Genomic DNA, 56,051 nt, shown 5'->3' with positions numbered 1-56,051 from the left:
TGCCCAGCCGGCCGAACTGACGCCTGAGATCGCAGCTCTGAGCGAGTCGGTGATCGACCGCATCATGGGCGCCAACCTCCGTGAGCTGCTCTCGGCGGTCCCCAGTGGACGGTAAGCCCACACCCCGAGTCATCTTGTGGGGGCCGGGGCAGGTCGGTGTAGGGGCGCTTCGGGCGATTATTGCCCATCCTGGCCTCGATCTCGTCGGCGTCGTCGTGCACTCGGAGGCAAAGGACGGACGAGACGCGGGCGATCTGTGCGGGATGCCCCACACCGGCGTGACGGCCACCAGGGACGTCGATGCGGCGCTTGCCCTCGATGCGGACGTTGTGGCGTTCTTCGCCTCGGGCGACTACCGCTACCGCGAAGCGGCCGAGGATGTGGCCCGATGCCTACGCGCGGGCAAGAACGTGGTGTGTACGTCGCTGGTGCCGCTGTGTTATCCGCCCGCGGCCGACCGCGAGACGGTGGAGTTGCTGGAGCAGGCCTGCCGGGACGGTGGTACCAGCCTGTTCAACAGCGGAGTCGACCCGGGTTGGGCCAACGACGTCATTCCCCTCGTTATGTCCGGCTTCAGCAGCCGGGTGGACACCGTGACCACCCAGGAGATTCTGGACTACGGCGGGATCAACCAGCCCGAGATCATGTTCGACTTCATGGGCTTCGGTCATCCCCCGGACTTTCCGGCGCCGCTGCTCGACCGGGCGCGACTCGCGCACCTGTGGGCCCCCGTCGTACACATCGTGGCTGACGGGCTCGGACTGCCGCTGGATCGGGTCGACACCGAGATCGAACCGTGGCTGGCCACTCAGCGGTATCAGGTCGCCTCGGGCTGGGTGGAGGCGGGAACGATGGGAGCCATGCGCTTTCGGCTGGCGGGCGTCGTCGACGGCGAGGAACGGGTGATTCTTGAACATTTCACACGAATGGGGGAGACGTCGGCTCCGGACTGGCCCCGCCACCCGTCGCCGCATGGGGGGTACCGGGTGATCGTCGAGGGGATGCCGACCTACACCGTCGACATCGAGATGCACGGGCGCGGAAACAACCTCCGCGGTCTCACCTATGCGACCGTGATGCGGGAGATCAACGCGATCCCCGCCGTGATCGCCGCGCCCCCGGGCCTGCTGTCGACTCTCGACCTTCCGGTCATCACGGGCCCGATGCGGGGCGGGCGATGGAAGGGCGTGTTGCCCGGATCGGAGCGCGCATGAACGACGACGTGCCGAAGGTCACAGACGATCTGTGGACCGTGATGAGCACCGCCACCGCGGTGCGTCGATACCGTGCCGAACCTGTATCGGACGAGGTGCTGGAACGCTGCCTGCTGGCGGCCTCGTGGGCGCCGTCAGGCGGCAACGGGCAACCCTGGCGGTTCGTCGTGCTCGAGTCGGTCGAACTCCGCTCCCTGATCACCTCCGCTGCGCAAAAGACATGGGAGGTGATGAAGGACTTCTACAAACTGCCAGAGGTCGCCGACGGCGCCGACGATCCCAAATCGCGCACGCTGCAGACGATGGCCGAGCACATGCGCGTCGGCGGCGGCGCACCGAGATTGGTGCTCTTCTGTGTCCAACCGCAACGGGGCACGACCGAACTGCAGCAGGCCGGCTCGATCTTTCCCGCCGTGCAGAACTTTCTGCTGGCCGCACGGGCTCAGGGCCTCGGCGCAGCCATCACCTTGTGGCAGGACGCGTGCGCACCGGAATTGCGGGAAATGGTCGGCATTCCCGACGACTGGAAGATCGCGACCCTGTTGACCGTCGGGTGGCCGAAAGGCCGGCACCACCGGGTTCGCCGCAAGCCGTTGCCGGGTGCCGCAGCACTAGATCAGTGGGGCCAACCGTGGCAGAGGACACAATGACGTATCCACAATGACGTATCCACAATGACGTATCCACAATGACGTATCCACAATGACGTATCCACAATGACGTATCCACAACTTTCGATGTACCTGCCCGTGTTCAACACGGAGCCGACCTTCGACTGGCCCGCGACGCTGGCGCTCGCGCGCGCGATGGACACGGCAGGAATCGATCGAGTCGCGGTCTCCGACCACGTGGTATTCGGAGAGGACGCTGATGCCTACGGCGACCCCAGAGTCGGCGGTACCGCCGGCGGCGTTCAGCCGACCGGACCCGACGGCGCATGGCTCGAACCGCTCACCGTGCTCACCGCGATCGCCGCATCGACGACCCGGATTCGACTCAACACCGCGGTTCTCCTCGCGGCGTTGCGCCGCCCTGCAGTGCTGGCCAAGCAACTCGCGACCTTGGACGTGATTTCGGCCGGGCGCCTTGATGTCGGGGTCGGAGTCGGCTGGCAGCGCGAAGAGTACGAGGCGTGTGGTCTTCCCTTCGATCGCCGCGGAGCCCTGCTCGACCAGACGCTGGACGTGTGCCGGACGCTGTGGACCCAGCAGCGCGCATCGTATGAGTCGGCCGAGTTGTCGTTCGAAGGCATCCACCAGATGCCGAAACCAGTTCAGGCCGACGGGGTCCCGTTGTGGATCAGCGGCACCGTCAACAAAGCCGTCGCGCGCAGGATTGCGAGGTTCGGCGTCGGCTGGATTCCCTGGGGATCGGCGTTGGCTGATCTACCCACCGCGATCCCGGCGATGAAGGACGCCGTACGCGAAGCGGGCGGAGATCCGGCCGGGCTGCAGGTCCAGGGCGGTACCCGGGTAGTGAAGCGCAACGGCGGCGGTATCGACTACGGGGCCACCTTCGAGGGTGTCCCGGCGCTGGTCGCCGCAGGGGTCACGGACTTCAGGATGCCGCTCAGAATTCCTGAACAGCAGGACGAGGCGGTCCACTTCCTGACACAGTTCGTCGACGCATTCCGGGCTGCCACGCGCTGAGTAGAGTGCGTGCGCCGGAGCGCTACACCAGTCCGAAGAAGGTCTTCGCGTTGGTGGACAGCACCTTCCGCTTGGTCTCCTCGTCGAGGCCCTCGGTGGCCTTGTTGGCGACCTCAGTGCTGTGCGGCCAATTGGTGTCGTTGTGCGGATAATCGGTCTCGAACATGAGCTGATCCGGACCCACCAGGTCCAGGATGCGGAATGCGACCGGATCGCCGAAGGTGGAGAACCAGACGCGTCCGGGCACCTGAGTGCTCGGCGGCTCCGTCAGCAACGGGTGGATGCCGCCCCAGGCCCGGCGGTCTTCCCACACCTCGTCGACTCGCTGCAGGTAGTAAGGGATCCAGCCCGCTTGCGCCTCGGCGAACGCGAGTTTGAGTTTGGGGAACTGCTTGAGTTTGGCCGAGAACAGCCAGTCCACCAAGGCGATGGTGCAGTTCACCGCCATCAGCGCGCTGGTGACGACATGCGGAGAATCGGGGGAGGACTTGGTCAGTGAGGAACTCGAGCCGATGTGCAGCATGACCCCCACGTTGTTGCGCTCGCAGGCAGCGAAGAACGGGTCCCAATAGCCGCTGTGGATGGAGGGCAGGTCAAGACGGGCCGGCAGTTCCGAGAAGCACACGGCAGGCATTCCCTTGGCGGCGACACGGTCGACCTCTTTGGCGGCGAGTTCCACGTCCCACAACGGGATGATGCCGAGCGGAATCAACCGACCGTTGGAGTCGCCGCCCCACTCGTCGATCTGGAAGTCGTTGTAGGCCTGGACGCACAGCAGGGCGAGGTCTTTGTCCTTGGCGTGCAGGAAGCGTTGACCGCAGAAGCGCACCAGAGTGTTGGGGAAACAGGCTGATGCCTCGATCCCGGCGATATCCATGTCGGCGAGCCGGTCCTTGGGGCGGAAACATCCGGGACGCATTTCTTCATACGTGATCGGGTCGGTGGTGAGCTCGTCGATTTCATAGCCGGCCGCGGCGCTGATCAGCGGGATCGGGATGATCGAATCCTCGTAGTGCCAGATGTCGGCGTCCCGACCGTTCTCGTCGTCGACGAATGCGACATCGGACGTGACTGTCGGATCCATACGACCGCGATGCCGGACGATCCGTGGCCCGACGTCTCGGTAACGCGCAGGCAGCCGGCTGGTCCACAGATCGGCAGGCTCAACCAGATGGTCGTCGGGCGAGACGATCAATATGTCTGTGCTCAATGCTGCACTCCTTCGAGGACGGCTCGCGGGGTCGCGAGCCGATATCAAGCGTTTCCGCAATCGAGAACTATTGTTTTCAGCGTACCGCATACGGTAGTTCCACCAAGGCTCTGGCTCAAATCCGCCGAAGACTGCTGTATCCATGCACACGAGTGCCATGGCGTGCCCCACAGGCATCGGCAGGTGCTGCACAAGGGCCCGCGGTCGACCGCCCTCAGAGCGTGACCCGAATGTTCCCGTCCACGGCCTCGACCGGATAGCTTCGCACCGACATCCGGGCGCCGGAAACCTCTGTGCCCGTGCAGAGGTCGAAAGTGTGGTTGTGCAACGGGCAGACGATGACCCGGTCGTCGGCCAGGCCGTCGGCCAACGGGCCGCCCTTGTGTGGGCACACCGCGTCGATCGCCCGCAGCGATTCATCACGCAACCGGAAGACCGCGATCTGGGTGCCGTCGATCGCAAACGTGCGGCCCTCGCCGACCGGGATCTCGTCGATCCGGCCGATGTCGATCCTGACGCCTGAGCTCATCGCGGCGGGCCCACCCGTTGAGACTGCGCCCAGGGTCGTGTTCTTGCCGGAATCAGCACCGTGAGCGCAGTCTCAACGACAGGGCTGGCGCTCATCGCACCGGCACCCGGGGAAGCGGCAACAGCGGCAGCGACGACCGGAACTGGCCTTCCGACGCCGGTTCCCGCCCGTCCTGCCACGGATCGCGGTAGGCGTCCACCGACTTCTGCATCCGCTCGTCCAGCCCCGCGATGAAGCTGTCGTCGGGCTCGTCGACCAGCACGGCACGCAGGTGCTCGATGCCGAGCCGGGGCACCCACTTGTAGGTGCGCTCCAGCCAGTTCGCGTTCTCGCGGTAGTACTGGATGAACCGGCCCGTCAGCGTGATCACCGTCTGTGGGTCGTCGACGGTGGCCAGCAGGTCGCCCTTGCGGATGTGTGCCCCGGCCGCGCCGCCGACGTAGATCTCCCAGCGGCCTCCCTCGACCGCGACCACACCGAGGTCCTTGCAGAGTGCTTCTGCACAGTTGCGTGGGCAGCCGGTGACGGCCAGCTTCAACTTGGCCGGGCTGGCCAGTCCCTGGTACCGCTCCTCGATCGCGATCCCCAGTGCGGTGGAATCACCGAGGCCGTAGCGGCAGAAGTCGCTGCCGACACAGGTTTTTACGGTCCGGAAGCTCTTGCCGTAGGCGTATCCCGACGGCATGTCGAGGTCGTCCCACACCGAGGGGAGATCCTCTTTGCGCACACCGAGCAGATCGATGCGCTGACCGCCGGTCAACTTGATCATCGGGATCTCGTAGCGTTCCGCGACATCGGCGATCTTGCGTAGCTGAGCAACATCGGTGACGCCGCCCTTCATCTGGGGCACCACCGAGAACGTGCCGTCGCGCTGGATGTTGGCGTGCACCCGATCGTTGATGAACCGCGCGTCACGCTCGTCGACGTACTCGTCGGCCCACATCATGTCGAGCAGTGACGCCAGCGCCATCTTCGAGCCCGCGTCCTCCCGGCCGTCCGGAGCCAGCGCGGCGAACACCGAGGACACCGAATGCAGCTTGAGTTCCCGGATGTGACGCATCAAAGTCGGCTTGTCGTAGGGGATGCCGGGCACGTACCACGACGCCGACGGATCCTCGGTGACCGCGCCGCCGGCGGCCCACTCGACCACCTGGCAGACCAACTCCTTGCACGAGCCGCAACCCTTGCCCGCCTTGGTCTTCGCCATCACACCGGTCACCGATGACTCGCCGCCCTGCACGCAGCCCACCAGCGCAGCTTTGGAGACACCGTTGCAGTTGCACACCTGAGCGTCGTCGGCCAGTTCGGCGACCCCGACGCCGACATCCGGCGTGCCGATGTCGAACATCAGCTCCACCCGCTCGTCGGGCAGCGGCATCCCGCTGTCGAATGCCTGGGTCAGGAACGACACCTTGGACACGTCGCCGACCAGGGTGGCGCCCACCAGCTTCCCGTCGCGGATCACCACCGTCTTGTACACCCCGTGCTTGGGCTCGGAGTACTGCACGAACTCGTCGTCGGGATGCTCGGGGCCCTTGACGCCCATCGAGGCGACGTCGACGCCGGCGACCTTGAGTTTCGTGGCGACCCGGGAGCCGTGGTAGGCCGCGCTGGTATCGGCGCCGGTCAGGTGGTCTGCCAGCACTTTGGCCTGTTCCCACAGCGGGGCCACCAGCCCGTAGACCTGGCCACGGTGCTGAGCGCACTCGCCGACGACGTAGACGTCGTCGTCATCGACCGACCGCATGTGGTCGTCGGTGACGATGGCGCGTTCCACCGTCAGGCCGGCCCGCTGAGCCAGCCCTACGTTGGGACGGATGCCCGTTGCGATCACCAGCATGTCGCAGTCCAACTGTGTGCCATCGGCGAACGCGATCGCCCGCAGGCGCCCGTCGTGCACCACCACTTCGCTGGTGCGTTTCTCGGTATGGACCGTGATCCCCAGTGCTTCGACGGACTTGCGCAGGATCGAGCCTGCCGGATCGTCCAGCTGTGCGTTCATCAAGGTCGGCCCCGCGTGCACGACGTCGACGGTCAACCCGCGATTCTGCAGTCCCCGAGCGGCTTCCAGCCCCAGCAACCCGCCGCCGATGACGACCGCTTTGGTGCGGTTGGCGGCCTCGGAGATCATCGTGGCGGTGTCGTCGAGGGTCCGGAAGCCGAACACCCCGTCTGCCAGAGTCTTGTTGTCGGCCCACAGCCCGGTCATCGGCGGGAAGAACGACCTACTGCCGGTGGCCAGGATCAGTTTGTCGTAGCGCAGCGCGGTGCCGTCGTCGGCGTGCACCAGATGAGCGAAGGTGTCGAGCCGGACGACACGGACCCCACTTCGCAGGTCGATACCGTTGTCGAGGTACCAGTCGAGGGTGTTGAGGTAGATCTCGGCCGGATCATCCAGGCCGGCAAGCACGTTCGACAGCAGGATGCGGTTGTAGTTGCCGTAGGGCTCGTCGCCGAAAACAGTGATATGGAAATCCTCGGCATTGGTTCCGCTCTTTTTCCTGGTGAGGACCTCCTCGATGGCGCGGATGCCGGCCATCCCGTTGCCGACCACCACGAGGCGTGCTTTATCCGGCATCACACCTCCACGAGGCCCAGATCGACGATCACTGTGCCCTTGGCGCTTTCAGGGGCCGCGACGTAGAGCTCGAGTACCGTGTCGGCGAGCAGATCCTCTACCACCCGCAACGCCACGTGGGTGGCCCCTGCGGCGGCGATGGGGAAGTAGCGCATCGGTTTACCGTCACGGAACAGGACCACGGTGATCATCTGCTCGGCCGAGTTTCCGCCGCGAAAGTAGACCGGTTGGGTGGTGGCTCCTGAAGGGACCACGTAACGCAGGGATTCGTCGATCAGGAGCGGTTTTTCGTATCCGCCGCCGTCGAACTCGAACACACCTTGCAGGAATCGAGGGCTACTTCCGTCGGACATGGCTCGAAGCTAGAAGCCGGTTGTTTCCGATTCGTTTCACCCGCAAGTCACCCGTGCATCCCCCTGATCACTCGCCGACCACCTCACGGTGAGCTGACCTGCAGTGTGAGGCCGTGTTTTCATCGCGGTCACCAACGTGCAACGGATGCGGAATGCCCAGGCCGTAAACCTGGGACAAGCCCGAACGCAGCGTTGCGGTTTCGGGCGGCGAGTGTCTGGCACCGCCGCCGGCGGCGGCAGTTGACCGCATCGGATCCATCCACCACAGGAGACATCATGACCGTTACGGACAGCGAATCGACAGGGGCTGTCGGCTCGGCACCCCCCGAGGCACCGAGGCGCCATCGGGGCAAACACTGGATCGACGACTGGCGCCCCGAGGACCCGGATTTCTGGGACACCACCGGGCGTCCGGTGGCGCGGCGCAACCTGATCTACTCGATCTTCGCCGAGCACATCGGCTTCTCGGTGTGGCTGCTGTGGAGCATCGTCGTCGTGCAGATGACGGCGGCGGCCGACGGCACCGCCACAGCGTCCGGTTGGGCCCTGACCACCACGCAGGCATTGATGCTGGTGGCTGTCCCCAGCGGCGTCGGCGCCTTCCTGCGGCTGCCCTACACCTTCGCCGTCCCGGTGTTCGGTGGTCGCAACTGGACGGTGATCTCGGCGCTGCTGCTGTTGATTCCCTGCCTGCTGATGTCATGGGCGGTGAGCAACCCCGAGTTCCCGTTCCTGGGGCTGGTGCTCATCGCGGCGACCGCGGGCTTCGGTGGTGGCAACTTCGCCTCATCGATGGCCAATATCTCGTTCTTCTACCCGGAGAGCGAAAAGGGTTGGGCGCTGGGCCTGAACGCCGCCGGTGGAAACATCGGCGTTGCGGTCGCCCAGAAGATCATCCCGCTGGTCGTGGTCGCCGGCGGTGGTGTGGCGCTGTCGCGGGCCGGCCTGTTTTACGTGCCGTTCGCCATCGCCGCGGCGGTGTGCGCATTCCTGTTCATGAACAACCTGACCGAGGCCAAGGCCGACGTGAAGCCGGTATGGCAGTCGCTGCGGCACAGTGACACCTGGATCATGTCGGTGCTCTACATCGGCACGTTCGGCTCGTTCATCGGCTACTCGGCCGCATTCCCCAGCCTGCTCAAGGCTGTGTTCGACCGTGGTGACATCGCGCTGGCATACGCCTTCCTCGGCGCCGGCATCGGTTCGGTCGCCCGTCCGCTCGGTGGCAAGCTCGCCGACCGGATCGGCGGCGCCCGCATCACCGCCGTCAGCTTCGTGATGCTGGCCGTCGGTGCCGCAGCGGCGCTGTGGTCGGTCAAGGCAGTCAACATGCCGGTGTTTTTCATCGCCTTCATGTTCCTGTTCATCGCGACTGGAATCGGCAACGGCTCTACCTACCGGATGATCTCGAAGATCTTCCGGATCAAGGGCGAGGACGCGGGCGGCGACCCGCTGACCATGCTGCACATGCGCCGCCAGGCTGCGGGGGCGCTCGGCATCATCTCCTCGATGGGCGCCTTCGGCGGCTTCATCGTACCGTTGGCCTATGCATGGTCGAAGTCCCACTTCGGGAATATTCAGCCCGCATTGCAGTTCTACGTCGGGTTCTTCATCGTGCTGCTCGGGGTCACGTGGTTCTTCTACCTGCGCAAAGGCAGCCGGATGGCGCAGGCGGGCGTCTGATACGGAGATGACGACATCGCCATGACGACGCGCACCGCCTGCTCCTACTGCGGGGTCGGCTGCGGGATCTCGGTAGAGACCCGCACCGACCCCGCAACGGGCACACCGGTGATCGCCAAGGTGTCCGGGGACAAGCTGCACCCGACCAACTTCGGGCGGCTGTGCACCAAGGGTGCCACGCACGCGGAGATGATGGCCGCTACCGACGGTCGGCTGACGACAGCGCTGTTGCGGCCGGCGCGCGACGCGGACCCGGTGGCCGCCGACGTCGACGACGCGCTGGCCGAAGCGGGCAGCCGACTGCGGGCGATCGTGGACGAGCACGGTCCAGATGCGGTGGCACTCTACGTCTCGGGCCAGATGTCGATCGAGGCGCAGTATCTGGCCACCAAGCTGGCCAAGGGATTCCTACGCACCATGCACATCGAATCCAACTCGCGGCTGTGCATGGCCAGTGCCGGGACCGGGTTCAAACAATCGCTGGGCTCTGACGGACCGCCGGGCTCCTACACCGACTTCGACTGCACAAACCTGTTTTTCGTGATCGGCTCCAACATGGCCGACTGCCATCCCATCCTGTTCCTGCGGATGGCGGACCGACTCAAGGCCGGTGCCAAGCTGATCGTCGTCGACCCGCGCCGGACCACCACCGCCGAGGAGGCGGACCTGTTCCTGCAGATCCGGCCCGGCACCGATCTGGCGTTGCTCAACGGGATCCTGCACCTGCTGGTGGCAGACGGGGCCATCGACGAGGACTTCATCGCCGAGCACACCGAGGGCTGGGAGGCGATGCCGGAGTTCCTGGCCGACTATCCGCCCGATCGGGTGGCCGCGATCACCGGCCTGTCCGAGTCCGACATCCGCACCGCTGCAACGATGATCACCGCGGCGGGGGACTGGATGACCTGCTGGACGATGGGTCTGAACCAGAGCACCCACGGCACCTGGAACACCAACACGATCTGCAATCTGCACCTGGCCACCGGAGCCATCTGCCGGCCGGGAAGTGGACCCATGTCGTTGACGGGCCAGCCCAATGCCATGGGTGGACGCGAAATGGGCTACATGGGGCCGGGTCTGCCGGGTCAGCGGGCGGTGCTCTCGGCGGCCGACCGGGCCTTCGTCGAGCAGCAGTGGGAACTGGAACCGGGCGCAATCCGCAGTGATGTCGGGCCGGGCACCATCGACATGTTCGGACAGCTCGGTAGCGGCCAGATCAAGGCGGTATGGATCATCTGCACCAATCCCGTTGCGTCCATGGCCAATCGGGACATCGTCATCGCCGGCCTCCAGGCCGCCGAGCTGGTGATCTCCCAGGATGCCTACGCCGACACCGCCACCAATCGCTACGCCGACATCATGTTGCCGGCCACGCTGTGGGCCGAAGCCGACGCCGTGATGGTCAACTCGGATCGCAATCTCACCCTGCTGCAACAGTCCATCCCGCCCGCCGGTGACGCACGACCGGACTGGGAACTGATCTGCGGCGTGGCCCGACATCTCGGGTTCGGCAGCGAGTTCGCCTACAAGTCCAGCGAGCAGATCTTCGACGAGATCCGCCGGTTCCACAACCCGCGCACCGGATACGACTTGCGCGGGGTCAGCTATGAGCGGCTACGGGAGACACCGGTGCAGTGGCCGTGCCCGCCGGAGGACGGCTCGACCGGCTCCCACGACCGCAACCCGATCCGCTACCTCAACGACGGGATCTCCCAGGACCTGTACACCACGCCCGACGGGCGCCGTCCCCGGCTGGCGTTCGCCACCGCATCCCGTCGTGCGGTCTTTCACCCACGACCGCATCTGGATGCCGCCGAACTTCCCGATGACGACTACCCGATGATCCTGAACACCGGCCGGCTTCAGCACCAGTGGCACACCATGACCAAGACGGGCAAGGTCGCCAAACTCAACAAGCTCAACGCCGCACCGTTCGTCGAGATCCATCCCGATGACGCGGCCGCGCTGGGGATCTGCGACGGCCGTGAGGTCGAGCTGATGTCTCGGCGGGGCCGTGCCGTGCTGCCCGCCGTCGTCACCGACCGGGTGCGGCCGGGCAACACCTGGGTGCCGTTCCACTGGAACGACGAGCACGGTGAGCACCTGACCATCAACGCCGTCACCAATGATGCCGTCGACCCGGAGTCGTTGCAGCCGGAGTTCAAGGTGTGCGCGGTGCGGCTCACCCCGGTACCGGTCGAGTCGATGCCGGCCCTCCCGGCGGCGGCGCCCGACCTCAGTGACGACGAAAAATGCTATCTGGCAGGCTTTCTCAGCGGTATCGAGCAGGGAGTGCCCGGTGTGCCGGTGTTGCCCGCCGCGGCGCCGATCGGCAGGCATGCCCGGCTGTGGGTGGACGGGTTGCTGGCAGGCAGATATTCGCGGGCGGGCGACGCCGGGCCGGGCGTCGACAGCACGGCAGAGACGGGGCCACTGGTGCTGTGGGCCTCTCAGACCGGAAACGCCGAGGAGTTCGCCGGGAAACTGGGGGACCGCCTCCGCGGCGCCCGGCTGCTGGCGATGGACGACATCGCGCTGTCGGATCTCGGCCAGGCGGGCGAGGTCGTCATCGTGACCAGCACTTTCGGTGACGGCGGACCCCCGGACAACGGCGCCGACTTCTGGGAGCGGCTGGAATCACCACAGGCGCCGTCGCTGACCGGGGTGCGTTACACGGTGCTGGGCATCGGTGACCGGTCCTACGACAACTTCTGCGGTCACGCGAAAGCGCTGGACACGCGGCTGTCGGAGTTGGGCGCGACCAGAGTGCTCGACCGCGCCGAATGTGAAGCCTACGACGACCAGCCGCTTGCGCAATGGGCGGACGCCGTGGTCGACGTGATGACCTCGTCCTCCGCCACCGCAGAGGTGGCGCCGCAGGTCCCGGAGCCCGAACCCGCGACGCCGGCGGGGCCGGTCTGGTTCACGCGTGCGCACCCGATCACCGCACCGCTGTGCCGGAACACCCGGCTGACCCCAGCCTCCGCGGCCAAAGACGTCCGTCAACTCGGGTTCGACATCAGTGAGCACGACGTCACCTACGCCGCCGGCGACTCGCTCGGTGTCTATGTGCGAAACTCGGAGCAGGTTGTCGAGAGTTGGCTCGCGGCAACCGGATTCAGCGGCAACGAGTCGATGATTCTCGACGGTGCCGCGGTCCCGTTGCGGCACGCCCTGACGTCACACTACGACGTGTGCAAGGTGACGTCCGGCCTGGTCGGGTTCGTCGCCGAGCACTGTGCGGATCGGGGAGCGGCCAAACGTCTGCGCAAGGGCCGCGGCGAGCTCGACAAATGGTTGGTGAATCGCAACGGCCTCGACCTGGTCCGCGAGTTCGCCGTCCGGGCAGCTCCGGAACTGTGGCACGAGGTATTGGTGCGGCTGACCCCGCGGCAGTACTCGATCTCCTCGAGCCCGCTGGTCAGCCCGCACGAGGTCCAGCTGACGGTCTCGGTGGTCCGCTACCGCGGTGGCGACGGCGGTCCGCGCGGCGGAGTGGCCTCCACTTACCTCGCCGACCTGCCCGACAACGCACCGGTGCCGGTTTTCCTCCAGCGTTCGCCGCACTTCCGGCCGCCCCGGGATGCGCAGACCCCGATGATCATGGTGGGGCCCGGCACCGGCATCGCACCGTTCCGGGGCTTCCTCCAGGAGCGTCGCGCACTCGGCCACACCGGGCGCAACTGGCTGTTCTTCGGCGAGCAGCACCGCGACCAGAACTTCTACTACCGCGACGACCTGACCGACATGGTCGACGACGGATTTCTCAACCGGTTGGATCTCGCCTTCTCTCGCGATCAGGCGCAACGTGTCTACGTGCAGCACAAGATGCTCGATTACGGCGCCGACGTGTGGCGCTGGCTCGATGAGGGCGCGCACTTCTATGTCTGCGGAGACGCCGGACGGATGGCCCGCGACGTCGACGACGCACTGACCGAGATCATCAGGAGCCACGGCGGCATGACCGCAGAAGCGGCCCGCGACTACAAGCGCGAACTGGTCGCCGAGAAACGCTACGTCCGCGACGTGTACTGAGAGGTGTCACGGGGGCGCAGCGCGACGAACAGTGCTCCCGCGGCGAACAACAGCACTGCCGTCAGCGGGGGTCGGCCGTCGGGCGCAAAACCCCCTGCGGAGATCAGCGCCAGGGACAGCGCGCACCCGGCCGTTCCGAGGTAGAGCAGCGCTGCGGTCACCACACCGGGCAACGGCACGGCGACGCTCGGCAGCGGCGCCGCGAACAGGCGGCGCTGCCAGAACAGCAGGCTCAGCAGGGCCACGGTGACCACCGCCAGCACCAACTCCCACTCGAGCCGGGCCAGCCACCACGCCCCGGAACCCAGCGGCGGTTGCGGGAGAAGGCCGGTCGGGTAACCGACCAGCGTCACGACGATCACCGGCATCATGTGCCACAGATACAGCGCCAGCACGTTGTTGTTGGCGATCGAGATCACCCGTGGCCAGCGGCCGCGCGCCAGCACCCGGTTCAGCACCGGTATCAGCGCGAACAGCACGCCGATCTGAACGGTCGCCAGCGCCAGCAGCGCCACCGACGGCGGAGCGCTGTTCTCCACCCGGTCACCCGGGACGCCGATCATCGCGATCGGGTAAGGACCCCATGTCACCAGGAACGGCAGCGCCACAGCCGCCACGCCAGCCGTCGACACCAACACCCTGGTGCGCAGAAGTCCACCTTGCCAAGCGATTCCGAGTTGGTAGATCGCCGCCCAGCAGAAGAAGTAGTTGGCCATCCGGATCTCGGTGTACCCGGTGCCGATGCCCACCGCGTCGACCAGGACCACGCACATCCCCAGCACCGCAGGCACCGCGAGGCCCCACCGGCGGTGCGCGGCCAGGGCGAGCGGGGTCAGCGCCACCACCATCAGATAGACGGCCAGGAACCACAGATGCATGGCGACCGCCCAGCCGCCCAACTCCAGGACCGACCCGTCGATGCCGGCCAGCAGCAACGCGCCGATCACGGCGAGGACGAACACCGCGTAGACCGCGGTCGGTCCGAGCGTGCGGCCCACCCGGTGGCGGATCCACTGCTGACGCGACGCGGCGGCGTCGGCGCCCAGCCGCGACCACGAGACCGCACTGGCGTATCCGGCCACCGCGAAGAACACCGGAACCACCTGGAAGAACCACGTGATCCACTGCGTCCAGGGCATCAACACCAGAGGGTTGTCCCGGCCGAACGCGCCGTCGCGGTAGGTCATCACCGACAGCAGCCAGTGGCCGATGACGACGAGGACCACCGCCGACGACCGGTACAGGTCGAGCGCGATCTCCCGTGGGGGCGACGAAGCTCTCGGATCGGCCATCGGTGTCATTGTGGACGGCCTTGAGACATTCGCGCCGCAGTAGGCGCTCGTGTTGCGCATCGAGGGCCCAAGCCTCTGCCGGGGAATCTCCGCGGTCAGCTAGTGATCGAGGCGGGCGGGGGCGACTCGGAACCCGGCGGCTTGGGCTCCGGTGTGCAGGTGTCGGTCCCAGACGGCGACGATCAGGCCGGGGTCGCCGACAGCCGAAGCGCTGGCCAGATGGACAGCGTCGGCCCCGCGTAAGGCATGGACTCGGGCGAGGTGGCCGGCGTGCTGTTCAACCGTCGCGGTGAGTTCGACCGGGCGGGTGGCGGCCCAGAAGTCCTCCCAGTCACGCTCGGCGCCGGTGAGCTCGGATTCGGTCAGGTCGCGATTGCGGGCTGCAGCAGCGAGTGCGGCGCGGACTTCGGGGTAGACCAGGCGGCTGGACAATGCGGCGTCGCAGCCGTCCCAGAGCGCAGACGCCAGCGAGCTCCCTGGCTCGGTGGTGAGAAGTTTGACGAAGGCGCTGGCGTCGAAGTAGACGAGCGACACCGGTCAGCGCCGCTGGTCGCTGACCCGGTCGGACACCGGCCGCCGCGGTCGGGGTCCGGACCGTCCCGTGGCGACGGGCCGCGGCGCGGTGGCCTTGCCGATCACGCCTTCGGCCGTGAGGCGCTCCAAGGTGCCTGCGCTGTCCAGCGCAGCGAGTCGTGCGACCGGAATTCCGCGGTCGGTGATGACGACCTCGCCGCCGGCCCGAGCTCGATCGAGCCAATCACTGAGGTGCGCGCGCAGCTCGGTCACGGATACCTCCACACCCGTGAACTGTACACTCATTGAGCCCTGATATGTACATCTCACTGCTGAGTGCGGCAGCCGTGTCATGGTGGCAGGCTGTTGCCGCCTGAGTTGGACCCGAAGGTGTTGCAGCGGAAGGTATTTGGCGTCCCCGGCGGGACCTCGGCCCGCTGGTGCTCGTGGTCAGCCGGATGGCGACGGCAGCGCCTCGGTGTCGGACGCCACATAAGGCGAAGAAAATGTGTCCGAGGGGGGACTTGAACCCCCACGCCCGTTAATAGGGCACTAGCACCTCAAGCTAGCGCGTCTGCCATTCCGCCACTCGGACCAGTTCGAAGGCAGCTTAGGTTATCGGATCAGCCGCCCCGGGCCAAAACCCGGGCAGCGGGGTGCATCGGGCGAAGGGTGGTAGGAAAGTGACTGTGAGTACTCCCATGACACCCAGCGACGAGGTCGTCGACCTGGTGAGTGCGCTCATCCGGTTCGACACCTCCAACACCGGCGATCTGACCACCACCAAGGGTGAGGCCGAGTGCGCGCGCTGGGTCGCCGACCGGCTCGAGGAGGTCGGCCTGGAAACCGAGTACATCGAGGCAGGCGCCCCGGGCCGCGGAAATGTGTTCGCCCGCCTCGCCGGTGCCGACCCGTCGCGCGGCGCGCTGATGTTGCACGGGCATCTCGACGTGGTACCCGCCGAGGCCTCCGACTGGAGCGTGCACCCGTTCTCAGGGGCCGTCGAGAACGGCTACGTGTGGGGCCGCGGCGCGGTCGACATGAAGGACATGGTCGGGATGATCATCGCGGTCGCCCGGCATTTCCAGCGGTCCGGCATCGTGCCGCCGCGCGACCTGGTCTTCGCGTTCGTCTCCGACGAGGAGGCCGGGGGCAACTACGGCTGCAAATGGCTGGTGGAGAACCGGCCCGACCTGTTCGAGGGCGTCACCGAGGCGGTCGGCGAGGTCGGCGGATTCTCGCTGACGGTGCCGCGCCGCGACGGCGGCGAACGGCGGCTGTACCTCATCGAGACCGCCGAGAAGGCGATGATGTGGATGCGGCTGACCGCGCGCGGCCGCGCCGGGCACGGGTCGATGGTGCACGACGACAACGCCGTCACCGCCGTCGCCGCCGCGGTCGCCCGGTTGGGGAAGCACCGGTTCCCGATCGTGCTGACCGAATCGGTGGAGCAGTTCCTGGCCGCGGTGAGCGAGGAGACCGGGTACACGTTCGACCCCGAGTCGCCCGACATCGACGGGGCGGTGGCCAAACTGGGGTCGATCGCCAAGATCGTGGGCGCCACGCTGCGCGACACCGCGAACCCGACCATGCTCAACGCCGGCTACAAGGCCAACGTCATCCCCGCCACCGCCGAGGCCGTCGTGGACTGCCGGGTGCTCCCGGGCCGACTCGCCGAATTCGAGCGGGAGGTCGACGAGGTGATCGGCCCCGACGTCAGCAGGGAGTGGATCACCGCACTGCCGTCGTATGAGACCCCCTTCGACGGTGAGTTGCTCGAGGCGATGAACGCCGCGATCCTGTCCACCGATCCCGAAGCGCGCACCGTGCCCTACATGCTCTCCGGAGGCACCGACGCAAAACACTTCGCCCGCTTGGGAATTCGGTGCTTCGGGTTCGCGCCGCTGAGGCTGCCGCCGGACCTGGATTTCGCGGCGCTGTTCCACGGCGTCGACGAGCGGGTACCCGTCGACGCGTTGACCTTCGGTGCCGAGGTCCTCGAGCATTTTCTGCTGCACTGCTGAACCAACCGACTGACAACAGAGAGGATTGGCTTCAATGGCCTTTGACTACAACCCCTACGATTTCCTGCCCGAGTTGCCCACGTTCACGGTGACCTCGGAGTCGTTCACCGACGGGCAGCCGTTGGCCCAGGACCAGGTCAGCGGCATCATGGGTGCCGGCGGGTCGGACATCTCGCCGCAGCTGAGCTGGTCGGGATTCCCCGAGGAGACCCGCAGCTTCGCCGTCACCGTGTATGACCCCGACGCCCCCACGGCCTCGGGCTTCTGGCACTGGGCGGTGTTCAACCTGCCCGCGACGGTGACCGATCTGCCCGCCGGCGTCGGCGACGGCAGCAACCAGGGCTTCCCCGGTGACGCGGTCACGTTGGCCAACGATGCCGGCCTGAAGCGCTTCATCGGCGCGGCGCCACCAGCCGGGCACGGCCCGCACCGCTACATCGTCGCCGTGCACGCGGTCGACGTCGAGAAGCTGGACGTGCCGGCCGAGGGGACCCCCGCCTACCTGGGCTTCAACCTGTTCAGCCACGCCATCGCCCGCGCGCTCATCACCGGCACCCACGAGCAGAAGTAGCGTCTCCCCCCGGGCGTCATGTACCTATAGGGCCGTATCCGGCCTGGTTTGCGACCTTATAGGGTCTTTTGAAGTGTTATTGGGTACCGTGAGTGCGTGGTCGCCCCCATGCACTCGGTCGATGATGTTGCTGGAATCCTCGGCCTGCAGGTGCGGACGGTCCGCGGATATGTGCGGGACGGCCGGTTACCGGCAGTGCGGATCGGCAAGCAGTACCGCATCGCCGAGCATGACCTGCGCGAGTTCACCGGAGGCCACCCGGCCACCGTCGAGACCGATACTGCGCCGCCGCGCGTGGAAGCAACGACGATCGTGCAGATCGAGTCCGTCGATCGCGAGCTCGTGGACCGCGTCACGACGCTGGTGATGGCCGGCGTCTCGAGTGCATCGGCCGACGGGGAGCCGGGGCTTCATGTCCAGACGGTGTACGACGAGTCGAGGAGACATCTGAAGGTGATCGCCGTCGGTGATCCCGGTGGGGCCGCGAGGCTGCTGTCGTTGGTCGACACGGTCATCCGGAACGGGTGACGCTATGACACTCGAGCCCACCAGCCACGCGGACACTGTGCGCGCCGCGCTCCGCGCACAGCTCACCGCGGCGATGAAGGCCCGCGACCGCGACGAGATCGCCGCCCTGCGGTCGGCGATCTCGGTCATCGACAACGCCGAGAGCGTCGACCCTGCGGGCGCACGGACCGGCGCGACCGAGGTCGAGCGTCGCCGCTTGTCGGCCGCTGACGTCTCGGCGCTGCTGCACAACCAGGTGCGCGACTACCTCGCTGAAGCCGGCAGCTACGAAGCTCTGGGCAGGGCAGCAGCGGCAGCACCGCTGCGCCGGCAGGCCGAGGTCATCCGCCGACATCTGTGACCAGCGGCGCCACTCAGCGCGCCGCCGAACCCACGGCCTCGGTGAGGTGGGAGAAGCCGTGCTCGTGCAACCTACGGGCGATGCCGTCGTGAATCGTCTTGGCCCACAGCCCGCCGCCGTAGACGAAACCGGTGTACCCCTGCAGCAACGAGGCCCCGGACACGATGCGCTCCCACGCGTCGTCGGCGGTCTCGATGCCGCCGACGCTGATCAGCACCAGCCGGTCGCCGACCCGCCGGTACAGCCGCCGCAGCACCTCCGCGGAGCGCTGCGCGACCGGTGGACCGGAGATGCCGCCGGGGCCGAGTTCCTCCACCCCCGGCGTCGCCAGCCCGGCGCGGGACACGGTCGTGTTGGTGGCGACGATGCCGGCCAGGCCCAGTTCGATTGCCAGGTCCGCGATGTCGTCGATGTCGCTGTCGGCGAGGTTGGGGGCGATCTTGATCAGCACCGGGGTCGACGTCTCCGCCAGGACGGCGGTCAGGATCGGGCGCAGCGATTCGACGGACTGCAGGTCACGCAGGCCCGGGGTGTTGGGCGAGCTGACGTTGACCACCAGGTAGTCCGCCAGCGGCCCGAGCAGCCTCGCACATTCGGCGTAGTCGTCGGCCGCCTTTTCGGGGGGCGTCACCTTGGTCTTGCCGATGTTGACCCCGATCGGCACGTCGGGGGTGCTTCGTTTCAGCTGCGCAGCCAGCGCACCGGCCCCGCCGTTGTTGAATCCGAGCCGGTTCAGCAGCGCGCGGTCGGCAGGCAACCGGAACATCCGCGGCGGCGGATTGCCGGGCTGGGCCTGCGCGGTCACGGTGCCCACCTCGGCGAACCCGAACCCCAGCGCACCCCAGGCATGCACTCCGAGCCCGTCCTTGTCGAAGCCGGCGGCGAGTCCCACCGGGCCGGGGAACCGGATGCCGAAGACAGTGCTGGCCAGCACCGGGTCGCTGGGCGCGAGCCGGCGCGAAAGACGCCGGCGCAGCGCCACCGGGGTGGTGGCGGCACGCAGCCCGGCGAACACCCAGGTGTGGATGCGTTCCGGTGGCACCAGGAACAGCGCCCGGCGCAGCGTCCGGTACATCACAGGCTCGGCTGGTCCGGGTCGTGGAGGCGGTCGGCGCGCTTCTTGCGGCGTAGCAGCACCCGCCTGCTGCCGTCGGTGTACAGCCGAACCCTGGTCAGCTCCCACCCGCGGTACTCGGCCTCGATCGACAACCGGATGGAGGCACTGACACGGGTGACGTCAGGGGGCAGCCGCAGCGGAATCCACTCGTACTCACCGGAGTGGTCCTCGGAAACCACCTTGCTCCAGGTCGCAGGCATCCGCCCCCGCGAGCCCGGGCTCACTTCGCCATCCCGGCGGCGCTGATGACCTGGACGCCGGCTCCGGTGGCCGACACCACGTAGAGGGTGTCCGACGCGGCGTCGAAGGCCAGCGAGTTGGGTTGCTGCACGGTTCGATGACGCACCTTCTCGACGGGGATGCCGGTCGCCAGATCGTAACCAACGACGGTATTGGTCGCCGTCTGGGCGACCCACACCAGCCCTGTCGGATCATCCGAGGAGGCCAGTCCGTATGGCGAATCCGGCACCGGGTAGCGCTGCCGCAGGATCAGCGGGTCGGCGCCGTACACCAGCAGTTCGCCACCGCGAGTGTCGGCGACCAGCACCCGCCCGGCCGCGTCGGCCACCATCGTGGTGGCGCCCCGGCCCGCCCGCAGGGCCTGTGCGGACGCCGTGCCCTCGGTGTTGAGGCTGGTGACCGAGGTCTGGGCCCGGTCCAGAACGATCGCGGTATTGCCTTGGGTGACAATGCTGTCCACGCGCGCGAACATCTTGAGCTGCGCGCCGACCGTGGTGTCTGAATCGAGTGTGTACACAGTGCCGTCGGCGCTGCCCAGCACCAGCCGGCCGTCGGCACGCCGCGCGATCGCCGTGAAGTCGACCCCCTCGTGGCCCTGCACCTCGACCCTGGTGAGATGCCCGGAGGCGACGTCGAGCCGGTAGTAGCCTCCCGTCGTCGACAGCACCACCTTCCCGTCACCGTCTCCGGCCATCGCCGTCGCGGCGTCATCCAGCTCCACCGGGGTGGCATCACCGGACGCGGTGAAGACCGTGATGACCGGCCGGTCGCCGTCACCGAGGACCAGCAGCGCGCCCGTCGCCTCGTCGAATGCCGCCGCCGTTGCCGGCCCGGCCAGCGGACGCACCACGCCGGGCGGGGTGGCGCTCACCGCGGGGGAGACGGCGGCACGCGCGGGCTCGATGGTCGGTGGGGGCGAATCGACGGGATTCGACGAGCAGCCGACCAACAGCACCATTGCCAGCGCTGCAGCGCCGAGCCGAATAAGCTGAGCTGGGGTGTTCATGCGTCGCGGCAATGGATAGCTCTCGCTCACTTCGGCGGATCCTGATCGAAAGGCCAGTGTATGCAACGTCGTGACCCGAAAACGCCCCCACATGTTGCCCCCGATGGCGATCACGGCGGTATGGTACGGACCATGACCCTTGCCGCGGACGGGGACGTGACCCATCAGGACTTCGCTCTGGAGGACATCACCACCGGTGTGCATGCCAGCGGTTTCGGCCAGGTCGGCGACGGGCGGTCGTTCTCGTTCCACATCGAACGGCAGGCGCTGGTCGTGGAGATCTACCGGCCCAGGTTGCGCGGTCCGGTCCCGCAGTCCGAGGACGTCGTCGCGGTGGCCACCCGCAAGCTGACCGACATCGACCTGTCCGACGAGCGCAGCCTGGCGGCCGCCGTGCGCGACGAGGTCGCCGAGGCGCAGCCGGTGCCCCGCCACAACCGCTGACCCCAGCCCACGCACGGTACGGTCGTCGTCGTGACTGACGTGCCTGCGATGTCGTGGCTGCAGGTCGTGGTCCTGTCGGTGCTGCAGGGGCTCACCGAGTTCCTGCCGGTGTCGTCCTCGGGACACCTGGCGATCGCCTCGCGGGTGTTCTTCGACGACGACGCCGGCGCCTCGTTCACCGCGGTGAGTCAGCTGGGCACCGAAGCGGCGGTTCTGGTCTACTTCGCCCGCGACATCGTGCGGATCGTCAAGGCGTGGTTCCACGGGTTGTTCACCGCCGGTCGCCGCAACGCCGACTACTGGCTCGGCTGGTGGGTGATCATCGGCTCGATCCCGATCGGTGTGGTCGGCCTGCTCTTCAAGGACGAGATCCGCACCGGGGCCCGCAATCTGTGGCTGGTGGCCACCGCGTTGATCGTGTTCTCCCTGGTCATCGCCGCTGCCGAGTACTACGGCAGGCAGACCCGCCGGGTCGAACAGCTGACCTGGCGCGACGCGGTGATCGTCGGTTTCGCCCAGTGCCTGGCGCTGGTGCCGGGGGTGTCGCGGTCCGGCGCGACGATCAGCGCGGGCCTGTTCCTCGGGCTCGAACGCGAGCTTGCCGCGCGGTTCGGATTCCTGCTGGCGATCCCGGCGGTGTTCGCCTCGGGGCTGTTCTCCTTGCCCGACGCGTTCGACCCCGTCGGGGAGGGCATGAGCGCCAGCGGCGCCCAGCTGCTGGTCTCCACGGTGATCGCGTTTGTCGTCGGGTTCGCCGCGGTGTCGTGGTTCCTGCGTTTCCTGGTCCGGCACAGCATGTACTGGTTCGTGGGCTACCGGCTGGTGCTGGGTGTTGTCGTGCTGATTCTTCTCGGGACAGGGGTGGTGGCCGCCATATGACCGTTCTGCTGCTGCGCCACGGCCGTTCGACGTCGAATACCGCGCACACCCTTGCGGGGCGCTCTGCCGGGGTCGACCTCGACGATCGGGGCCGGGAACAGGCGCAGGCGATCGTCGAGCGACTCGGCTCGCTGCCGATCCGCGCGATCGTCCGCTCACCGCTGCTGCGTTGTGAACGGACCGTCGAACCGCTCGCCGCCGCGCTCGGTCTGGAGCCGGTCGCCGACGAACGGATCGCCGAGGTCGACTACGGCTCGTGGACCGGCCGCAAGATCAGCGAGCTGGTCAAGGAGCCGCTGTGGGCGGTGGTTCAGCAGCAGCCCAGCGCCGCGGTGTTCCCCGACGGTGAGGGACTGGCCGGGGTGCAGGCCAGGGCGGTCGCCGCGGTGCGCGAGCACGACCGCAGGCTCGCCGACGAGCATGGCGGCGACGTGCTGTGGGTCGCGTGCAGCCACGGCGATGTGATCAAGTCGGTGCTCGCCGACGCACTCGGCACTCACCTGGACAGCTTCCAGCGCATCAACGCCGACCCGGCGTCGGTGAGTGTGGTCCGGTACACGACGCTGCGCCCCTTCGTGATCCACGTCAACCACACCGGCTCCGCACTGAACTCGGCGTTGTCGGCCCCTCCTGCGGACAGCAAGGAGCAGGACGGCGCACCGGACGGCCCGCTGCCCACCGGCGAAGCCGTGGTGGGTGGGTCCACCGGATGAGCGCCGCCGGACACAATTACGGCTGACGTGTCATAGCCGGTATTTTGGAATCTGCCATGGCCCGCGAAATCCACGTCTTCCGTACACCCGACCGCTTCGTGGCCGGGACGGTCGGCCAACCGGGAAATCGCACGTTCTACCTGCAGGCCGTTCACGACAAGCGGGTGATCTCGGTGATCCTGGAGAAGCAGCAGGTCGCGGTGCTCGCGGAGCGCATCGCGGCGCTGCTTTTGGAGATCAACCGCCGCTTCGGCACCCCGATCCCACCCGAAGACGGCGAGATCGAGGACCTCAGCCCGTTGATCACCCCGGTGGACGCCGAGTTCCGGGTCGGCACGATGGGCCTGGGCTGGGACTCCGAGGCGCAGACGGTCGTCGTCGAACTCCTGGCCGTCTCGGATGCCGAGTTCGATGCGTCGGTGGTCCTCGACGACGCCGAGGAGGGGCCCGACGCGGTGCGGGTGTTCCTGACCCCCGAATCCGCCCGCGAGTTCGCGACCCGGTCCAACCGGGTCATCTCGGCGGGACGCCCGCCCTGCCCGCTGTGTGACGAGCCCCTGGATCCCGAGGGGCACATCTGTGTCCGCACCAACGGCTACCGGCGCGGTGCGCTCGGGGGATCCGACGATGACCTCGATACGTAGTACCCGATGACGCCTCGGACCGAGGAGGTGCTGCAGTGCGGTGGGCTGACCATCCTCGGACGGATCCGCTCGGCGAGCAACGCGACCTTCCTGTGTGAGGCGAACCTCGGCGAGAGCACCCAGCACGGTGTGTACAAGCCCATCCGCGGCGAGGCGCCGCTGTGGGACTTCCCGGACGGCACACTGGCGGGCCGCGAGCTCGCTTCCTACCTGGTCTCCGCGGCTCTGGGTTGGAACATCGTGCCCTACACCATCATTCGTGACGGGCCCGCAGGTCCGGGGATGGTGCAGCGCTGGGTCGACCAGCCCGGCGACGAGGACCCCGATGCCGCCGACGCAGCCGGCGCCGGGCCGGACCTGATCGACCTGTTGCCGGCGGGCAGCATCCCGGCCGGTTTTCTGCCCATCCTGCAGGCCTACGACTACGCCGGTGACGAAGTGACGCTGGTGCACGCCGACGACGACCGGCTGCGCAGGGTGGCCGTGTTCGACGTGCTCATCAACAACGCCGACCGCAAGGGAGGCCATGTCCTGACCGGTGTGGACGGGCAGATCTACGGCGTCGACCACGGGGTCAGCCTGCACGTCGAGGACAAGCTGCGCACCGTGCTGTGGGGGTGGGCGGGCAAGCCCGTCGACGATGACACACTCGAGGCCGTCAGCGGGCTCGGTGACGCGCTCGACGGTGACCTCGGTGCGCAGCTACGTGACCACATCACCCCTCGGGAAGTGGCTGCCCTGCGGGCCAGAGTCGTTGCCCTGCTGGCAAACCCGGTGATGCCGACGCCCGATCGGCGACGGCCGATACCGTGGCCGGCCTTCTAGTCGCCCTCGGCTGTGAGGCCGTGCGGTTACTCCGCCGGCGACAGCGGTTCCCAGGTGAGGATCCCGCTGTCGAACTTCTGGGACATGTTGAGCTTCCCGCCCCTGATCAGGTAGGTGCGGACGTTGGGCAGCGCGGTGGACACCTCCTGATCAAGGGCAGGCGGCACGCAGGCCATCATCGTGAGGGCGATCTCGCCGAAGGTCAACGATCCCGAAGGCTCGTCGCCGGCAGGGTCACTGGGTGTCGCCTCGAACGAACTCCTGCCCCTGTTGCAGTTGATCTGGAACGTCGCGCTGCCGTCGTCACCGAACGACACCGTGTACTCGGCCGTCGGCGGCACCGTGGTTGTGCCCTGCTGATCGTCCATGGACTGGAGGGAGACCAATCGCCAGCTGGTGCCCGCCAGGGTGGTGGCCGCGGGAGGTTCGGAGGAGCAGCCCGCGAATGTTCCGATTAGGGCGATGATTCCGACGATGACTCGCACAGGTTCGGAATCTACCGGTGAGCGCGAGCCTCCAGCGGGGAGCCACGCGCCCCCGCCCGCATTCGGTCATAGATACTGATTCGGTGACCCTCACCGACGCAGCGCTGGCTGCCGAAGTGGCCGCCGAAGCCGGTGAGCTGCTACTGGCGATGCGCGAACAGATCGGGTACGGGGACTTCTACGACCCCTACGACCTGGGCGACGCCGGTGACAAGCAGGCCAACGTCCTGATCCTGGACCGGCTGCACCGGGAGCGCCCGAACGATTCGGTGCTCTCCGAGGAGGCTGTCGACGACGTGTCGCGCGTCCATGCCGACCGGGTGTGGATCGTCGACCCGGTCGACGGGACCCACGAGTACTCCATGCCTGGCCGCGCCGACTGGGCCGTGCACATCGCGCTGTGGCAGCGGTCTTCGGCGCCGCACGGTGGCTCCATCACCGATGCCGCGGTCGCGCTGCCCGCGCGCGGCGAGGTGTACCGCAGCGACACCGTCACCGCGCCGGCACCGCGCGCCGACGGGCCGATCCGGATTACCGCGAGTTCCAACCGGCCACCACCGGTGCTGTGGCGGCTGCGTGAGCAACTCGACATCCAGTTGGTCCGCATCGGGTCGGCCGGGGCCAAGGCGATGGCGGTGGTCCGCGGTGACGTCGACGCCTATATCCACGCGGGCGGGCAGTGGGAATGGGATTCGGCGGCTCCCGCCGGTGTGCTGTGGGCCGCGGGCATGCACGCGTCGCGGATCGACGGGTCGCCGCTGATCTACAACCGCCGCGACCCGTACCTGCCGGATCTGCTGATGTGCCGCCCGGAGGTCGCCGAGGTCCTGCTCACCGAGATCCTGGCCGCCTACCGGCACTGAGCGGCACTGAGCGGGAATGAGCGGGAATGAAACAGCCCTCGGCGTCGTCGGACAGGGTGATGTCTAGAGTCGGAGTCATGAAATCGTGGTCGGCGCCGAGCGTGCCGGTGCTGCCCGGGCGGGGGCCGCAGTTGCGGCTCTACGACAGTGCAGACCGGCAGGTGCGCCCGGTCACCCCGGGCGCCACCGCAACCATGTACGTGTGCGGGATCACCCCCTACGACGCCACCCACCTCGGTCACGCCGCCACCTACCTGACGTTTGATCTGGTGTACCGCTTGTGGCGCGACGCCGGTCACGAGGTGCACTACGTACAGAACATCACCGATGTCGACGACCCGCTGTTCGAGCGTGCCCAGCGCGACGGCATCGGCTGGCGCGAGCTCGCCGACCGGGAGACCGACCTGTTCCGTGAGGACATGGCGGCCATGAGGGTGCTGCCGCCGCACGACTACGTCGCGGCCACCGAAGCGGTCGCCGAGGTCATCGAGGTCGTCGAGAAGCTCCTGGCCTCCGGAGCCGCCTACGTCCTCGACGATCCGCAGTACCCCGACGTGTACTTTCACGCCGGGGCCACTACGCAGTTCGGATACGAGTCGGGCTACGACCGCGACACCATGCTCACCCTGTTCTCCGAACGTGGGGGAGACCCCGAACGGGCCGGTAAGAGCGACCCGCTCGACGCGCTGCTGTGGCAGGCACAACGCCCGGGCGAACCCAGCTGGGAATCGCCGTTCGGGCCGGGCAGGCCAGGCTGGCACGTCGAGTGCGCCGCGATCGCGCTCAGCCGCATCGGCACCGACCTCGACATCCAGGGCGGCGGGAGCGACCTGATCTTCCCGCACCACGAGTTCTCCGCTGCGCACGCCGAATCCGTCACCGGGGAGCGACGTTTCGCGCGTCACTACGTGCATGCCGGCATGATCGGCTGGGACGGGCACAAGATGTCCAAGAGCCGCGGAAACCTGGTGCTGGTGTCGGGCCTGCGACGCGACGGCGTCGACCCCGGGGTCATCCGGCTGGGGTTGTTCGCCGGGCATTACCGCGACGACCGGTTCTGGAGTCAGGCGGTGCTCGACGAGGCGGTACACCGGCTGCACCGGTGGCGCAGCGCGACGCAGTTGGCGGCAGCACCTGATGCCGCCGATGTCCTCGCCCGGGTGCGCCGCTACCTGGCCGATGATCTGGACACCCCGAAAGCGATTGCCGCCCTTGACGGGTGGGCGACCGACGCGCTCACCTACGGCGGGCACGACACCTCGGCCGGGCAGACGGTCGCAACGGCAGTCGACGCGCTGCTCGGTGTTCAGGTCTAGCGGTGGTGCGCCGCGCACTGGCCGCCCTCAGCCGCGACGGTTGCCGTGCGTACTGACGCGGTATTCGCGTGGCGTGAGGCCATGGTGACGTTTGAACGCGCGTGACAAGGCGAACTCGGAGGTGTAGCCAACCGCTTCGGCGACGCGGGAGAGCGGATCGGAAGTCTGGCGGAGTCGACGGGCAGCGATTTCCATACGCCAGCGCGTGAGATAGGCAAGGGGTGGTTCACCGACGGTCCTGGCGAAATGCCGCGCCAGCGTGGCCCGAGAGACACCGACGTTGGCGGCCAGCAACGCCACGGTCCACGGGTGGGCGGGTTGTTGGTGAATGAGGCTGACTGCGGCCGCGGTGGTGTCGTCGTGCAGTCCGGCCAGCAAGGTGGCCGAGGTGGTTGCCGCACGCATGGTGTGCACGAAGAGGACATCGACCAGCCGGTCCACGACGGTCACAGATCCTGGGCTGGGTTGGGCGATTTCGGTCTGCATCATGGCCAGAGTTTCGGCGACCGACGGGTGGGTATTCGGCACGTCCCGTAGGACGATTTCCGGGGGCAGTCGCAGCATGGGGTGGGTGCTGTGGCCATCGAAATGATAGCCGCCGCATAGCAGGTGCGTTCGTGGTCCGGGACCGGAAATGTCGACGACGGCGATCAGAGTGTCCGGGCGATTCCCGGTCAACTCGGTGAAACTCGCCGTCGGCCCGCTCGGGTCACTGGCGATCACGTGCCCGGTTCCGACTGGCAGCAGCGCCAAGTCACCTGTCGACAGGGGCAGCGGCCGGTCACCGGGGCGGCGAAGCCAGCAGCCCCCCGCGAGAACATAGTGGAACGCAGCGAACGGGAGAGGCGGGAAGTCGATCCCCCAGGGTGCTGCCGCCGACACCGAGGCGGCCACGGTTCCCCGCAGCTTCGTTGCCGATAGCACATCGGCAAGTATGTCCATTCGTCTCAGTACCGGTGAGACGAATGGATAGGAAATCGACTATTTCGAGCATTCATGTCGCAACCATAGCGCCCTAGTGTTCCGAGCTATGGAGTGGACGAACGTGACGGCGCTGCCCGTCCTTGGCCGGGGAAATGTGAACGCCTTCCTTCTGCGCGGGCGCAAGGCGGTGCTGGTCGATACCGGAACTCCGGGTTCGGGGCCGCGGATTCTGAGCATGATGAAGCGCTGTGGCGTTGTCCCGGGCGACGTCACAGCCATCATCGTCACCCACGGTCACATCGACCACTTCGGATCGGCGGCCGACCTGCGGCGGGCAACGAGGGCCCCGATACTGGCGCACAGGGGCGATCTCGGGGCCTATTCGGTGGGCCGCAGCGCCACACCGCTGCGGCCCACCGGTCCGTTCGGCCGACTGTTCGCCGCGCTGCCGCCCATCCACCAGAGCACCGAGCCGTTCGTGCCCGATGAACTCATCGACGACGACTACTCATTGGCCGACTACGGTGTCGATGCCCGAATACTTCACACGCCAGGACACACGCCCGGGTCGACATCGGTGATCACGGATTCCGGGGGACTCGTCGCCGGTGACCTCGTGGCCGGCTCGTTCCTCGGCGCCATCCGAGATCGGCCTGCACTTCCGCCGTTCCACGAGGACCGGGCGCGCAATCTGACCAGCCTCGAGCGAGTGCTGGCACTCGATCCCGACGTCATCTACGTCGGCCACGGCGGGCCGCTGGATCCTGTTCGGGTGCGACGGTGGGCTGCCCGGGAACGGCGGGAGCTCGCGCGTCGCAGCCACAAGCCCTCCGCTGGAATTCGCGCGACGCCGCCGAATGGTGTTCAACATCCATGAGGTTTCAGCAGTAATCCACCTGCGGTGGAGTAGGTTTCCGCTGTGACTACAGCGGGGTCGGTAGCCGGAAAAACTGTCTTCATCACCGGTGCTGCGCGCGGCGTCGGCGCCGAGGTGGCCCGGCGGCTGCACCGCCGGGGCGCCCGACTCGTCCTCACCGATCTCGACGAGGCGCCGCTCGCCGAACTGCGGGCCGCGCTGGGCGGTGACCGGGTCCACACCGTCGTCGCCGACGTACGCGACCTGCCCGCCATGGAGGCCGCCGCGGCCGGCGCGGTCGAACGGTTCGGCGGAATCGACATCGTCATGGCCAACGCCGGCATCGCGACCTACGGTTCGGTGCTCCAGGTCGACCCGCAGGCGGTCCGAACCCTGATGGACGTCAATGTCATGGGCGTGTTCCACACGGTGCGGGCGACCCTGCCCTCGGTGCTCGACCGACGCGGCTACGTGCTGATCGTGTCGTCGCTGGCCGCCTACGCCGCCGCACCGGGCCTTGCCCCCTACAACGCCGCCAAGGCCGCCGTCGAGCAGTTCGCCAACGCGCTGCGCCTCGAGGTCGCCCACCGCGGAGTCGACGTCGGCTCGGCGCACATGTCCTGGATCGACACGCCGCTGGTGCGTGACACCAAGGCCGACCTGCCGACTTTCACGGAAATGCTGAGCAGGCTGCCGTTCCCGCTGAACCGCACGACCTCGGTCGAGGACTGTGGGCAGGCCTTCGTCGCCGGGATCGAGCGCCGCAGACGACAGGTGAACTGTCCCGGCTGGGTCGGCGCCCTGCGATGGCTCAAACCGCTGCTGTCCACCCCCGTCGGGGAAATGCCGGTGGCCAGGTTCGTGCCCGACCTGCTTCCCAGGATGGACGCCCAGGTCGCTGCGCTCGGCCGGTCGATGGGCGCCCGCACCGAAGAGCTGGAACAGCAGTGATCCGCCGCCTGGCCGTCGGACTGGCCGCACTGATTCTGCTCGTCGGGTGCAGCACCGACACCCGTGACGCCGAGACCACCGACACCTCGGCGGCACCGACCCCGACCGAGTCGTCGTCTGCCGTCACCCCGGACGAGGCCCGGGCGATCGCCAAGGAGGCCTACATCTACGGGTTCCCGGTGGTCGACAACTACCGCGTGCAGTACACCTATTTCGTCGACAAACAGGACCCGCAGTACAAGGGCGGCCGGAACGAGGTGCACAGCACCGCCCGGGTGTTCACCCCCGACGACACCACCATCCAGACACCCAACTCGGACACGCCCTACTCCACCGTCGGCGCCGATCTGCGGGCCGAACCGCTGGTGCTGACTGTGCCGCCGATTCAGCAGGACCGGTACTTCTCGGTGCAGTTCGTGGACGCCTACACCTACAACTTCGCCTACGTCGGGAGCCGCACCACCGGCAACGGCGGCGGCACCTACCTGCTCGCGGGCCCGAACTGGGACGGCGAGAAACCCGGCGGAGTCGACGAGGTGATCCGCTCGGACACCGAGTTGGCGTTTCTGCTGTTCCGAACCCAGCTGTTCGGTCCCTCCGACATCGAGGAGGTGAAAAAGATCCAGGCGGGTTATCAGGTCGCGCCGCTGTCGGTGTTCCTCAACCAGCCACCGCCGGCGCCGGTGCCGGCGATCGACTTCGTGCCGCCGCTGACGCCGGAGCAGCAGCGGACTTCGCCGCAGTTCTTCGAGATCCTCGACTTCGCGCTGCGCTTCGCCCCGACGCTGCCGCAGGAGCGTGCGCTGCGGGACCGCTTCGCCACGATCGGCATCGGAGCCGACGACGGGTTCGACGCCGACACGCTCAGCCCGGACATCCGCGCCGCAGTCGACGCCGGCATGGCCGACGCCTGGGCGGAGTTCGACACGTTCCGCAAAGACGAGCTCGAGACCGGCAGGGTGACCTCGGCGCAACTGTTCGGCACCAGAGAAGACCTCGATGGCAACTACCTGCGCCGGATGGCCGGCGCAGCGCTGGGGATCTACGGCAACACCGCCGCCGAGGCGATCTACCCCGTCTTCACCCACGACGCCCAGGGCGAGCCGCTGACCGGCGCGAACAACTACGTGTTCCGGTTACCGTCCGGCCAGTTGCCGCCGGTCAACGCGTTCTGGTCGCTGACCGTGTACGAGATGCCCGCCAGCCGGCTCGTCGCCAACCCGATGAAGCGTTACCTGATCAACTCGGAGATGCTGCCGAGCCTGGTGCCCGACGCCGACGGCGGGTACACGTTCTACGTGCAGAACAGCTCGCCGGGCATCGACAGGGAAGCCAACTGGCTGCCCGCGCCGGAGGGGCCGTTCCAGTTGGTCCTGAGGTTGTACTGGCCCAAGCCCGACGCGCTCAACGGCACCTGGAAGTCGCTACCGCCCGAGAAGGTCTGACAGCAGATGGCCGGGAAGCAAGCCGACCTGGTGCTCTCGGGCGGTGGGGTCAAGGGCGTCGCGCTCGTCGGCGCCGTCGCCGCACTGGTCCGTGCGGGATATGTGCCCCAGCGCGTCTCCGGGACCTCAGCGGGGGCGCTGGTCGGCGCCGTTCTGGCCGCTGCCGCGCAGAGCGGTGAACTGGCCGCGGAGCGGCTGGAAGCGTTGGCGATGGACATCGACTACCGGAGGTTTCTCGACCCCGGACCGGTCGAACGTGTCCCCGTGGTGGGACCGGCCTGGGGTGTGCTCACCGGCGGCGGCATCTACCGGGGGGAGGCGCTGCGGGAGTGGTCCGCGGCGCGACTGGCCGAGTTCGGGGTGACGACGTTCGCCGATCTCGCGATCGACGACGACAGCCTGCCGCCGGAGCAGCGGTACCGCCTCGTCGTCACCGTGGCCGACGTCACCCTCGGGCAGCTGATCCGCCTGCCGTGGGACTACCAGCGGATCTACGGCCTCGACCCGGATGAGCAGCCTGTCGCAGATGCCGTCCGTGCGTCGACGGCCATCCCGTTCTTCTACCGTCCCGCGACATTGACCAGCGCCGACGGCAGGACATCGACACTGGTGGACGGCGGACTGCTGTCGAACTTCCCGATCGATTCCCTCGACCGGACCGACAGCGAGAAACCTCGCTGGCCGACCTTCGGGGTGACACTGCTGCCCAACCTGCCCGCTGAGAACGCCGAGGTGATCCCGGCGCTGCGGCCACTGCACTTCCTGGGCGCGCCGACGCTGCTCGAACAGGTTGTGACGACCGTCCTCGTGGGCCGTGACCAGGCATATCTCAACCAGCCCAGGGTCAGCGCCCGCACCATCCGGATCGACACCAGCGAGGTCGGGGTGCTCGACTTCGACCTGTCCGAACCGGACAAGCGGGCGCTCTACCAGCAAGGACGACGTGCGGGGGAGGACTTCCTGGCGACGTGGAACTGGCCGGACTACCTCGCCCGGTTCCGCTGAGCGCCGGAACGGTATTCCCGCAGGCCGTAACTCGAAAAACGTCTGCCGGAATACCGTTCCGGCGTTGCGCGCTATCGCCCGCGGCGGCGCAGGTAGCGCTCGAACTCCGCCGCCAGCGCATCCCCGTCGATCTTGCCCAGCGCCTCGTTCATGTCGACTTCGGCGTCGCCGCGTTCTTCCAGGGACTGGACGTACTCGGCGATCTCGTCGTCCTCGGAGGTCATCTCGGTGACCGCCTGCTCCCACTCCTCGGCCTGGGCGGGCAGATCTGCCAGCGGCACCTCGACGTCGAGGACATCCTCGACGCGGCGCAGCAGCGCGACCGTCGCCTTCGGATTCGGCGGCTGGGACACGTAGTGCGGGACCGCCGCCCAGAACGTCACCGCCGGAATCCCCGCCTGCACGCAGGCGTCCTGGAAAACGCCGGCGATGCCGGTAGGCCCCTCGTAGCGGGTTTCTTCCAGCCCGAACGTCTTGGCGGAATCCGCCGAGTAGGCCGCGCCCGACACCGGCACCGGCCTGGTGTGCGGGGTGTCTGCCAGCAGCGCACCCAAGATCACCACCGTCTGCACGTTCAGCTTGTCGGCGATGGCCAACAACTCCGCACAGAAGGTGCGCCACCGCATGTTGGGTTCCACGCCGTGCATCAGCACGATGTCGCGGTCGCTGCCCGGCGGCCGGCAGTGCGAGATCCGCATCGACGGCCACACCAGTTCCCTGGTCACGCCGTCCAGCTGGCGGATCACCGGCCTGTTGACCTGGTAGTCGTAGTACGCCTCGTCGTCGATCTCCACGAGGGTGTCGGCCTCCCAGATGGCATCCAGGTGCTGCAGCGCATCGCTGGCCGCGTCACCGGCGTCATTCCAGCCCTCGAATGCCGCGACGATGATCGTGTCGCGCAGAGCGGGCAGGTCGGATCGCTTCGGACCGCTGAAATCCGAGGGGGTCACCAGCCCAGCGTAAGCCCTGAACGGGCAGGAGGACGCGCATCGACCCGCGCACAGGTGCGGGTCCACACGGCCGCTCGCGTGGACAACCGAGTCGGGTGCCCCACTACCCTGACCGTGTGACCGCCGCAACCGACCGCGCCACGGGAACCCAGCTGCAGGCAGCCGAGCTCACGCTGGACGACACCGATCACGTCCAGGGCTGTCACCAGCTGCTCGGTACCTCCGGTGTGGGTGTGAGGGAGACGATCCCGGGTACTCGCTGCAAGGCCGGGAGCCACGCGGACAGGATGAAATACGTTCGGCTGCAATCTGGTTAACGAGGTGACATTGTCGAGATTGCCGATATTGCGACAAGGTCCGCGAGCCGGCGCTCGTGGCCACCGCGAACGCCGAGTGGCTGGGGGTCGATCGCGGTGACGACTTGGGCGTCCAGACGTCGATCAGGGGACGACGTAGACTCATCGAGGTCGAGAGGCGTTGCAACGGTCACCTGGGGGGACGGGGCTCCCACCCCGGTGTCCGCCACGCTCGGCAGAGTCAAGGACGCCTTCCGTAATGGAAGGAGTGCACTGTGAACGCCGCAGAGCCGAACATTTCTGTGTCGGACACCTTGGTTGCGAACGTCCGGCCCGACTGCACCGATGAACTGACGGCAGCGCTGCGCCAGCGGATCATCGTGATCGACGGCGCGATGGGCACGGCGATCCAGCGGGACCGGCCGGATGAGGCCGGCTACCGCGGCGACCGGTTCAAGGACTGGCCGAGCGATCTTCAGGGCAACAACGACCTGCTCAACCTGACGCAGCCGCAGATCATCGAGGGCATCCACCGCGAATACCTCGAAGCGGGCGCCGAGATCCTGGAGACCAACACCTTCAACGCGAACGCCATCTCGCTGTCCGACTACGACATGGCGGAGCTGAGCTATGAGCTGAACTACGCCGGTGCTGCCCTGGCGCGCGCCGCCTGTGACGAGTTCAGCACGCCGGACAAACCGCGCTACGTCGCCGGCACCCTGGGACCGACGACGCGGACCGCCTCGATCTCGCCGGACGTCAACGACCCCGGAGCCCGCAACGTCTCCTATGACCAGCTGGTCGCCGCCTACCTCGAAGCGGCCAACGGCCTGGTCGACGGCGGCGCCGACATCATCCTCGTCGAGACGATCTTCGACTCGCTCAACGCCAAGGCGGCGGTGTTCGCCATCGAGACGTTGTTCGAGGAGCGCGGGCGCCGCTGGCCGGTGATCATCTCGGGCACCATCACCGACGCGTCCGGGCGGACGTTGTCTGGTCAGGTCACCGAAGCATTCTGGAACGCGATCAGGCATGTGAAGCCGATCGCGGTCGGCCTCAACTGCGCCCTGGGCGCGCCGGAGATGAGGCCCTACATCGCCGAGATGGCGCGGATCGCGGACACCTTCGTCTCCTGCTATCCGAACGCCGGCCTACCCAACGCGTTCGGCGAGTACGACGAGTCCCCGGAGCGTCAGGCCGGCTACATCGCCGAGTTCGCCGAGGCCGGCTTGGTCAACCTGGTCGGCGGGTGCTGTGGCACGGCGCCGCCGCACATCGCCGAGATCGCCAAGGTCGTCGAAGGCAAGCCGCCGCGGCAGCTGCCGGAGATCGCAGTGGCCACCCGGCTCTCGGGTCTGGAGCCGCTCAACATCACCGACGACTCGCTGTTCGTCAACATCGGTGAGCGCACCAACATCACCGGTTCCGCCCGGTTCCGCAACCTGATCAAGGCCGAGGACTACGACACCGCGCTCTCGGTGGCACTGCAGCAGGTCGAGGTCGGTGCGCAGGTCATCGACATCAACATGGACGAGGGCATGATCGACGGTGTCGCGGCGATGGACCGCTTCACCAAGCTGATCGCGGCCGAGCCGGACATCAGCCGCGTCCCGGTGATGATCGACTCCTCCAAGTGGGAGGTCATCGAGGCGGGCCTGAAGAACGTGCAGGGCAAGCCGATCGTCAACTCGATCTCCATGAAGGAGGGCGAGGAGAAGTTCATCCGCGAAGCACGGCTGTGCCGCAAGTACGGCGCCGCCGTCGTCGTGATGGCCTTCGACGAGCAGGGGCAGGCCGACAACCTGGAGCGCCGTATCCAGATCTGTGGGCGCGCCTACCGGATCCTGACCGAAGAGGTCGGCTTCCCGCCCGAGGACATCATCTTCGACCCGAACTGCTTCGCGCTGGCGACCGGCATCGAAGAGCACGCGACGTACGGGATCGACTTCATCGAGGCCTGCGCCTGGATCAAGGAGAACCTCCCCGGGGTGCACATCTCCGGCGGTATCTCCAACGTGTCGTTCTCGTTCCGCGGCAACAACCCGGTCCGCGAGGCGATCCACGCGGTGTTCCTGTATCACGCCATCAAAGCCGGCCTGGACATGGGAATCGTCAACGCGGGCGCGCTGGTGCCCTACGACTCGATCGAGCCCGAGCTGCGGGACCGCATCGAGGACGTGGTGCTGAACCGCCGCGAGGATGCGGCCGAACGGCTGCTGGAGATCGCGGAACGGTACAACAACAAGGACCAGGCCGGGGGAGAGGCGGACCAGGCGGCTGCGGAGTGGCGGAGCCTGCCGGTCCGTGAGCGGATCACCCACGCCCTGGTCAAGGGCATCGACGCCAATGTCGACGCCGACACCGAGGAATTGCGGGCCGAGATCGCCGCCGCAGGAGGACGGCCGATCGAGGTGATCGAGGGCCCGCTGATGGACGGTATGAACGTCGTCGGCGACCTCTTCGGCGCGGGCAAGATGTTCCTGCCGCAGGTGGTGAAGTCGGCGCGGGTGATGAAGAAGGCCGTGGCCTACCTGCTGCCGTACATCGAGGCGGAGAAGGCCCAGCCCTTGCCCGGCGAGGCGGCGAAGAAGGACACCAACGGCACCATCATCATGGCGACGGTCAAGGGTGACGTCCACGACATCGGCAAGAACATCGTCGGAGTCGTCCTGCAGTGCAACAACTTCGAGGTGATCGACCTCGGCGTGATGGTGCCGGCGCAGAAGATCCTGGACGCGGCCAAGGAGCACGAAGCCGACATCATCGGGCTGTCCGGCCTGATCACCCCGTCCCTGGACGAGATGGTCAACTTCGCCGTCGAGATGGAGCGTCAGGGCCTGGAGATCCCGCTGCTGATCGGCGGCGCGACCACCTCCCGTGCGCACACGGCGGTGAAGGTGGCGCCGCGTCGCAGCGGGCCGGTGGTGTGGGTCAAGGACGCATCCCGTTCGGTGCCGGTCGCTGCCGCGCTGCTCGACGACAAGCAGCGGCCTGGCCTGCTGGAGGCCACCGAGACCGACTATGCAGCCCTGCGGGAGCGGCACGCCCAGAAGAACGAGCGGCCGATGCTGACGCTGGAGAAGGCGCGAGCCAACCGGACGCCGATAGAGTGGGACGGCTACACGCCGCCGGCGCCGGCCCAGGGCCTCGGCGTACGGGAATTTCAGGACTACGACTTCGCCGAGCTGCGTGAGTACATCGACTGGCAGCCGTTTTTCAACGCCTGGGAGATGAAGGGCCGCTTCCCCGACATCCTCAACAACCCGGTCTCGGGCGAGACTGCCCGCAAGCTGTACGACGACGCGCAGGAGATGCTCGACACCCTGATCAAGGAGAAGTGGCTCACTGCCAACGGGGTGATCGGGTTCTTCCCGGCCAACGCCGTCGGGGACGACGTCGAGGTCTACACCGACGACACCCGTACCGAGGTGCTGACCACGTTGCACAACCTGCGCCAGCAGGGCGAGCACCGGGAGGGCATCCCGAACCGGTCGCTGGGTGATTACGTCGCCCCGAAGGAAACGGGCCTCCGGGACTACGTCGGTGCCTTCGCCGTCACTACCGGGTTGGGCATCGGAGACAAGATCGCCGAGTTCAAGGCAGCCAACGACGACTACAACGCGATCCTGCTCGAGTCGCTCGCCGACCGGCTGGCAGAGGCGTTCGCCGAGCGGATGCACCAACGGGTCCGCAAGGAGTTCTGGGGATACCAGCCTGACGAACAACTCGACAACGAGGCGCTCATCGGTGAGAAATACCGGGGAATCCGACCTGCCCCCGGGTATCCGGCCTGCCCGGAGCACACCGAGAAGGCCACGCTGTGGGAGTTGATGGACGTCAAGGAGCGGGCCGGCATCGAGCTGACCGAGTCGATGGCGATGTGGCCCGGTGCCGCCGTCAGCGGCTGGTATTTCTCCCACCCGCAGTCGCAGTACTTCGTGGTCGGCCGGCTCGCCCAGGACCAGGTCGCCGACTACGCCAAGCGCAAGGGCTGGACGTTGGCCGAGGCCGAACGCTGGCTGGCTCCCAACCTGGGCTACAACCCGGAGGACTGAGTCGTAACCCGATGATGTTCAGCGGGAGTTGATTTCGCGATTTCGTCGATCAACATCCGATGGACCCGGGTGTGATGACGCTGTCAAGACCTCGGCGGCAAGGGCGCTGGTGGCCACGGCCATGAATTTGCCAAGTTTGTTCGCTGGGCCGGCGGCCGGTGGGGCCGCCCGGGGGTCTGTCGCGCCTCGTTCCCTCGGTCGAGCGTTGTCGCGCGGCGTGTTGGCATGCGGATGTGTCGACGCCGCCTGATATCGACGCCTTCGTCAAAAATGGCTGATCCGAACGATTTTCAGGCGATACGCACCGCATCCCGGCGACACGAGTTAGCGTTCCCTTGCTGACAGCCGACGGGCCGAGCATGTGGCGCGCCGACGGATCCGAGAACAAGGGATATCCCCGATTCGTCAGGGCGAGTGCGCGGCATACGGTTGCTGTGCTGGTCAACGGGAGGTCTGCGATGGTGTGGGAGAAGCATGTCGGCCAGGTAGGCGCGTTGGCCGTCGCACTCGGTATCGGCTCCGCGGCGGTGGCGATGCCCGGGGCGGCGTGGGCGCAAACCGAGGGCTCGAGTTCGGCCAGCGCGTCGGACAGTCCTTCCGGGAGTTCGCGCGGAGACACGAAGTCCGCAGAAAAACCGTCACGCTCGACGAAGTCACGCGATGCCGCACGAACACCGAGTTCCACGGCCGCTGATTCCGACTCGTCGACCGACTCATCGACAGACGACCCGGAATCGGACGACAACGCTGCCGAATCGCAGACCGAAACGTCGACTTCTGATACCGAGGAACCGACCGATCGACGCAGCTCGAGTGGCAAGCGCGCCACGGCGGACAGCGGTGAAACCGAGCCCGCGGTCCCTGATGCCGATGATTCTCCGTCGGGCGCCTCCGATGCCGGCGACACCGCGACACCGCCGACAGGTCAAGGTGACTCGAGCACGGAGGCCCGGGCCCCACTGGCGGAGCCGCCGGCCACCGACGCCGGCGACGTCGCCCAAGAAGAACCCGCGTCGCCGACCCCGGCGCCGACAACCGTGATGACGTCGCTGTTCGCGCCGGGGGCCGACGCGTCGGCCAGTGACGGGCCGGAAGTTCCCGGCGCATCTCCGCTGTTGCTGACGCTGTTGGCGTCGATATGGCGTCCGCTCGGTGAGCGCATTGCCGAGACCAACACCCCGGCCACCGTTTCGAGTGCCGTGCAGTCGGCCGGCGACGTTCAGGCCAGCGCGACGTCTTCGCCGATACCAGGAACCGCCTATCAATCTCCGGTGATCGGTTCCGACGGCACGCTTTATCAGGTCACCAGCGGCGGGTCGACGACGCAGGTCACCATCCTCGACAGCGACGGACAGGTCGTCACCACCAGCGACCCGATCCGAGGAGTCGCCGCCCCGTACGCGCACGCCGCAATGCGACCTGACGGCACGCTGATCGTGGTCACCACCACCAATCGGCGCACGAACACGATCGTCTCGGCGGTGGACAGCGACGGTACTGTCAGGCGTGTCGCGACCCTCATAGGCGTCACGGACAGCCCGCTGACGATCGGCGCCAACGGCGCGCTGTACTTCAGAACCCGGATCGTCCCGTTCTCGCCCCTTGCAGATCCGATCGACTTCCGCGTTTATCGGATCTCCGAGAACGGTTTCGCCCGGTCGTACTCGTATGACACGGACTTCGAACTGACACCGGATGGCACCGCGCACCTGGTGTCCTCTCGGCTCGGCTTCTCGACGCTGCGCACGATCGACTCCAACGGATGGACGAGGTCGACGTTCCTGCCCTTCGGTTCCGATCCGAGTGCGCCCCTCCTGGATCAGGATGGGACCGCCTATGTGACAGCCGGTGTGACAGGCTTCTTCGGCGCCCAATCGACCCGCGTGTACACCGTGGATGGCGCCTCACGCACGGTGCGCTCCATCGCCGGATTGCCCGGAGACACCGTGATGACGGCCGACGGTTTCGGATTGGAGACGTTCACCTTCGACGGTGACACCGACGAGGGCACGGGAACGACCTACATCTCCAGGATCACCGCCGACTCGATCGCCACCTCGGGTGCGATCGACGGTCGCATCGCAGGCTTTCAGCTGGGGTTGGACGGCACCGCCTACGCGCCGATCGTCGATCCCGCGCTGGACGACGCTCCTGTCGCTGTCGCTGTCGTCGACTCCGACGGCAACGTCACCATCGTCACCCTGCCCGGCACGCTCGTGGTGCGTGACCGGAGTGTCCGCGGCGGAAGTTCGCAATCCGCTGAAGACCTCGGTTACGTCAACTACGCGGTGAACGGTACGGAATACGTGGCGGTGCTGGGCCCGGATGCCACCGTCGTCCGCACGGTCGAACTCCCGGAAGGGGCGACCGGGGGGACGGTGTTCTTCGGGCCCGACGGTGCAGCCTACGAGATGGTGGAGTACCGGGATCCGAGCGGGAAGTATCTCTCGCGGCAGATACTCGCGTTGTCCACCGACACCTACACCTCGATCGTGCCCGGCGTAGCGTTCCCCAGTGCCGCCGACGTTGTCTTCGGCCCGAACGGGACCGGCTACCTCGTCGTGGGGACGCCCGCCGCCTACGATATCGACGTCCTGGGATTCAACGCAGCCGGGGACACCGTCGTGCCGCCCAGCGGCGTCGCAAGCCCGGCCCTCTTCTACCCCAGCCCCGGGGACATCGAGGTATTGACTTTCGGCGCTGACGGTACTGCGTACCTGGTCGACCGCAGCTCGGCCGGATCCGGTGTGTACGCGCTGACACCCGCCGGTGCGCAGAAGGTCGCCGATCTCGAGCAGTCGCAGTTGGGAGTGACCAACCTGCCGACCTTCAGTGCCGATGGGACCGGGTATGTGGCCAACACGGTCCGCAACAGTGACAACGCCTTCGTCACCACGGTCACGGTCTTCTCACCGCCCGCGTGAGTAACTCTGCGCCGGGGCACTCAGGGTGCTGGGTCGCTCAGGGTGCGCCACACGCGCGCCGGCGTGATCGGCAGGTCGCGCACCCGGGCGCCGCAGGCCCGCGCGATGGCGTTGGCCAGCGCCGGGGCCACCGGGTTGTACGGCGATTCGCTCATCGACTTCGCGCCCAGCGGCCCGATCTGGTCGTAGGTGTCGGCAAAGAGCACCTCGGTGACGGGTGCGTCGGCAAGCTGCGGGATGTGGTAGTCCCGCAGCGCCCGGGTCAGCACTGTTCCGTCGGGGCCGGTCAGGACCTGTTCGTAGAGCGCCGCCCCGATCGCCTGGGCCACACCGCCTTCCACCTGCCCTCGGCACTGCTCGGGGTTGATCACCGCGCCGGCGTCGACGGCCTGCACCGACCGCAGAATGCGCACCTCACCCGTCTCGGGGTTGACCGCCACCCGGAATCCTTGCACGTTGAACGCCACCGAGCGCGGTGTCCCGTCGTGGCGGCCGTGGCCCACCAGCGCGGGCAGCTCGGCGAACTCGACCAGCCTGGTCCCGCACTGCACGCCGTGAGGGGTCACGGTGCAGGAGCGCATGCCGATGCCGGTGAGTTCGGACGCTGCCTTGACCATCGCGAACCGCAGCTTCCTGCACGCCGACATCACCGCCTGGCCGGCCACCACCGTGCCCGCTGACCCGAACGCGCCGGTGTCGTAACCCGTTGCCTCGGTGTCGGATTGGTGGATACGAACCCGGTCGGCAGTGGTGTTCAGCTCGGTCGCGACCAGCTGGGTGTGCACGGTGGTGGTGCCGTTGCCGAACTCGGCGGTGCCGACCGACAGCACGAACTCGCCGTCGGGAGTGAGGCTGACCGAGGCTTCGGCGATATGTCCGTGCGGCGGGATCGTCGCGATCATCGCGACCGCCATCCCGTCGCCGACGGGCCACCCGGTCGGCCCGGTCACGTCGTCGCCCTCGGCGAGCGCTCGCTGCGCCAGGTCGAGACACTGGTCCAGGCCGTAGCTGCCGAACGTGAGGTCATCGTGGCCGACCCGGTAGTCGACGAACTCGTCCCCGGGCACCACCACATTGCGTCGTCTGAGCTCGAACGGATCGACGCCCAGCCGGTGGGCGAGCTCGTCGAGCGCTGACTCGACCGCGAAGATCATCTGGCTCAGGCCGTAGCCGCGGAACGCACCGGACGGCAGGTTGTTGGTGTAAACCGCCTCGGCGTCAACGCGCTTGTTGGCGCACCGGTACACCGCCAACGACTCACCGCACCCGTGGAACAGCACGCCGGTGCTGTGGTTTCCGTATCCGCCTGCGTCCATCAGCACGTCGACGCCCAGCGCGGTCAGCACTCCGTCGGCCCCAGCCGCGGCGGTGACCTCGATCCGGTAGGGGTGGCGGCACGGCGCCATCGTGAACTGGTCCGAGCGGCTGAACTCGTAACGCACCGGCCGGCCGAGCCGCAACACCGCCAGCGTCACGAGGTCCTCGGTGAGCATCTCCTGTTTGCCGCCGAAGCCACCGCCCACTCGTCGGGCGAACACCCGCACCTCGTCACGCGCGAGACCGAACACGTGACACAGTTCGTCGCGGACCAGGAACGGCACCTGCGAACTGGTGCACAGCACCAGCCGGCCGTCCTCGTCCCGCCATCCGGTGCAGCCATGCGTCTCCAGATGGACGTGCTGGACGCGTTGGGTGCTGTAGCGTTCCCGCACCACCACGCCGCCACCGGCCAGGGCAGCGGCAATGCCGTCGCCGATGTCGCCGACACCGCCGTGCACCTCGGCGACCAGGTTGCGCGACACATCGGCGATGCGTGTCTGTTCGCCTTTGTCGCCGTGCAACAGGGGTGCACCGGGTCTGCGGGCGATCTCCGGATCGAACACCGACGGCAGCTCCTGGTACTCCACGACGATTGCCCGGCAGGCTTTTTCGGCCAGCGCGATGGTGTCGGCGACTACCGCGGCCACCCGCTGCCCGACGAAGCGGACTGTGTCGTCGAGCACCACGGTGTCGTCGGGGTCGTCGAGGCGGTTCTCGTGGCGAGCGGTGGAGAACGCGGCACCGGGGCTGTCACGATGCGTCAGCACGAGGTGTACCCCGTCGATCGCCTCGGCGGCGGTGACGTCTATCGCTGTGATCCGGGCATGTGCCACCGGGCTGGTCAGCACCGCCAGATGCAGCAGGCCGGGCGGGGCGAAGTCCATCGTGTACTGCTCGGTGCCCGTGACCACCCGCATCGCGGCCGGGGCGCCGACGGAGTGGCCCACCCCACCGGACTTCTCGATGTTGACCTTGCCGTCGATCGCGTCGGTGATCGCGCGGTAACCGGTGCAGCGGCACAGGTTTCCCTTCAACGACTGTCCAAGATCGGTGCGCTGCTGTTCGGACAGCGTCGACGCGGTGACGATCATGCCGGCTGTGCAGAACCCGCACTGAAAGCCGCCGGCCTCGACGAAGCGGCGCTGCAGCGGATGCAGGTCGGTCGGCGTCCCCAAACCGGCCACGGTGGTGACGTCGTGTCCGTCGGCGCGGAAGGCCGGAAACACACACGAGTGCACCGCCTGGCCGTCGACCAGCACCGAGCATGCGCCGCAGTCACCTGCGTCGCAGCCCTTCTTGACGTCGAAGTGGCCATGGTCGCGCAGATAGCTGCGAAGACACTGACCCGCTGCCGGCTTGCCGTGTTCGTCAGCGCCGTTCACCCGGATGCTCATGTCAGCTCGCGACGGATCTGCTCGGCCAGCACCAGGGTGACGGCGCGCCGCCAGTCGGGGTCGCCGTGAGCGTCCCGGGTCCAGGACTCCTCGCCGATGGCCTGGTGTGCGGCGGTCAGTGCGGCGGCGCTGGGGGTGCCGGGAAACGTGAACACGTACGGGCGCACGGTGGCCGCGGTCACCGACAACACGAACCGGCCACCGTCGGCGGCGGTGTCGCGTCTGCCGATGACGACGGCCCCCGAGCGGCCCAGTGGGGACGGGGCGAGCTGACGGTAGACCGAGGTTGCGCGCAGTGCCGCGGCCGGCAGCCACACCGACCGCAGGACGTCCCCGGGACCCAGCGCGTTGGTGGCCACACCGGCGACGAACTCGGTGACCGGAAGGCGGTGGTCGGTGCCGTCGGCGCGCCAGATCGTCAGTTCGGCGTCGAGCGCCGACGTGAGGGAGATCATCGCACCGGCCGGGAGTGACAGGCAGATGTTCCCGCCGACGGTCGCCGTCGCCAAGATCTTGAACGACGCCAGCAGGGCGGTGCAGCACTGGTGCAGCAACGGTGCCGCCGTCCACTCTGGTCGGGCGGCGGCCAGTTGGGACGTCAGCTGCGACACCTCGTTCAGCGTGCAGGTCGCGGCGAGTTCGATTCCGTCGTCGGCGAGGGTGATCGGCTTCCAGCCGAACCGGGTGATGTCGATCAGCCGGCGAAGGTGTGGTTGGGGTTCGGAGAACAACCAGGTGCCTCCGGCGAGGATCGCGTCCCCGGGGCCGACTGGTGAGAGGTCATCGCGACTAGTGGGGCTGTCGATCGCCTCGACGGTGTTGAGGTCCATGGAGGTCAGCTGACCGGGGTCAACGGTCCGCCCACGATGTTGCCGACGATGCCGCGAATGATGTTGGTGCCGTCCTCTTCTCGCAACTCGGCGTACCAGTCGGCGGTCTTCTCGGGATCTTTGGCATGGGTGAGGTCACATCGCTTGCGGGCCCGGAGCACCAGATCGCCGGCCCGTTCGGCCCGTGACTGCTGGTAGGCGGCCAGGGCCGCAGGCACGTCGTCGGGATGATCACGAAACGCCCACTGCAACGCCACCGCGTCCTCCATCGCCGAGCATCCGCCCTGCCCGATGTCGGGGGTGGTGTTGTGGGCGGCATCGCCGAGTACGGCGACCCGGCCCTTGACCCAGGTGTAGAAAGGATCCAGGTCGAGGATCTCGACCCTGTTGGTGGTGGCCGGGTCGAGTACGTTGATCAGCGTCTGCACCCCCGGTGCCCAGTCCGCGAAATGCGCACGCAGAACCTCGCGCGCACTGCCTTTCTCGTAGTGCGCCCCTTGGGGTTCGACGACGTCGAAGAAGAAGTAGAAGCGCCCGGCCGCCACGGGCATCACTGAAACCCGCTTGCCGTCGCCGACATAAGTGGTCCATTCGGTCGCGGGGCCGATCGCATCGTCAACATCGACCAGACCGTTGTAGTTCACATACCCGGCGTAACGCCGGGTCACGGGCCCGCCCAGCACGTATTCGCGGGTGATCGAACTGGCCCCGTCTGCGCCGATGACGAAGTCCGCCGATACCGTGCTCCCGTCGGCGAAGGTCGCCGTCGCCGAGTCGGGACCGTCGTGCACGCTGACCATCCGGTGGCCGAAGTTGATCTCGTCGAGGCCGTAGGCCTGCATGAGCATCGACTGCAACTCGGCGCGGGCGATGGGGTAGGGGCGCTGGCCGACCTCGTCGATCAGCGGTTGCATCGAGAACCGGCACATGGTCTGGCCGGTGTGCCCGTCGAGGTAGCTCATCGTCTCGACGATGCCGCCGAGTTCGGCGGTCCGGCTCTCCAGCCCGAGGTAGTTCAGACATTTGACGCCGTTGGACCACACCGATATCGCGGCACCGACGGGCTTGTTCTCGGTCACCCGTTCGTAGACGTGGGTGTCGATTCCGATTTGGCGCAACGCGAGTGCCGCGCTCATGCCGCCCATGCCAGCGCCGATGATCACTGCTTTCACGTCTGCCCCAACCCTCTCAGCTCCCTCGGTAGGTCGAGTATGCGAACGGCGACAACAACAGCGGGACGTGGTAGTGCTCGACGGTGTCGGTGATCTCGAAGGCGATCACCACCTCTGGGTAGAACGCGGTGACATCGGTGGCGGCGAAATAACCTCCGGTGTCGAAACGCAGCCGGTAGACGCCGACGGTGAGATCGGTGGCCAGTGATGTGACCCGGCCGTCGTCGTCGGTGCAAGCGACGGCGACGGTACCGCCGGAGGTGTCGGTGACCGTGACCCCGACCCCGACGGCCGGCGTGCCGGTCATCGCGTCGAGAACATGGGTGCTCAACGTTTTCACGGCGTCCCCTTCGACAACGGCCGTTGCAGCCGCATCCGCTGCTGTTCGGGTAGGCAGTTGAACTCTTCGCTGCCCAGTGGGGCCGACGTCACCACGTCATTGTGGTCGTCCTCGTCGACTTCGGACAAGGCACTGGGCAAGGCGACACCGTCGCAGACCCCGGTGGACCGCTTCTCGGTCGGCCCGGTCGCGACAGGCAGCACCTCGTCGCCCAGGTGTCTGGGCATAGCCGGCTCCGCCGTGATCGCTGCCACCATCGTCCAAGGATCGGACACGCGGCGGATCCTCGCACTTCGAGCGGTTCGCGCACCGCTGCGCCCGCGTGCCACAATGGTCGGGTGCGAGCAGTGCTTTGGGACATGGACGGCACCCTCGTCGACTCCGAGAAGTTGTGGGACGTGTCACTTTCCACGCTCTACGCTTCTTTCGGCGGCGCGATGAGCCGGGAGACCAGAACAGCGCTCGTCGGGGCTTCTGCCGAAGAGACGATGGTGACCGTCTACGCGGAACTGAACCTGGAGCCGGATCCGGACGCGATGGCGGAGTCGATCCGCTGGCTGCACGACCACACCGCGGGACTGTTCGACAACGGGTTGCCGTGGTGTGACGGAGCCCGCGAGATGCTGGAAGCGCTTGCCGCCGAACGCACTCCGATGGCGCTGGTGACCAACACCCAGCGCGAGCTCGCCGAACGGGCGCTCAACAGCATTGGCCGGCATTACTTCTCGGTCTCGGTGTGCGGTGATGAGGTGCCGAACGGCAAACCCGCACCCGATCCCTACCTGCGTGCAGCCGAACTCCTCGGTCTGGAGCCCTCGGACTGCCTGGCGGTGGAGGACTCGGTGACCGGCAGCGCGGCCGCGGAGGAGGCCGGATGCGCGGTGCTGGTGGTGCCCAACGACGTCCCGGTGCCGGGCGGGCGGCGGCGCCGACAGGTCGGCTCGCTCGCCGAGCTCGCCACCTCAGACCTCCGCCGGATCCACGCCGAGATCGACGGGCAGTGGCGGGAACGCACCGCCTGATCGCCACGAACGCGGAGTCCTGATACCGCCCATACAGGGCAGCATTGTGTGCGATCGTATCTGTGATCTATCTCTCATGCCTCGGTGTGGAAGGGACGCGTCATGGGTGGCGGAGTGGGGGGCGGGCTTCCCGTCGACAATGAGTTCAGCTCCGGACGCAGTGCCGCCCGGGTGGCGTCGGTGGCTGCGCTCGGCGGTTTGCTGTTCGGCTTCGACAGCGCCGTGATCAACGGCGCCGTCGGCGCGCTGCAGGAAGAGTTCGCGATCGACGACGCGACGCTGGGTTTCGCGGTCGCCTCGGCGTTGCTCGGTGCCGCGGTCGGTGCGTTGACCGCAGGTCGGCTCGCGGACGCCGTGGGCCGCTTGTGGGTGATGAAGATCGCCGCCGCGTTGTTCCTGATCAGCGCGATCGTCACCGGTATCGGAACCAACATCTGGGTGATCGTGGTGTTCCGCATCGTCGGCGGTGTCGCCGTCGGTATCGCCTCGGTGATCGCCCCCGCCTACATCGCCGAGACGTCTCCCGAGCGGATCCGCGGCCGCCTCGGCTCGTTGCAGCAGCTGGCGATCGTGTCCGGCATCTTCGTGGCGCTGGCCGTCGCCTGGGCGCTCGCCGAGATCGCCGGTGGGTCCAATCAAGAGCTGTGGCTTGGCTTGCAGGCCTGGCGCTGGATGTTCTTGGCGGAGATCATCCCGGCGTTGGCCTACGGGCTGCTGGCCTTCACGATTCCCGAGTCGCCGCGCTATCTCGTTGCCACGCACCGGATCCCGGAGGCGAGGCGGGTCCTGACCAGGTTGTTGGGTGAGAAGAACCTCGAGATCACCATCAGCCGCATCCAGGATTCACTTCGGTCTGAAGAGCCGCCGTCCTGGCGGGATCTGTCGCGGCCGCTGCGCCAGGGCGCGACGACGTCGGCGCCGGTCGTCTGGATCAGGCGGTATCTGTGGTGGCTGCTGTCTCTGCTGGTGGTGCTAGCCGTGGCGGCGTTCGGCGCCGGGCTGTGGCCCCTCGCGGCGGTGTTCCTCGCGCTGGTGATCGGGGTCGCGCTCATCGGTGGCCTCTGGGGCATCGTCTGGGTCGGTCTGGGTCTGTCGATCTTTCAGCAGTTCGTCGGCATCAACGTGATCTTCTACTACTCGAATGTGCTGTGGCAGGCGGTCGGGTTCGACGAGAGTTCGTCCTTCACGATCACGGTCATCACCTCGATGACCAACATCGCGACCACGCTGGTTGCGATCGCACTGATCGACAAGGTCGGCCGCAAGCCACTGCTGCTCGTCGGCTCCACCGGCATGGCGGTGACGTTGGGGACGATGGCGGTGATCTTCGGCACCGCACCGCAGGTCGACGGTCAACCACAGCTCGGCGGCGTCGCCGGACCGGTTGCTCTGGTCGCCGCCAACCTGTTCGTCGTCGCGTTCGGGATGTCCTGGGGACCGGTGGTCTGGGTGCTGCTCGGCGAGATGTTCCCCAACCGCATCCGAGCTGCGGCGTTGGGGCTGGCCGCGGCCGGTCAGTGGACGGCGAACTGGTTGATCACCGTCACCTTCCCGGGCCTGCGCGACTTCCTCGGCCTCGCCTACGGGTTCTACGCGCTGTGCGCGGTGTTGTCCCTGGTGTTCGTCTGGCAGTTCGTCGAGGAGACGAAGGGCAAGGCGCTCGAGGACATGCACAGCGAAGCCAAGCACCACGAGCCCACTCAGACCTGAGCGATCACTGTGCGGCTGTTCGCGCAGCGGTCGAGCGGCATGAAAGAATCGCTGCCCGTGAAGACCTTCGATGCGCTGTTCGCCGAACTGACCGACCGGGCGCGCACCCGCCCGGCGGGCAGCGGCACCGTCGCGGCGCTCGACCAGGGTGTGCACGGCATCGGCAAGAAGATTCTCGAAGAGGCCGGCGAGGTGTGGCTGGCCGCCGAACACGAGGGTGATGAGGCGCTCGCCGAGGAGATCAGCCAGTTGCTGTACTGGACGCAGGTGTTGATGGTTTCGCGGGGCCTGTCGCTCGACGACGTGTACCGGAAGCTGTGACCGTGACGGTGCCGGATGTTCTTCGCGCAAGCGGCTCATCGCCGATGCTCCGGGTTGCGGTCCCCAACAAGGGCACGCTCAGTGAACCGGCCGCCGAGATTCTGTCCGAGGCCGGGTACCGGCGGCGCACCGACACCAAGGACCTGACCGTCGTCGACCCGGCCAATCAGGTCGAATTCTTCTTCCTGCGGCCGAAGGACATTGCGATCTACGTCGGGTCCGGTCAGCTGGACCTCGGCATCACCGGCCGCGATCTCGCCCGGGAATCCGTGGCGCCGGTGCGGGAGAGGCTGGCGCTCGGCTTCGGTTCGTCGACGTTCCGGTACGCGGCCCCGAGAGGGCGGTCCTGGCGGGTCGAGGACCTCGCGGGCAAACGGATCGCCACCGCCTTTCCCAACCTGGTGCGAAAAGACCTCACGGCCCGCGGGATCGACGCGACGGTGATCCGGCTCGACGGCGCCGTGGAGATCTCGGTGCAGCTCGGCGTCGCCGACGCGATCGCCGACGTCGTCGGTTCGGGTCGCACCCTGGGGCTGCACGATCTGGCGGCGTTCGGTGAGTCGCTCTGTGATTCCGAGGCGGTGCTGATCGAACGCGACGACTCAGCTGGCCAAGGCTCGGGAGGCAATGGCGAAAAGGCGGCTGCCCGAGACCAATTGGCCAAACGTGTTCAGGGAGTGGTGTTCGGTCAGCAGTATCTGATGCTGGACTACGACTGCCCCCGCGCGGTGCTGGAGAAGGCCACCGCCGTCACGCCGGGATTGGAGTCGCCGACGATCGCTCCGCTCGCCGACCCGGCCTGGGTCGCGGTGCGCGCGTTGGTTCCCCGGCGGGACGTCAACGCCATCATGGATCAGATCGCGGCGATCGGCGCCAAGGCGATCCTGGCTTCGGACATCCGGTTCTGCCGACTCTGATCTTGCCGCATGACGCGGTAGTGCGTGTTAGCGTCCCGGTGTCTGTCCACCGCTCGGAGGTCCGATGACCCAGGTCCTGGTTCTGCTTCTAGCCTTGTTGATCGGTGTGGTCGCCGGCCTTCGCGCAATGACGGCTCCTGCCGTGGTGGCCTGGGGTGCGATGCTCGGCTGGATCGACGTCGGCGACAAGTGGTCGGAGTGGATGGCGCACCCCATCACCGTCACCGTGCTGACCATCTTCCTGTTCGCGGAACTCGTCACCGATCAGTTGCCCAAGACGCCGAGCCGCAAGGTCCCGCCGCAGTTCATCGCCCGCCTGATCATGGGCGGCTTTGCCGGCGCAGTGATCGGCAGCGCCTTCTTCCACAGCTTCATCGGCCTGGGCGCGGGCCTCATCGGTGCTGTGCTCGGCACTCTCGGCGGCGCTGCGCTGCGAAGCAGGGTGTCAGCTGCCAGGAACGGAAACGACCGCCCCGGCGCGTTCGGTGAAGACGTCCTCGCGGTCGGCGGCGGTTTCCTGGTCGCGTTCCTCGTCAGCCTGGTCTAGGACGTGAGATGACAGAAAAAACAGCGAAGTTCGACGCGATCATCGTCGGCGCCGGGCAGGCCGGCCCGCCATTGGCCGGCCGGCTCACCGCCGCCGGCCAGACCGTGGCGGTGATCGAACGCAAGCTCGTCGGCGGGACGTGCGTGAACTATGGCTGCATTCCCACCAAGACCCTGGTGGCCAGCGCGCACGCGGCACACCTGGCCAGGCGCGGCGACGAGTTCGGCGTGAACACCGGCACCGTCACCGTCGACATGGCCAAAGTCAAGGCACGCAAAGACCGCGTCAGCATCGGTAACCGCGAGGGCGTGGAGTCCTGGCTGGACGGGATGAAGGGCGCCACCCTGATTCGCGGCCACGCCCGCTTCGAGAGTCCGCGCACGATCCGGGTCGACGATCAGCTTCTCGAGGCCGACCGGATCTTCCTCAACGTCGGTGGCCGCGCCGTTGCACCGGACATGCCGGGGCTGGCCGACATCGACTATCTCACCAACGTCGGGATCCTCGAACTCGACACCGTGCCTGAGCATCTGGTGGTCATCGGCGGCAGCTACATCGCGCTGGAGTTCGCCCAGATGTACCGGCGCTTCGGGGCCCGGGTGACCGTCGTCGAGCGGGGTCCCCGGCTGACTGCGCGCGAGGACGAGGACGTCTCCGCCGCCATCAAGGACATTCTGGAGAACGAAGGCATCGACGTGGTGCTCGGCGCCGACGGCATCAGCTTCGCCAGAGCAGACGACAACACCGGCGGATTCACCGTCACGCCCCGCGACGGCGCCGAGCCGATCGCCGGTAGTCACCTCCTCGTCGCGGTGGGCCGGCAACCCAACACCGACGACCTCGGGCTGGATGTGGCAGGTGTCGAGACCGACCGCCGCGGCTACGTCGTCGTCGACGATCAACTGCGGACCAGCGTCGAGCACATCTGGGCGATGGGGGACTGCAACGGACGTGGCGCCTTCACCCATACGTCCTACAACGACTTCGAGATCGTCGCGGCCAACCTGCTCGACGACGATCCCCGCAAGGTCAGTGACCGTATCACCACCTACGCGCTCTACATCGACCCTCCGCTGGGCCGGGTGGGGATGACGGTCGACGAGGTTCGCCGTTCGGGCCGCCGAGCGTTGGTGGGCAAGCGCCCGATGACCCGGGTGGGCCGCGCAGTCGAGAAGGGGGAGACCCAGGGTTTCATGAAGGTCGTCGTCGACGCCGAGACCGAGCAGATCCTGGGGGCCGCGATCCTCGGGGTGGGCGGTGACGAAGTCGTGCAGGACATCCTGGATGTGATGACCGCCGGGCTGCGCTACACCGCGATCTCACGCACGATGCACATTCATCCGACCGTCAGCGAGCTCGTTCCCACGATGCTGCAGGATCTCAAGCCGCTGCAGTGACCGCCCGCCCGGCAAGCAGTTGCCTGGTGACCTCGGCGACCCGCTGCCCAAGGTGCCGACAGGTCGCCTTGTCTGCGGAACGGACCCGGTCGGCGTCGGCGTCCACATCGGTTGCCGCGCCCGCGCCCAACCAGAATCCCAGTCGGTTGAGGTCCTGCTCGCTGCCTCTCGAGCTGTTCCACCCGGCGCCCAATCCCAGGTTGACCCAGTGCATGTGGTGCTGCGCGGCGAACACCGCGATCGAGACCAGGGACTGCACCTTGTCACCGCTCTTGGCGCCCGAGTTGGTGAACCCGGCGGCCACCTTGTCGCGCCAGGTGCCGTTCACACAGCGTCTGCCGGTCTTCTCGGCGAACCTCTGGAACTCCGCCGACACATTGCCCATGTAGGTCGCGCTGCCGAACACGATGGCGTCGGCATCGTCGAGGATCTGCCAGTCGGCGTCGGTGATCTGGTCGACCGGAATCAGGTGCGCGGTCGCTTTGCCGTCGCGGATGCCCGCCGCAACGGCGTCGGCGAGCACCTGGGTGTGGCCGAAGCCGGAATGGTATGCGACGGCGACGCGTGCCTCGGCGGGCAGGGAAGCGTTGGTGCTCATCGTGATTCACCTGCTGTCCGGGTTCGGTCGATCTGCCGGCGGCGGGTGAGCCAGTCGGGGCGCGGCTCCCCGGCCAAGAACGATTCGAGACGGTCGAGGTATGCGTGGGTGCCACCGAGGAACCCGGAGGCGTTGCTCCGGCCGAGGCCGCGGTGGGTGAAACGCAGCAGTGTGTGACTGCCGTCGGGGCCGTCGGCGCTCAGTTCGTAGCGCACTACGCCGTCCTCGACGATGGGTTGGCGCCACTCGTGCTCCAGGACATGTGGCGGATCCCAGACCAGGATCCGCCCGGTCATCCGCTTGCCGTCCGGCGGGAGGGGTGGCCCGTCGGGGATCATGTCGATGAGACCGCCTTCGCGGGGGGCGATCACGGTCTGGCCGAACCACTGGGCACGTTGATCGGCGTCGGTGAGCGCGGCCCACACCACCTCCATCGGAAAAGCCAGGCGGCGCTCGAAGCTCAGCACCGCACGGCCGTCGTCGACCAGCAGTCGTCCGTGGTCAGTCATCGTCGCCTCCTTGGTGGGTGCGTTCCAGGTGGCGTTCGAGAGCGTCGAGGTGGCCCGCCCAGTAGCGCCGGTAGCGTTCGATCCAGTCGTCGATGGCCACCAGGCCGTCGGCCCGCAACGCGTAAATGCGGCGCTGCGCCTGCGGCCGGACCTCGACCAGGCCCACCTCACGCAATATCCGCAGGTGGCGGGACACCGTCGGCTGGGTCAGCTCGGGGAGAGTGGCCACCAGTTCGCCGGCAGTGCGCTCGCCGTCGGCCAGGGCATCCAGCAGGACTCGCCTATTCGGCTCGGCGACCGCTTCGAACACGTCCACCCGATCGAGTATTACTGATCATCTATATAGATGCAAGTAAATTTAAGGGTGGAATCGCTGATCGCGCGCAGCAGCGGCGGTGTCAGCGTGTGCGAACGTGCCCTCACGGTTGTGAATCGACCGGTGCAACGACCGTCAGTTCACGCTCGGTGGCCAGGTGCTCGAACTGCTGCGCGAGCTCGCGTCGATCATTCGCGGCGCTGCACCAGCAGCGTCTGCGCACAGGTGCCGATGAATCCTCGGCGGTCGAAGATCTCGGCGGTGGTCACGCCGATGCCGTCCGGGCCGATCGACCCACGCGCGCGCAGCGCGAAGTCCTGCCCGGTGGGTAGTCGGTGCAGATGCACGACGGTGTCGGTGTTCATGAAGACGAACTGTTGCGGGTCCAGGGCTGCGCCGATGCCATTGGCCGAGTCGACCACCATCGCCAGGAGCTGCAGGGGTGTTGTGGGCTCCGAATCCACGAGTGGCACCAGCGGACTCAGCCACACCACGGCGGCGGAGCCGCCCGAACCGGCCACGGCGGCGGAGCCGCCCGAACCGGCCACGGCGGCATCTTCCGGGGTGGCCTGCCTGCGCCAGCTCACCGCTTCCAGGTAGCCCGGCGCCCCCTCCCACGCGTGGGCGACGGCTGCCGGATCGCCCTCCACGAGCGGCGGGTATCGGTCGGTGGCGGCGTCTGCGGTGTCGCTGGGGGCGAGCAGCCATGCGGTGACGCGGGCGACCGACCGCTGGCTGCCGTCCGGCCGATCGGTGAGCATTTCTGCACTCATCAGCGAGATCCGGCTGCCCGGCCGTTCCACCCGGGCCCGGACCCGGACGGTGGCCACGGGGATCGGGCCGAGGATGTCCAGGGTGAGCCGAGCGATCCGCAGCCCCGACCCCGCGGCGAGGTTCTCGATGGCCCGGGTCAGCAACGCCAGAGGTGGTGATCCGTGCTGGATTTCGGGATCCCAGTTGCTGCGGGTGCCGTCGGTCGACTCGAAGACCTCGTCCTCCCCGTCAGCGCCGTGGCGGCGGAACATGCAGTCGATCACGCAGCCGGCTCCGCGACGTGCAGCACAGTGTCAGCGTCCCCCTCGTCGAATGTGTCGGGCCAACCCGGATACGGCGGGGGAGTGCCACCGAAGACAGGGCAGTGGGCGTGGTGAGCGCACCAGTCGCACAACCGCGACGGTTGTGGACGAAAGTCGCCAGTCGCGCCGGCGGATCGGATGGCCCGCCAGATCGCCATCAACGTCTTCTCGAAGCGCAGCAACTCGTCGTGATCGGGCGAGTAGTCCAGCACCTGGCTGTCGGCGAGGTAGAGCAGCCGCAGCCGGGTCGGCAGCACACCGCGGGACCGCAGCAGGGCGACCGCGTAGAACTTCATCTGGAACATGGCCTTGAACTCGGCCAGCGCCCGTGCCTCCGGCGGCGCCTTGCCCGTCTTGTAGTCCACCACCCGCAGCTCGCCGGTGGCGGCGACATCGATTCGGTCGACGAAGCCGCGCAGCAGCGTGCCGTCCTCGAGTTCCACCTCGACGCGCTGCTCACAGCTCTGTGGATCGAAACGGGTGGGATCCTCGAGCCGGTAGTACCCCGACAGCAGGCCGCGTGCCTGCTCGAGCAGCTCGGCCTGCAGCTCCGGATCGATGTCGGCGGCCACCGAGGGCTGTTCGGCGACCACCCGCTCCCACGCGGGTGCCACCAGCGCCGCCGCCGTCTCGGGGACACGGTCGGCGGCAGGCAGGGTGTACAGCTGCTCGAGGGCGGCATGCACCACCGAACCGCGCACCTGTGCGGCCGACGACGGCTCCGGCAGCCGGTCGATGGCGCGGAAGCGGTACAGCAGCGGGCACTGCTTGAAGTCGCTTGCCCGCGACGGAGACAGTGCAGGGCGCCGCACCGGCTGTCCCGTCTGCTCGCTCATGCACCCAGCCTATGACCGGGCTACGACAAATCCGGGCAACCCCGCCCACGTCCTCCGGCGCGTCTACTGGCAGGCTGATCAGCTGTGCCAAGAACGGGTCCATTCGCCGTCGGTGATCGCGTACAGCTCACCGACGCGAAAGGCAGGCGTTACACGATGGTGCTCAAGCCCGACGGCGAGTTCCACACCCATCGCGGCATCATCAACCTCGGAGCGGTGGTGGGACTGCCCGAAGGCAGCGTCGTGCGTTCGACCAACGGAGACCAGTTCCTGGTGTTGCGGCCGTTGCTGGTCGACTACGTGATGTCGATGCCACGGGGCGCCCAGGTGGTCTATCCGAAGGACGCGGCCCAGATAGTCCACGAAGGCGACATCTTCCCCGGGGCCAGGGTGCTCGAGGCCGGTGCGGGATCAGGAGCGTTGACGTGCTCGCTGCTGCGAGCCGTCGGGCCGCAGGGCCGGGTGACCTCCTACGAGCTGCGCGAGGATCACGCCGAGCATGCGGTCCGCAACGTGGAGACGTTCTTCGGTGAACAACCGCCGAACTGGGAGCTGGTGATCGCCGACGTCGGCGCCTACACCGGGCCCGAGGTGGACCGCGTGGTCCTGGACATGCTCGCGCCGTGGGAGGTGCTCGATGCGGTCGGCGAGGCCTTGGTCCCCGGTGGGGTGCTGATCATCTATGTGGCCACGGTGACGCAGCTGTCCAAAACCGTGGAGGCGCTGCGCGAACAACAGTGCTGGACCGAACCCCGGGCGTGGGAGAGCATGCAGCGCGGCTGGCACGTGGTCGGTCTGGCGGTCCGCCCGGAGCACACCATGCGGGGCCACACCGCGTTTCTGATCAGCGCCCGCAAGCTGGCGCCGGGCGCGGTCGCGCCGGTGCCGGTGCGCAAGAAGCGCCTCACCTAGCTGACATCACACCTAGTCGTCATCGGTGCTTCGTCGCAGGCCTCGACGGGCCGACAGGAGTTCGAGTTCGGGTCGCGCGGCCACCAGTCGTTCGGCGGCGTCCAGCACATCCACCACATGGGCGCGATCTGCGGCGGTCACCGCGATTCCGACCGCTGCCCGCCGATGCAGGTCCTGCGAGCCGGTCTCGGCGGCCGACACCGAGAACCTGCGTGCAAGCTCGGCGATCACCGGGCGGATCACCGACCGCTTCTGCTTGAGCGATCGCACGTCGCCGAGCAGGATGTCGAACTCCAGCCAACCGATCCACATCCGGTCAGCGCGTCGGTGTCGGTGTCGGCGGTGCCGACGGGGGTGGGGGTGGCGGTGCCGACGGG

At 67.5% G+C, this 56,051-nt stretch carries 54 protein-coding genes, 1 tRNA gene and 1 pseudogene (1 of these 56 running past the window's edge); 31 read left to right on the top strand and 25 right to left on the bottom strand.

All coding sequences use genetic code 11. The features are described from left to right. From BEMPMBAN_RS30125 to BEMPMBAN_RS30110, 4 genes are all read left to right on the top strand, one after another. Positions 1-115, top strand: partial view of an amidohydrolase family protein gene (locus BEMPMBAN_RS30125; RefSeq protein WP_159235123.1) — the final stretch only. It extends 1,079 nt beyond the left edge of the window; the window shows 115 of its 1,194 coding nt (coding positions 1,080-1,194); the start codon falls outside the window, past its left edge; its stop codon occupies positions 113-115. Then, on the top strand, positions 105-1,214 hold the full coding sequence (locus tag BEMPMBAN_RS30120; RefSeq protein WP_159235122.1) for an NAD(P)H-dependent amine dehydrogenase family protein: 1,110 nt from the start codon (positions 105-107) through the stop codon (positions 1,212-1,214). Before BEMPMBAN_RS30125 ends, BEMPMBAN_RS30120 begins: the two co-directional genes overlap by 11 nt. Then, a complete protein-coding gene (locus tag BEMPMBAN_RS30115) occupies positions 1,211-1,864 on the top strand; it encodes a nitroreductase family protein (RefSeq protein WP_234897774.1) in 654 nt (217 codons plus the stop codon). Before BEMPMBAN_RS30120 ends, BEMPMBAN_RS30115 begins: the two co-directional genes overlap by 4 nt. A 66-nt stretch (positions 1,865-1,930) precedes the next feature. Further along, positions 1,931-2,863 (top strand): TIGR03619 family F420-dependent LLM class oxidoreductase, encoded by a 933-nt coding sequence (locus BEMPMBAN_RS30110; RefSeq protein WP_159235121.1) that lies wholly within the window; start codon positions 1,931-1,933, stop codon positions 2,861-2,863. A 22-nt stretch (positions 2,864-2,885) separates the two neighbouring features. Here the strand turns inward: BEMPMBAN_RS30110 and BEMPMBAN_RS30105 are convergent, their stop codons facing one another. From BEMPMBAN_RS30105 to BEMPMBAN_RS30090, 4 genes are all read right to left on the bottom strand, one after another. Beyond that, the gene (locus tag BEMPMBAN_RS30105; protein WP_159235120.1) at positions 2,886-4,073 is read right to left on the bottom strand and encodes an amidohydrolase family protein; all 1,188 of its coding nucleotides are present in this window, start codon (positions 4,071-4,073) and stop codon (positions 2,886-2,888) included. 214 nt (positions 4,074-4,287) lie between these two features. Then, a complete protein-coding gene (gene nirD / locus BEMPMBAN_RS30100; RefSeq protein WP_159235119.1) occupies positions 4,288-4,602 on the bottom strand; it encodes a nitrite reductase small subunit NirD in 315 nt (104 codons plus the stop codon). A 91-nt stretch (positions 4,603-4,693) separates the two neighbouring features. Next, positions 4,694-7,180: a nitrite reductase large subunit NirB gene (gene nirB / locus BEMPMBAN_RS30095; protein WP_159235118.1), complete on the bottom strand. Its 2,487-nt coding sequence runs from the start codon at positions 7,178-7,180 to the stop codon at positions 4,694-4,696. Further along, positions 7,180-7,533, bottom strand: a complete 354-nt coding sequence (locus tag BEMPMBAN_RS30090) for a molybdopterin oxidoreductase (protein WP_159235117.1) — start codon at positions 7,531-7,533, stop codon at positions 7,180-7,182. Before BEMPMBAN_RS30090 ends, nirB begins: the two co-directional genes overlap by 1 nt. 276 nt (positions 7,534-7,809) lie before the next feature. On the opposite strand from BEMPMBAN_RS30090, the gene BEMPMBAN_RS30085 reads away from it, so the two are divergent. Then, positions 7,810-9,216 (top strand): NarK family nitrate/nitrite MFS transporter, encoded by a 1,407-nt coding sequence (locus tag BEMPMBAN_RS30085; protein WP_159235116.1) that lies wholly within the window; start codon positions 7,810-7,812, stop codon positions 9,214-9,216. Positions 9,217-9,237: 21 nt separating this feature from the next. Further along, positions 9,238-13,251 (top strand): bifunctional nitrate reductase/sulfite reductase flavoprotein subunit alpha, encoded by a 4,014-nt coding sequence (locus BEMPMBAN_RS30080; protein ID WP_159235115.1) that lies wholly within the window; start codon positions 9,238-9,240, stop codon positions 13,249-13,251. Here BEMPMBAN_RS30080 and BEMPMBAN_RS30075 read toward each other — a convergent pair. The 4 genes and pseudogenes from BEMPMBAN_RS30075 to BEMPMBAN_RS30060 form a co-directional block, all read right to left on the bottom strand. After that, the gene (locus BEMPMBAN_RS30075; protein WP_159235114.1) at positions 13,230-14,543 is read right to left on the bottom strand and encodes an acyltransferase family protein; all 1,314 of its coding nucleotides are present in this window, start codon (positions 14,541-14,543) and stop codon (positions 13,230-13,232) included. The two genes, BEMPMBAN_RS30080 and BEMPMBAN_RS30075, sit on opposite strands and share 22 nt — an antisense overlap. A gap of 99 nt (positions 14,544-14,642) precedes the next feature. Next, the gene (locus BEMPMBAN_RS30070) at positions 14,643-15,077 is read right to left on the bottom strand and encodes a type II toxin-antitoxin system VapC family toxin (protein ID WP_159235113.1); all 435 of its coding nucleotides are present in this window, start codon (positions 15,075-15,077) and stop codon (positions 14,643-14,645) included. 3 nt (positions 15,078-15,080) lie between these two features. After that, a pseudogene (locus tag BEMPMBAN_RS30065) lies at positions 15,081-15,400 on the bottom strand (type II toxin-antitoxin system Phd/YefM family antitoxin); the annotation flags it as partial. A 165-nt stretch (positions 15,401-15,565) separates the two neighbouring features. Beyond that, positions 15,566-15,651 (bottom strand) — tRNA-Leu (locus BEMPMBAN_RS30060). Positions 15,652-15,757: 106 nt separating this feature from the next. Here BEMPMBAN_RS30060 and BEMPMBAN_RS30055 point away from each other — a divergent pair. The 4 genes from BEMPMBAN_RS30055 to BEMPMBAN_RS30040 all read left to right on the top strand — a co-directional run bounded on the left by BEMPMBAN_RS30055 (position 15,758) and on the right by BEMPMBAN_RS30040 (position 18,519). Further along, positions 15,758-17,080: a M20/M25/M40 family metallo-hydrolase gene (locus tag BEMPMBAN_RS30055; protein ID WP_159235261.1), complete on the top strand. Its 1,323-nt coding sequence runs from the start codon at positions 15,758-15,760 to the stop codon at positions 17,078-17,080. Between the two features lie 34 nt (positions 17,081-17,114). Continuing rightward, positions 17,115-17,651 (top strand): YbhB/YbcL family Raf kinase inhibitor-like protein, encoded by a 537-nt coding sequence (locus BEMPMBAN_RS30050; protein WP_159235112.1) that lies wholly within the window; start codon positions 17,115-17,117, stop codon positions 17,649-17,651. A gap of 96 nt (positions 17,652-17,747) precedes the next feature. Beyond that, a complete protein-coding gene (locus BEMPMBAN_RS30045; RefSeq protein WP_200846171.1) occupies positions 17,748-18,179 on the top strand; it encodes a helix-turn-helix domain-containing protein in 432 nt (143 codons plus the stop codon). Positions 18,180-18,183: 4 nt separating this feature from the next. Beyond that, positions 18,184-18,519: a GatB/YqeY domain-containing protein gene (locus BEMPMBAN_RS30040; protein ID WP_159235111.1), complete on the top strand. Its 336-nt coding sequence runs from the start codon at positions 18,184-18,186 to the stop codon at positions 18,517-18,519. A 13-nt stretch (positions 18,520-18,532) separates the two neighbouring features. Here the strand turns inward: BEMPMBAN_RS30040 and BEMPMBAN_RS30035 are convergent, their stop codons facing one another. Genes BEMPMBAN_RS30035 through BEMPMBAN_RS30025 form a run of 3 tightly spaced genes read right to left on the bottom strand, consistent with a single transcriptional unit; the run spans position 18,533 to position 20,882 of the window. Beyond that, complete coding sequence (locus BEMPMBAN_RS30035; RefSeq protein WP_159235110.1) at positions 18,533-19,594, bottom strand: quinone-dependent dihydroorotate dehydrogenase; 1,062 nt, start codon at positions 19,592-19,594, stop codon at positions 18,533-18,535. Continuing rightward, positions 19,594-19,836, bottom strand: a complete 243-nt coding sequence (locus BEMPMBAN_RS30030; RefSeq protein ID WP_425295022.1) for a DUF5703 family protein — start codon at positions 19,834-19,836, stop codon at positions 19,594-19,596. The genes BEMPMBAN_RS30035 and BEMPMBAN_RS30030 overlap by 1 nt, the downstream gene beginning before the upstream one ends. Positions 19,837-19,856: 20 nt before the next feature. Then, positions 19,857-20,882, bottom strand: a complete 1,026-nt coding sequence (locus tag BEMPMBAN_RS30025) for an SMP-30/gluconolactonase/LRE family protein (protein WP_200846174.1) — start codon at positions 20,880-20,882, stop codon at positions 19,857-19,859. Positions 20,883-21,014: 132 nt separating this feature from the next. On the opposite strand from BEMPMBAN_RS30025, the gene BEMPMBAN_RS30020 reads away from it, so the two are divergent. The 5 genes from BEMPMBAN_RS30020 to BEMPMBAN_RS30000 are packed head-to-tail and all read left to right on the top strand — an operon-like array spanning position 21,015 to position 24,387. Continuing rightward, a complete protein-coding gene (locus tag BEMPMBAN_RS30020; RefSeq protein ID WP_200846170.1) occupies positions 21,015-21,326 on the top strand; it encodes a hypothetical protein in 312 nt (103 codons plus the stop codon). 48 nt (positions 21,327-21,374) lie between these two features. After that, positions 21,375-22,205: an undecaprenyl-diphosphate phosphatase gene (locus BEMPMBAN_RS30015; protein ID WP_159235258.1), complete on the top strand. Its 831-nt coding sequence runs from the start codon at positions 21,375-21,377 to the stop codon at positions 22,203-22,205. Next, positions 22,202-22,918: a histidine phosphatase family protein gene (locus BEMPMBAN_RS30010; protein WP_159235107.1), complete on the top strand. Its 717-nt coding sequence runs from the start codon at positions 22,202-22,204 to the stop codon at positions 22,916-22,918. The genes BEMPMBAN_RS30015 and BEMPMBAN_RS30010 overlap by 4 nt, the downstream gene beginning before the upstream one ends. 56 nt (positions 22,919-22,974) lie before the next feature. After that, a complete protein-coding gene (locus tag BEMPMBAN_RS30005; protein ID WP_159235106.1) occupies positions 22,975-23,562 on the top strand; it encodes an Rv2134c family protein in 588 nt (195 codons plus the stop codon). Positions 23,563-23,568: 6 nt separating this feature from the next. Then, the gene (locus BEMPMBAN_RS30000; RefSeq protein ID WP_159235105.1) at positions 23,569-24,387 is read left to right on the top strand and encodes an Rv2133c family protein; all 819 of its coding nucleotides are present in this window, start codon (positions 23,569-23,571) and stop codon (positions 24,385-24,387) included. Between the two features lie 26 nt (positions 24,388-24,413). Here the strand turns inward: BEMPMBAN_RS30000 and BEMPMBAN_RS29995 are convergent, their stop codons facing one another. Beyond that, complete coding sequence (locus BEMPMBAN_RS29995; protein ID WP_159235104.1) at positions 24,414-24,872, bottom strand: META domain-containing protein; 459 nt, start codon at positions 24,870-24,872, stop codon at positions 24,414-24,416. An 83-nt stretch (positions 24,873-24,955) separates the two neighbouring features. Between BEMPMBAN_RS29995 and BEMPMBAN_RS29990 the strand changes: the two genes are divergently transcribed. Both BEMPMBAN_RS29990 and mshC read left to right on the top strand, forming a co-directional pair. After that, the gene (locus BEMPMBAN_RS29990; protein ID WP_159235103.1) at positions 24,956-25,735 is read left to right on the top strand and encodes a 3'(2'),5'-bisphosphate nucleotidase CysQ; all 780 of its coding nucleotides are present in this window, start codon (positions 24,956-24,958) and stop codon (positions 25,733-25,735) included. Between the two features lie 77 nt (positions 25,736-25,812). Next, on the top strand, positions 25,813-27,051 hold the full coding sequence (gene mshC, locus BEMPMBAN_RS29985) for a cysteine--1-D-myo-inosityl 2-amino-2-deoxy-alpha-D-glucopyranoside ligase (protein ID WP_159235102.1): 1,239 nt from the start codon (positions 25,813-25,815) through the stop codon (positions 27,049-27,051). A gap of 27 nt (positions 27,052-27,078) precedes the next feature. On the opposite strand, the gene BEMPMBAN_RS29980 is transcribed toward mshC, so the two are convergent. Then, positions 27,079-27,993, bottom strand: a complete 915-nt coding sequence (locus tag BEMPMBAN_RS29980) for an AraC family transcriptional regulator (RefSeq protein WP_159235101.1) — start codon at positions 27,991-27,993, stop codon at positions 27,079-27,081. An 88-nt stretch (positions 27,994-28,081) separates the two neighbouring features. Between BEMPMBAN_RS29980 and BEMPMBAN_RS29975 the strand changes: the two genes are divergently transcribed. Genes BEMPMBAN_RS29975 through BEMPMBAN_RS29960 form a run of 4 tightly spaced genes read left to right on the top strand, consistent with a single transcriptional unit; the run spans position 28,082 to position 32,232 of the window. Further along, positions 28,082-28,852, top strand: coding sequence for an MBL fold metallo-hydrolase (locus tag BEMPMBAN_RS29975; protein ID WP_159235100.1), 771 nt, complete (start codon positions 28,082-28,084; stop codon positions 28,850-28,852). A gap of 42 nt (positions 28,853-28,894) precedes the next feature. Continuing rightward, positions 28,895-29,782, top strand: a complete 888-nt coding sequence (locus BEMPMBAN_RS29970) for an SDR family oxidoreductase (protein ID WP_159235099.1) — start codon at positions 28,895-28,897, stop codon at positions 29,780-29,782. Then, entirely contained in the window at positions 29,779-31,227 is a 1,449-nt protein-coding gene (locus BEMPMBAN_RS29965) for a DUF1254 domain-containing protein (protein ID WP_159235098.1), read from the top strand. Before BEMPMBAN_RS29970 ends, BEMPMBAN_RS29965 begins: the two co-directional genes overlap by 4 nt. A gap of 6 nt (positions 31,228-31,233) precedes the next feature. After that, positions 31,234-32,232, top strand: a complete 999-nt coding sequence (locus BEMPMBAN_RS29960) for a patatin-like phospholipase family protein (protein WP_159235097.1) — start codon at positions 31,234-31,236, stop codon at positions 32,230-32,232. Positions 32,233-32,303: 71 nt separating this feature from the next. Here BEMPMBAN_RS29960 and BEMPMBAN_RS29955 read toward each other — a convergent pair whose 3' ends face one another. Further along, complete coding sequence (locus tag BEMPMBAN_RS29955; RefSeq protein WP_159235096.1) at positions 32,304-33,182, bottom strand: PAC2 family protein; 879 nt, start codon at positions 33,180-33,182, stop codon at positions 32,304-32,306. A 116-nt stretch (positions 33,183-33,298) separates the two neighbouring features. Here BEMPMBAN_RS29955 and BEMPMBAN_RS29950 point away from each other — a divergent pair, with 116 nt between their 5' ends. The 3 genes from BEMPMBAN_RS29950 (at position 33,299) to BEMPMBAN_RS29940 (ending at position 40,457) form a co-directional block, all read left to right on the top strand. Next, complete coding sequence (locus BEMPMBAN_RS29950) at positions 33,299-33,499, top strand: hypothetical protein (protein ID WP_159235095.1); 201 nt, start codon at positions 33,299-33,301, stop codon at positions 33,497-33,499. A gap of 254 nt (positions 33,500-33,753) precedes the next feature. Then, positions 33,754-37,533, top strand: a complete 3,780-nt coding sequence (gene metH / locus BEMPMBAN_RS29945; protein WP_234897772.1) for a methionine synthase — start codon at positions 33,754-33,756, stop codon at positions 37,531-37,533. A gap of 335 nt (positions 37,534-37,868) precedes the next feature. Next, positions 37,869-40,457: a hypothetical protein gene (locus tag BEMPMBAN_RS29940; protein WP_234897771.1), complete on the top strand. Its 2,589-nt coding sequence runs from the start codon at positions 37,869-37,871 to the stop codon at positions 40,455-40,457. 20 nt (positions 40,458-40,477) lie between these two features. Here the strand turns inward: BEMPMBAN_RS29940 and BEMPMBAN_RS29935 are convergent, their stop codons facing one another. The 5 genes from BEMPMBAN_RS29935 to BEMPMBAN_RS29915 are packed head-to-tail and all read right to left on the bottom strand — an operon-like array spanning position 40,478 to position 45,740. Further along, on the bottom strand, positions 40,478-43,171 hold the full coding sequence (locus BEMPMBAN_RS29935) for a molybdopterin-dependent oxidoreductase (protein ID WP_159235093.1): 2,694 nt from the start codon (positions 43,169-43,171) through the stop codon (positions 40,478-40,480). Next, positions 43,168-44,001 (bottom strand): FAD binding domain-containing protein, encoded by an 834-nt coding sequence (locus BEMPMBAN_RS29930; RefSeq protein WP_159235092.1) that lies wholly within the window; start codon positions 43,999-44,001, stop codon positions 43,168-43,170. The genes BEMPMBAN_RS29935 and BEMPMBAN_RS29930 overlap by 4 nt, the downstream gene beginning before the upstream one ends. Before the next feature lie 5 nt (positions 44,002-44,006). Then, positions 44,007-45,173, bottom strand: coding sequence for an FAD-dependent urate hydroxylase HpxO (gene hpxO, locus BEMPMBAN_RS29925; RefSeq protein ID WP_159235091.1), 1,167 nt, complete (start codon positions 45,171-45,173; stop codon positions 44,007-44,009). A gap of 16 nt (positions 45,174-45,189) precedes the next feature. Next, positions 45,190-45,513 (bottom strand): hydroxyisourate hydrolase, encoded by a 324-nt coding sequence (uraH, locus tag BEMPMBAN_RS29920; protein ID WP_159235090.1) that lies wholly within the window; start codon positions 45,511-45,513, stop codon positions 45,190-45,192. Beyond that, a complete protein-coding gene (locus BEMPMBAN_RS29915) occupies positions 45,510-45,740 on the bottom strand; it encodes a hypothetical protein (RefSeq protein WP_159235089.1) in 231 nt (76 codons plus the stop codon). Before BEMPMBAN_RS29915 ends, uraH begins: the two co-directional genes overlap by 4 nt. Positions 45,741-45,851: 111 nt before the next feature. On the opposite strand from BEMPMBAN_RS29915, the gene BEMPMBAN_RS29910 reads away from it, so the two are divergent. The 6 genes from BEMPMBAN_RS29910 to BEMPMBAN_RS29885 all read left to right on the top strand — a co-directional run bounded on the left by BEMPMBAN_RS29910 (position 45,852) and on the right by BEMPMBAN_RS29885 (position 51,427). Then, positions 45,852-46,535, top strand: coding sequence for an HAD family hydrolase (locus tag BEMPMBAN_RS29910; RefSeq protein WP_159235088.1), 684 nt, complete (start codon positions 45,852-45,854; stop codon positions 46,533-46,535). 102 nt (positions 46,536-46,637) lie between these two features. Beyond that, the gene (locus BEMPMBAN_RS29905) at positions 46,638-48,245 is read left to right on the top strand and encodes an MFS transporter (RefSeq protein ID WP_159235087.1); all 1,608 of its coding nucleotides are present in this window, start codon (positions 46,638-46,640) and stop codon (positions 48,243-48,245) included. Positions 48,246-48,284: 39 nt separating this feature from the next. After that, a complete protein-coding gene (locus BEMPMBAN_RS29900; RefSeq protein ID WP_159235256.1) occupies positions 48,285-48,566 on the top strand; it encodes a phosphoribosyl-ATP diphosphatase in 282 nt (93 codons plus the stop codon). 44 nt (positions 48,567-48,610) lie between these two features. Continuing rightward, a complete protein-coding gene (hisG, locus tag BEMPMBAN_RS29895) occupies positions 48,611-49,483 on the top strand; it encodes an ATP phosphoribosyltransferase (protein WP_159235255.1) in 873 nt (290 codons plus the stop codon). 64 nt (positions 49,484-49,547) lie between these two features. Next, on the top strand, positions 49,548-50,030 hold the full coding sequence (locus BEMPMBAN_RS29890) for a DUF4126 family protein (protein WP_159235086.1): 483 nt from the start codon (positions 49,548-49,550) through the stop codon (positions 50,028-50,030). An 8-nt stretch (positions 50,031-50,038) separates the two neighbouring features. Then, positions 50,039-51,427 (top strand): FAD-containing oxidoreductase, encoded by a 1,389-nt coding sequence (locus tag BEMPMBAN_RS29885; RefSeq protein ID WP_159235085.1) that lies wholly within the window; start codon positions 50,039-50,041, stop codon positions 51,425-51,427. On the opposite strand, the gene BEMPMBAN_RS29880 is transcribed toward BEMPMBAN_RS29885, so the two are convergent. The 5 genes from BEMPMBAN_RS29880 to BEMPMBAN_RS29860 form a co-directional block, all read right to left on the bottom strand. After that, the gene (locus tag BEMPMBAN_RS29880; protein ID WP_159235084.1) at positions 51,411-52,025 is read right to left on the bottom strand and encodes a flavodoxin family protein; all 615 of its coding nucleotides are present in this window, start codon (positions 52,023-52,025) and stop codon (positions 51,411-51,413) included. The two genes, BEMPMBAN_RS29885 and BEMPMBAN_RS29880, sit on opposite strands and share 17 nt — an antisense overlap. Next, complete coding sequence (locus BEMPMBAN_RS29875; protein ID WP_159235083.1) at positions 52,022-52,534, bottom strand: SRPBCC family protein; 513 nt, start codon at positions 52,532-52,534, stop codon at positions 52,022-52,024. The genes BEMPMBAN_RS29880 and BEMPMBAN_RS29875 overlap by 4 nt, the downstream gene beginning before the upstream one ends. Beyond that, entirely contained in the window at positions 52,527-52,850 is a 324-nt protein-coding gene (locus BEMPMBAN_RS29870) for an ArsR/SmtB family transcription factor (protein ID WP_159235082.1), read from the bottom strand. The genes BEMPMBAN_RS29875 and BEMPMBAN_RS29870 overlap by 8 nt, the downstream gene beginning before the upstream one ends. Positions 52,851-53,038: 188 nt before the next feature. Then, complete coding sequence (locus BEMPMBAN_RS29865; protein ID WP_159235081.1) at positions 53,039-53,887, bottom strand: thioesterase family protein; 849 nt, start codon at positions 53,885-53,887, stop codon at positions 53,039-53,041. After that, positions 53,884-54,762, bottom strand: coding sequence for a RecB family exonuclease (locus BEMPMBAN_RS29860; RefSeq protein WP_159235080.1), 879 nt, complete (start codon positions 54,760-54,762; stop codon positions 53,884-53,886). Before BEMPMBAN_RS29860 ends, BEMPMBAN_RS29865 begins: the two co-directional genes overlap by 4 nt. 84 nt (positions 54,763-54,846) lie before the next feature. On the opposite strand from BEMPMBAN_RS29860, the gene BEMPMBAN_RS29855 reads away from it, so the two are divergent. Beyond that, positions 54,847-55,674 (top strand): tRNA (adenine-N1)-methyltransferase, encoded by an 828-nt coding sequence (locus BEMPMBAN_RS29855; protein WP_159235079.1) that lies wholly within the window; start codon positions 54,847-54,849, stop codon positions 55,672-55,674. A gap of 12 nt (positions 55,675-55,686) precedes the next feature. Here the strand turns inward: BEMPMBAN_RS29855 and BEMPMBAN_RS29850 are convergent, their stop codons facing one another. Continuing rightward, positions 55,687-55,986 carry a DUF503 domain-containing protein gene (locus tag BEMPMBAN_RS29850; protein ID WP_159235078.1) on the bottom strand — a complete coding sequence of 100 codons (300 nt, stop codon included), beginning with the start codon at positions 55,984-55,986 and terminating at the stop codon, positions 55,687-55,689. Between the last annotated feature and the right edge of the window lie 65 nt (positions 55,987-56,051).

The sequence above is a fragment of the Mycolicibacterium austroafricanum genome (assembly GCF_902705885.1).
GTDB classification, from domain to species: domain Bacteria; phylum Actinomycetota; class Actinomycetes; order Mycobacteriales; family Mycobacteriaceae; genus Mycobacterium; species Mycobacterium vanbaalenii_A.
This window is presented reverse-complemented; position numbering and strand designations above follow the sequence as displayed.

Coding starts and splice junctions, on each gene's coding strand:
- BEMPMBAN_RS30025 (WP_200846174.1), bottom strand. CDS start 20,882: ATGAACACCCCAGCTCAGCTTATTCGGCTCGGCGCTGCAGCGCTGGCA.
- nirB (WP_159235118.1), bottom strand. CDS start 7,180: ATGCCGGATAAAGCACGCCTCGTGGTGGTCGGCAACGGGATGGCCGGC.
- BEMPMBAN_RS30080 (WP_159235115.1), top strand. CDS start 9,238: ATGACGACGCGCACCGCCTGCTCCTACTGCGGGGTCGGCTGCGGGATC.
- BEMPMBAN_RS30035 (WP_159235110.1), bottom strand. CDS start 19,594: ATGTACCGGACGCTGCGCCGGGCGCTGTTCCTGGTGCCACCGGAACGC.
- BEMPMBAN_RS29860 (WP_159235080.1), bottom strand. CDS start 54,762: ATGAGCGAGCAGACGGGACAGCCGGTGCGGCGCCCTGCACTGTCTCCG.
- BEMPMBAN_RS29885 (WP_159235085.1), top strand. CDS start 50,039: ATGACAGAAAAAACAGCGAAGTTCGACGCGATCATCGTCGGCGCCGGG.
- BEMPMBAN_RS30020 (WP_200846170.1), top strand. CDS start 21,015: ATGACCCTTGCCGCGGACGGGGACGTGACCCATCAGGACTTCGCTCTG.
- BEMPMBAN_RS29975 (WP_159235100.1), top strand. CDS start 28,082: ATGGAGTGGACGAACGTGACGGCGCTGCCCGTCCTTGGCCGGGGAAAT.
- mshC (WP_159235102.1), top strand. CDS start 25,813: ATGAAATCGTGGTCGGCGCCGAGCGTGCCGGTGCTGCCCGGGCGGGGG.
- BEMPMBAN_RS30015 (WP_159235258.1), top strand. CDS start 21,375: ATGTCGTGGCTGCAGGTCGTGGTCCTGTCGGTGCTGCAGGGGCTCACC.
- BEMPMBAN_RS30075 (WP_159235114.1), bottom strand. CDS start 14,543: ATGGCCGATCCGAGAGCTTCGTCGCCCCCACGGGAGATCGCGCTCGAC.
- BEMPMBAN_RS30055 (WP_159235261.1), top strand. CDS start 15,758: ATGACACCCAGCGACGAGGTCGTCGACCTGGTGAGTGCGCTCATCCGG.
- BEMPMBAN_RS29960 (WP_159235097.1), top strand. CDS start 31,234: ATGGCCGGGAAGCAAGCCGACCTGGTGCTCTCGGGCGGTGGGGTCAAG.
- BEMPMBAN_RS29850 (WP_159235078.1), bottom strand. CDS start 55,986: ATGTGGATCGGTTGGCTGGAGTTCGACATCCTGCTCGGCGACGTGCGA.
- BEMPMBAN_RS29915 (WP_159235089.1), bottom strand. CDS start 45,740: ATGCCCAGACACCTGGGCGACGAGGTGCTGCCTGTCGCGACCGGGCCG.
- BEMPMBAN_RS29890 (WP_159235086.1), top strand. CDS start 49,548: ATGACCCAGGTCCTGGTTCTGCTTCTAGCCTTGTTGATCGGTGTGGTC.
- BEMPMBAN_RS30085 (WP_159235116.1), top strand. CDS start 7,810: ATGACCGTTACGGACAGCGAATCGACAGGGGCTGTCGGCTCGGCACCC.
- BEMPMBAN_RS29875 (WP_159235083.1), bottom strand. CDS start 52,534: ATGACTGACCACGGACGACTGCTGGTCGACGACGGCCGTGCGGTGCTG.
- BEMPMBAN_RS30005 (WP_159235106.1), top strand. CDS start 22,975: ATGGCCCGCGAAATCCACGTCTTCCGTACACCCGACCGCTTCGTGGCC.
- BEMPMBAN_RS29935 (WP_159235093.1), bottom strand. CDS start 43,171: ATGAGCATCCGGGTGAACGGCGCTGACGAACACGGCAAGCCGGCAGCG.
- BEMPMBAN_RS30110 (WP_159235121.1), top strand. CDS start 1,931: ATGACGTATCCACAACTTTCGATGTACCTGCCCGTGTTCAACACGGAG.
- BEMPMBAN_RS29980 (WP_159235101.1), bottom strand. CDS start 27,993: ATGGACATACTTGCCGATGTGCTATCGGCAACGAAGCTGCGGGGAACC.
- BEMPMBAN_RS30050 (WP_159235112.1), top strand. CDS start 17,115: ATGGCCTTTGACTACAACCCCTACGATTTCCTGCCCGAGTTGCCCACG.
- BEMPMBAN_RS30030 (WP_425295022.1), bottom strand. CDS start 19,836: ATGCCTGCGACCTGGAGCAAGGTGGTTTCCGAGGACCACTCCGGTGAG.
- BEMPMBAN_RS29905 (WP_159235087.1), top strand. CDS start 46,638: ATGGGTGGCGGAGTGGGGGGCGGGCTTCCCGTCGACAATGAGTTCAGC.
- hisG (WP_159235255.1), top strand. CDS start 48,611: ATGCTCCGGGTTGCGGTCCCCAACAAGGGCACGCTCAGTGAACCGGCC.
- nirD (WP_159235119.1), bottom strand. CDS start 4,602: ATGAGCTCAGGCGTCAGGATCGACATCGGCCGGATCGACGAGATCCCG.
- BEMPMBAN_RS29900 (WP_159235256.1), top strand. CDS start 48,285: ATGAAAGAATCGCTGCCCGTGAAGACCTTCGATGCGCTGTTCGCCGAA.
- BEMPMBAN_RS30000 (WP_159235105.1), top strand. CDS start 23,569: ATGACGCCTCGGACCGAGGAGGTGCTGCAGTGCGGTGGGCTGACCATC.
- BEMPMBAN_RS30090 (WP_159235117.1), bottom strand. CDS start 7,533: ATGTCCGACGGAAGTAGCCCTCGATTCCTGCAAGGTGTGTTCGAGTTC.
- BEMPMBAN_RS30115 (WP_234897774.1), top strand. CDS start 1,211: ATGAACGACGACGTGCCGAAGGTCACAGACGATCTGTGGACCGTGATG.
- BEMPMBAN_RS29930 (WP_159235092.1), bottom strand. CDS start 44,001: ATGGACCTCAACACCGTCGAGGCGATCGACAGCCCCACTAGTCGCGAT.
- BEMPMBAN_RS30010 (WP_159235107.1), top strand. CDS start 22,202: ATGACCGTTCTGCTGCTGCGCCACGGCCGTTCGACGTCGAATACCGCG.
- BEMPMBAN_RS29880 (WP_159235084.1), bottom strand. CDS start 52,025: ATGAGCACCAACGCTTCCCTGCCCGCCGAGGCACGCGTCGCCGTCGCA.
- BEMPMBAN_RS30040 (WP_159235111.1), top strand. CDS start 18,184: ATGACACTCGAGCCCACCAGCCACGCGGACACTGTGCGCGCCGCGCTC.